This window comes from Faecalibacillus intestinalis (assembly GCF_003024685.1).
In the GTDB taxonomy this organism is placed as follows: domain Bacteria; phylum Bacillota_I; class Bacilli_A; order Erysipelotrichales; family Coprobacillaceae; genus Faecalibacillus; species Faecalibacillus intestinalis.
The window spans coordinates 1-57,671 of sequence record NZ_PYLQ01000002.1; the positions used below are offsets into that span (position 1 = coordinate 1).

The 57,671-nt window shown below is 28.6% G+C and carries 63 protein-coding genes (1 of these 63 running past the window's edge); 18 read left to right on the forward strand and 45 right to left on the reverse strand.

Annotated elements, in window-relative coordinates; translation table 11 throughout:
* The 4 genes from C7U54_RS01530 to C7U54_RS01545 form a co-directional block, all read right to left on the reverse strand.
* Positions 1-2,077 (reverse strand): Ig-like domain-containing protein (locus tag C7U54_RS01530; protein WP_193448598.1); only part of this gene is annotated, 2,077 nt, incomplete at its 3' end.
* A gap of 236 nt (positions 2,078-2,313) precedes the next feature.
* A complete protein-coding gene (locus C7U54_RS01535; RefSeq protein ID WP_107029067.1) occupies positions 2,314-3,108 on the reverse strand; it encodes a dCTP deaminase in 795 nt (264 codons plus the stop codon).
* 101 nt (positions 3,109-3,209) lie between these two features.
* Positions 3,210-3,977, reverse strand: a complete 768-nt coding sequence (locus C7U54_RS01540; RefSeq protein ID WP_107029068.1) for a DUF6904 family protein — start codon at positions 3,975-3,977, stop codon at positions 3,210-3,212.
* 189 nt (positions 3,978-4,166) lie between these two features.
* Entirely contained in the window at positions 4,167-5,531 is a 1,365-nt protein-coding gene (locus C7U54_RS01545) for an exopolysaccharide biosynthesis polyprenyl glycosylphosphotransferase (RefSeq protein ID WP_107029069.1), read from the reverse strand.
* Between the two features lie 103 nt (positions 5,532-5,634).
* Between C7U54_RS01545 and C7U54_RS01550 the strand changes: the two genes are divergently transcribed.
* Positions 5,635-6,111, forward strand: a complete 477-nt coding sequence (locus C7U54_RS01550; RefSeq protein ID WP_022001430.1) for a phosphatase PAP2 family protein — start codon at positions 5,635-5,637, stop codon at positions 6,109-6,111.
* A gap of 85 nt (positions 6,112-6,196) precedes the next feature.
* The gene (locus C7U54_RS01555) at positions 6,197-7,135 is read left to right on the forward strand and encodes a PD-(D/E)XK nuclease family transposase (protein ID WP_107029070.1); all 939 of its coding nucleotides are present in this window, start codon (positions 6,197-6,199) and stop codon (positions 7,133-7,135) included.
* On the opposite strand, the gene C7U54_RS01560 is transcribed toward C7U54_RS01555, so the two are convergent.
* Positions 7,132-8,064: a TRM11 family SAM-dependent methyltransferase gene (locus C7U54_RS01560; RefSeq protein WP_107029071.1), complete on the reverse strand. Its 933-nt coding sequence runs from the start codon at positions 8,062-8,064 to the stop codon at positions 7,132-7,134. The genes C7U54_RS01555 and C7U54_RS01560 overlap by 4 nt on opposite strands.
* Before the next feature lie 96 nt (positions 8,065-8,160).
* Here C7U54_RS01560 and C7U54_RS01565 point away from each other — a divergent pair, with 96 nt between their 5' ends.
* Positions 8,161-9,327 (forward strand): O-antigen ligase family protein, encoded by a 1,167-nt coding sequence (locus C7U54_RS01565; RefSeq protein ID WP_107029072.1) that lies wholly within the window; start codon positions 8,161-8,163, stop codon positions 9,325-9,327.
* Between the two features lie 10 nt (positions 9,328-9,337).
* On the opposite strand, the gene C7U54_RS14530 is transcribed toward C7U54_RS01565, so the two are convergent.
* The 16 genes from C7U54_RS14530 to C7U54_RS01635 form a co-directional block, all read right to left on the reverse strand.
* A complete protein-coding gene (locus C7U54_RS14530; RefSeq protein WP_155522441.1) occupies positions 9,338-9,505 on the reverse strand; it encodes a hypothetical protein in 168 nt (55 codons plus the stop codon).
* Positions 9,506-9,591: 86 nt separating this feature from the next.
* Positions 9,592-9,954, reverse strand: coding sequence for a hypothetical protein (locus C7U54_RS01570; RefSeq protein WP_107029073.1), 363 nt, complete (start codon positions 9,952-9,954; stop codon positions 9,592-9,594).
* 133 nt (positions 9,955-10,087) lie between these two features.
* Entirely contained in the window at positions 10,088-10,276 is a 189-nt protein-coding gene (locus C7U54_RS14810; protein ID WP_206603564.1) for a hypothetical protein, read from the reverse strand.
* A gap of 30 nt (positions 10,277-10,306) precedes the next feature.
* Positions 10,307-11,125 carry an MFS transporter gene (locus C7U54_RS01575; RefSeq protein WP_022001183.1) on the reverse strand — a complete coding sequence of 273 codons (819 nt, stop codon included), beginning with the start codon at positions 11,123-11,125 and terminating at the stop codon, positions 10,307-10,309.
* 106 nt (positions 11,126-11,231) lie between these two features.
* Positions 11,232-11,489, reverse strand: a complete 258-nt coding sequence (locus C7U54_RS15350) for an HAD family hydrolase (protein ID WP_107029074.1) — start codon at positions 11,487-11,489, stop codon at positions 11,232-11,234.
* Positions 11,468-11,962: an HAD hydrolase family protein gene (locus C7U54_RS01585; protein ID WP_107029075.1), complete on the reverse strand. Its 495-nt coding sequence runs from the start codon at positions 11,960-11,962 to the stop codon at positions 11,468-11,470. The genes C7U54_RS15350 and C7U54_RS01585 overlap by 22 nt, the downstream gene beginning before the upstream one ends.
* Positions 11,963-12,286: 324 nt before the next feature.
* Complete coding sequence (locus C7U54_RS01590) at positions 12,287-13,687, reverse strand: 6-phospho-beta-glucosidase (RefSeq protein ID WP_107029076.1); 1,401 nt, start codon at positions 13,685-13,687, stop codon at positions 12,287-12,289.
* Between the two features lie 132 nt (positions 13,688-13,819).
* Positions 13,820-14,710 carry a MurR/RpiR family transcriptional regulator gene (locus C7U54_RS01595; protein ID WP_158548315.1) on the reverse strand — a complete coding sequence of 297 codons (891 nt, stop codon included), beginning with the start codon at positions 14,708-14,710 and terminating at the stop codon, positions 13,820-13,822.
* Positions 14,711-14,859: 149 nt separating this feature from the next.
* On the reverse strand, positions 14,860-15,339 hold the full coding sequence (rlmH, locus tag C7U54_RS01600) for a 23S rRNA (pseudouridine(1915)-N(3))-methyltransferase RlmH (protein WP_032090927.1): 480 nt from the start codon (positions 15,337-15,339) through the stop codon (positions 14,860-14,862).
* Positions 15,329-16,078: an MBL fold metallo-hydrolase gene (locus C7U54_RS01605; RefSeq protein ID WP_107029078.1), complete on the reverse strand. Its 750-nt coding sequence runs from the start codon at positions 16,076-16,078 to the stop codon at positions 15,329-15,331. The genes rlmH and C7U54_RS01605 overlap by 11 nt, the downstream gene beginning before the upstream one ends.
* Positions 16,079-16,120: 42 nt before the next feature.
* Positions 16,121-16,324 carry a 50S ribosomal protein L31 gene (rpmE, locus tag C7U54_RS01610; RefSeq protein ID WP_022000826.1) on the reverse strand — a complete coding sequence of 68 codons (204 nt, stop codon included), beginning with the start codon at positions 16,322-16,324 and terminating at the stop codon, positions 16,121-16,123.
* 100 nt (positions 16,325-16,424) lie between these two features.
* Positions 16,425-17,690, reverse strand: a complete 1,266-nt coding sequence (locus C7U54_RS01615; protein ID WP_022000827.1) for a UDP-N-acetylglucosamine 1-carboxyvinyltransferase — start codon at positions 17,688-17,690, stop codon at positions 16,425-16,427.
* 120 nt (positions 17,691-17,810) lie between these two features.
* On the reverse strand, positions 17,811-18,677 hold the full coding sequence (gene fba / locus C7U54_RS01620) for a class II fructose-1,6-bisphosphate aldolase (protein WP_022000828.1): 867 nt from the start codon (positions 18,675-18,677) through the stop codon (positions 17,811-17,813).
* A 79-nt stretch (positions 18,678-18,756) separates the two neighbouring features.
* Positions 18,757-19,926: a MalY/PatB family protein gene (locus C7U54_RS01625; protein ID WP_107029079.1), complete on the reverse strand. Its 1,170-nt coding sequence runs from the start codon at positions 19,924-19,926 to the stop codon at positions 18,757-18,759.
* A gap of 11 nt (positions 19,927-19,937) precedes the next feature.
* Positions 19,938-20,675, reverse strand: a complete 738-nt coding sequence (locus tag C7U54_RS01630) for a TrmH family RNA methyltransferase (protein ID WP_107029080.1) — start codon at positions 20,673-20,675, stop codon at positions 19,938-19,940.
* Positions 20,665-20,931: a hypothetical protein gene (locus C7U54_RS01635; protein WP_022000831.1), complete on the reverse strand. Its 267-nt coding sequence runs from the start codon at positions 20,929-20,931 to the stop codon at positions 20,665-20,667. Before C7U54_RS01635 ends, C7U54_RS01630 begins: the two co-directional genes overlap by 11 nt.
* Positions 20,932-21,029: 98 nt before the next feature.
* Here C7U54_RS01635 and C7U54_RS01640 point away from each other — a divergent pair, with 98 nt between their 5' ends.
* Positions 21,030-21,839 carry a methyltransferase domain-containing protein gene (locus tag C7U54_RS01640; RefSeq protein WP_107029081.1) on the forward strand — a complete coding sequence of 270 codons (810 nt, stop codon included), beginning with the start codon at positions 21,030-21,032 and terminating at the stop codon, positions 21,837-21,839.
* On the forward strand, positions 21,826-22,716 hold the full coding sequence (locus tag C7U54_RS01645) for an RluA family pseudouridine synthase (protein WP_107029082.1): 891 nt from the start codon (positions 21,826-21,828) through the stop codon (positions 22,714-22,716). Before C7U54_RS01640 ends, C7U54_RS01645 begins: the two co-directional genes overlap by 14 nt.
* A gap of 57 nt (positions 22,717-22,773) precedes the next feature.
* On the opposite strand, the gene C7U54_RS01650 is transcribed toward C7U54_RS01645, so the two are convergent.
* The 9 genes from C7U54_RS01650 to C7U54_RS01690 all read right to left on the reverse strand — a co-directional run bounded on the left by C7U54_RS01650 (position 22,774) and on the right by C7U54_RS01690 (position 31,542).
* Entirely contained in the window at positions 22,774-23,454 is a 681-nt protein-coding gene (locus C7U54_RS01650; protein WP_241522553.1) for an RDD family protein, read from the reverse strand.
* Positions 23,455-23,465: 11 nt separating this feature from the next.
* Entirely contained in the window at positions 23,466-24,641 is a 1,176-nt protein-coding gene (locus C7U54_RS01655; protein WP_107029083.1) for a MalY/PatB family protein, read from the reverse strand.
* On the reverse strand, positions 24,642-25,730 hold the full coding sequence (locus C7U54_RS01660) for a M24 family metallopeptidase (RefSeq protein WP_022002602.1): 1,089 nt from the start codon (positions 25,728-25,730) through the stop codon (positions 24,642-24,644).
* Between the two features lie 46 nt (positions 25,731-25,776).
* Positions 25,777-27,066, reverse strand: a complete 1,290-nt coding sequence (locus C7U54_RS01665) for a PTS sugar transporter subunit IIC (protein WP_241522554.1) — start codon at positions 27,064-27,066, stop codon at positions 25,777-25,779.
* A 46-nt stretch (positions 27,067-27,112) separates the two neighbouring features.
* Positions 27,113-27,445: a PTS sugar transporter subunit IIB gene (locus tag C7U54_RS01670; RefSeq protein WP_022002600.1), complete on the reverse strand. Its 333-nt coding sequence runs from the start codon at positions 27,443-27,445 to the stop codon at positions 27,113-27,115.
* Entirely contained in the window at positions 27,445-27,765 is a 321-nt protein-coding gene (locus C7U54_RS01675; protein ID WP_022002599.1) for a PTS lactose/cellobiose transporter subunit IIA, read from the reverse strand. The genes C7U54_RS01670 and C7U54_RS01675 overlap by 1 nt, the downstream gene beginning before the upstream one ends.
* A gap of 4 nt (positions 27,766-27,769) precedes the next feature.
* Positions 27,770-28,816 (reverse strand): aminopeptidase, encoded by a 1,047-nt coding sequence (ypdE, locus tag C7U54_RS01680; protein WP_107029085.1) that lies wholly within the window; start codon positions 28,814-28,816, stop codon positions 27,770-27,772.
* Entirely contained in the window at positions 28,809-30,716 is a 1,908-nt protein-coding gene (locus C7U54_RS01685; protein ID WP_107029086.1) for a BglG family transcription antiterminator, read from the reverse strand. The genes ypdE and C7U54_RS01685 overlap by 8 nt, the downstream gene beginning before the upstream one ends.
* Before the next feature lie 217 nt (positions 30,717-30,933).
* Positions 30,934-31,542: a hypothetical protein gene (locus C7U54_RS01690; RefSeq protein ID WP_107029087.1), complete on the reverse strand. Its 609-nt coding sequence runs from the start codon at positions 31,540-31,542 to the stop codon at positions 30,934-30,936.
* Between the two features lie 184 nt (positions 31,543-31,726).
* Between C7U54_RS01690 and C7U54_RS01695 the strand changes: the two genes are divergently transcribed.
* Together C7U54_RS01695 and groL are read left to right on the forward strand one after the other, a co-directional pair.
* Positions 31,727-31,987, forward strand: coding sequence for a GroES family chaperonin (locus C7U54_RS01695; protein WP_022002595.1), 261 nt, complete (start codon positions 31,727-31,729; stop codon positions 31,985-31,987).
* Between the two features lie 14 nt (positions 31,988-32,001).
* Positions 32,002-33,615: a chaperonin GroEL gene (groL, locus tag C7U54_RS01700; RefSeq protein ID WP_107029088.1), complete on the forward strand. Its 1,614-nt coding sequence runs from the start codon at positions 32,002-32,004 to the stop codon at positions 33,613-33,615.
* A 74-nt stretch (positions 33,616-33,689) separates the two neighbouring features.
* Here the strand turns inward: groL and C7U54_RS01705 are convergent, their stop codons facing one another.
* Positions 33,690-34,421, reverse strand: coding sequence for an acyl-[acyl-carrier-protein] thioesterase (locus C7U54_RS01705; RefSeq protein ID WP_022002593.1), 732 nt, complete (start codon positions 34,419-34,421; stop codon positions 33,690-33,692).
* Between the two features lie 78 nt (positions 34,422-34,499).
* Here C7U54_RS01705 and C7U54_RS01710 point away from each other — a divergent pair, with 78 nt between their 5' ends.
* Positions 34,500-35,678, forward strand: a complete 1,179-nt coding sequence (locus C7U54_RS01710) for a CapA family protein (RefSeq protein WP_107029089.1) — start codon at positions 34,500-34,502, stop codon at positions 35,676-35,678.
* Positions 35,679-35,685: 7 nt separating this feature from the next.
* Positions 35,686-36,513 (forward strand): M15 family metallopeptidase, encoded by an 828-nt coding sequence (locus C7U54_RS01715; protein WP_107029090.1) that lies wholly within the window; start codon positions 35,686-35,688, stop codon positions 36,511-36,513.
* 18 nt (positions 36,514-36,531) lie between these two features.
* Here the strand turns inward: C7U54_RS01715 and C7U54_RS01720 are convergent, their stop codons facing one another.
* Entirely contained in the window at positions 36,532-36,915 is a 384-nt protein-coding gene (locus C7U54_RS01720) for a PAS domain-containing protein (RefSeq protein WP_107029091.1), read from the reverse strand.
* A gap of 125 nt (positions 36,916-37,040) precedes the next feature.
* Between C7U54_RS01720 and C7U54_RS01725 the strand changes: the two genes are divergently transcribed.
* A complete protein-coding gene (locus tag C7U54_RS01725) occupies positions 37,041-37,532 on the forward strand; it encodes a hypothetical protein (RefSeq protein ID WP_022002589.1) in 492 nt (163 codons plus the stop codon).
* 27 nt (positions 37,533-37,559) lie between these two features.
* Here the strand turns inward: C7U54_RS01725 and C7U54_RS01730 are convergent, their stop codons facing one another.
* Positions 37,560-38,363 carry a MerR family transcriptional regulator gene (locus C7U54_RS01730; RefSeq protein ID WP_146137611.1) on the reverse strand — a complete coding sequence of 268 codons (804 nt, stop codon included), beginning with the start codon at positions 38,361-38,363 and terminating at the stop codon, positions 37,560-37,562.
* A 180-nt stretch (positions 38,364-38,543) separates the two neighbouring features.
* On the opposite strand from C7U54_RS01730, the gene C7U54_RS01735 reads away from it, so the two are divergent.
* Entirely contained in the window at positions 38,544-39,320 is a 777-nt protein-coding gene (locus C7U54_RS01735; protein WP_107029093.1) for an SDR family NAD(P)-dependent oxidoreductase, read from the forward strand.
* A 19-nt stretch (positions 39,321-39,339) separates the two neighbouring features.
* Complete coding sequence (locus tag C7U54_RS01740; RefSeq protein WP_107029094.1) at positions 39,340-40,560, forward strand: L-lactate MFS transporter; 1,221 nt, start codon at positions 39,340-39,342, stop codon at positions 40,558-40,560.
* Positions 40,561-40,579: 19 nt separating this feature from the next.
* Here C7U54_RS01740 and C7U54_RS01745 read toward each other — a convergent pair whose 3' ends face one another.
* Together C7U54_RS01745 and C7U54_RS01750 are read right to left on the reverse strand one after the other, a co-directional pair.
* Positions 40,580-40,903 (reverse strand): hypothetical protein, encoded by a 324-nt coding sequence (locus C7U54_RS01745; protein WP_107029095.1) that lies wholly within the window; start codon positions 40,901-40,903, stop codon positions 40,580-40,582.
* Positions 40,904-40,966: 63 nt separating this feature from the next.
* Positions 40,967-43,459, reverse strand: a complete 2,493-nt coding sequence (locus C7U54_RS01750) for a VWA domain-containing protein (protein WP_162297479.1) — start codon at positions 43,457-43,459, stop codon at positions 40,967-40,969.
* A 163-nt stretch (positions 43,460-43,622) separates the two neighbouring features.
* On the opposite strand from C7U54_RS01750, the gene C7U54_RS01755 reads away from it, so the two are divergent.
* Positions 43,623-44,339 carry a LytR/AlgR family response regulator transcription factor gene (locus tag C7U54_RS01755; RefSeq protein WP_199596425.1) on the forward strand — a complete coding sequence of 239 codons (717 nt, stop codon included), beginning with the start codon at positions 43,623-43,625 and terminating at the stop codon, positions 44,337-44,339.
* 3 nt (positions 44,340-44,342) lie between these two features.
* Positions 44,343-45,602: a sensor histidine kinase gene (locus C7U54_RS01760; protein ID WP_107029098.1), complete on the forward strand. Its 1,260-nt coding sequence runs from the start codon at positions 44,343-44,345 to the stop codon at positions 45,600-45,602.
* Positions 45,603-45,615: 13 nt separating this feature from the next.
* Here C7U54_RS01760 and C7U54_RS01765 read toward each other — a convergent pair whose 3' ends face one another.
* The 3 genes from C7U54_RS01765 to ychF form a co-directional block, all read right to left on the reverse strand.
* Positions 45,616-47,130, reverse strand: coding sequence for an LCP family protein (locus C7U54_RS01765; RefSeq protein ID WP_107029099.1), 1,515 nt, complete (start codon positions 47,128-47,130; stop codon positions 45,616-45,618).
* Positions 47,131-47,226: 96 nt separating this feature from the next.
* Complete coding sequence (srtB, locus tag C7U54_RS01770) at positions 47,227-47,991, reverse strand: class B sortase (protein ID WP_022002579.1); 765 nt, start codon at positions 47,989-47,991, stop codon at positions 47,227-47,229.
* Positions 47,991-49,091, reverse strand: coding sequence for a redox-regulated ATPase YchF (ychF, locus tag C7U54_RS01775; RefSeq protein WP_022002578.1), 1,101 nt, complete (start codon positions 49,089-49,091; stop codon positions 47,991-47,993). The genes srtB and ychF overlap by 1 nt, the downstream gene beginning before the upstream one ends.
* A 120-nt stretch (positions 49,092-49,211) precedes the next feature.
* On the opposite strand from ychF, the gene C7U54_RS01780 reads away from it, so the two are divergent.
* From C7U54_RS01780 to C7U54_RS01790, 3 genes are all read left to right on the forward strand, one after another.
* The gene (locus C7U54_RS01780) at positions 49,212-49,436 is read left to right on the forward strand and encodes a Smr/MutS family protein (RefSeq protein ID WP_107029100.1); all 225 of its coding nucleotides are present in this window, start codon (positions 49,212-49,214) and stop codon (positions 49,434-49,436) included.
* A complete protein-coding gene (locus tag C7U54_RS01785; RefSeq protein WP_107029101.1) occupies positions 49,436-49,906 on the forward strand; it encodes a phosphatase PAP2 family protein in 471 nt (156 codons plus the stop codon). Before C7U54_RS01780 ends, C7U54_RS01785 begins: the two co-directional genes overlap by 1 nt.
* Before the next feature lie 94 nt (positions 49,907-50,000).
* Positions 50,001-50,954: a hypothetical protein gene (locus tag C7U54_RS01790; protein WP_107029102.1), complete on the forward strand. Its 954-nt coding sequence runs from the start codon at positions 50,001-50,003 to the stop codon at positions 50,952-50,954.
* Positions 50,955-50,966: 12 nt separating this feature from the next.
* Here C7U54_RS01790 and C7U54_RS01795 read toward each other — a convergent pair whose 3' ends face one another.
* Positions 50,967-52,400, reverse strand: coding sequence for an LTA synthase family protein (locus tag C7U54_RS01795; RefSeq protein WP_022002574.1), 1,434 nt, complete (start codon positions 52,398-52,400; stop codon positions 50,967-50,969).
* Positions 52,401-52,511: 111 nt separating this feature from the next.
* Between C7U54_RS01795 and C7U54_RS01800 the strand changes: the two genes are divergently transcribed.
* The gene (locus tag C7U54_RS01800; protein WP_107029103.1) at positions 52,512-53,294 is read left to right on the forward strand and encodes an HAD family hydrolase; all 783 of its coding nucleotides are present in this window, start codon (positions 52,512-52,514) and stop codon (positions 53,292-53,294) included.
* 41 nt (positions 53,295-53,335) lie between these two features.
* Here the strand turns inward: C7U54_RS01800 and C7U54_RS01805 are convergent, their stop codons facing one another.
* The 6 genes from C7U54_RS01805 to C7U54_RS01830 all read right to left on the reverse strand — a co-directional run.
* A complete protein-coding gene (locus tag C7U54_RS01805; RefSeq protein ID WP_107029104.1) occupies positions 53,336-53,929 on the reverse strand; it encodes a GNAT family N-acetyltransferase in 594 nt (197 codons plus the stop codon).
* Between the two features lie 81 nt (positions 53,930-54,010).
* Complete coding sequence (locus C7U54_RS01810) at positions 54,011-54,199, reverse strand: DUF951 domain-containing protein (RefSeq protein WP_022002571.1); 189 nt, start codon at positions 54,197-54,199, stop codon at positions 54,011-54,013.
* Between the two features lie 2 nt (positions 54,200-54,201).
* A complete protein-coding gene (gene folD, locus C7U54_RS01815; protein WP_107029105.1) occupies positions 54,202-55,050 on the reverse strand; it encodes a bifunctional methylenetetrahydrofolate dehydrogenase/methenyltetrahydrofolate cyclohydrolase FolD in 849 nt (282 codons plus the stop codon).
* Between the two features lie 109 nt (positions 55,051-55,159).
* The gene (locus tag C7U54_RS01820; protein ID WP_107029106.1) at positions 55,160-56,179 is read right to left on the reverse strand and encodes a GGDEF domain-containing protein; all 1,020 of its coding nucleotides are present in this window, start codon (positions 56,177-56,179) and stop codon (positions 55,160-55,162) included.
* Positions 56,180-56,282: 103 nt separating this feature from the next.
* Positions 56,283-57,560 (reverse strand): PTS sugar transporter subunit IIC, encoded by a 1,278-nt coding sequence (locus tag C7U54_RS01825; RefSeq protein ID WP_107029107.1) that lies wholly within the window; start codon positions 57,558-57,560, stop codon positions 56,283-56,285.
* Positions 57,561-57,587: 27 nt separating this feature from the next.
* Positions 57,588-57,671: the final stretch of an AAA family ATPase gene (locus C7U54_RS01830; protein ID WP_107029108.1), read on the reverse strand. The gene runs 528 nt beyond the window's last position; 84 of the gene's 612 nt are visible here — the last part of the coding sequence; its start codon lies off the right edge, out of view; it ends in the stop codon at positions 57,588-57,590.

A 57,671-nucleotide genomic window follows, 5' to 3' on the forward strand; every position in this document is an offset into this window, starting at 1 on the left:
TTCCATTATAGGATGTATTATTGGAAAGTTTGATTCTTATTGCTTCTAATCTCTTTGACTGTCCTGTCGTTCCTGCAGTACTTCCATCTTTGACATATCCTTGCCATCCAATATCTTGGACATGTGTACTGTAGTTTACACTTGGTGTTTGTCTGACTACTGTCACCTTACATGCTGCACTCTTTCTATTGCTTGTTATTACTGTAATATTTGTAGTTCCTGTTCCTACTCCTGTTACTTTTCCATTTCCATCTACTTTTGCAACGTTTTCATCTTCACTTTTCCATGTTAGTGTCTTAKCATCTGTTGYATCGCTTGGATTGATTGTTGCCTTTAAGGTTTCACTTGTCCCTTTTGATAAAGTAATATTTGATTTATTTAATGAAATAGATTCAATTTTACTAGTTACTTTTACTTCACAACTTGCTTCTTTTCCATTTTGTGATTTAACAGTTATTGTTGCTGTTCCTCCACCTACCGCTGTTACTTTACCTGTGTTATCTACTGTTGCTATATTTGGATTACTGCTTGTCCACTTTAATGTCTTATCATCTGTTGTATCACTTGGGTTGATTGTTGCCTTTAAGGTTTCACTTGTCCCTTTTGATAAAGTAATATTTGATTTATTTAATGTTATTGATGTAATAGGGTTTAACTTTTCTTTATTAGTAATTCCCTTTATACGAAATGTATTGTCTGATAGTTTTCCCCATGTATTATAACTTTTTATAAAACAATATTCATTAGATGTATCAGCTATAAATTCAATATCTGTACCTGTTAATGTTGCATCCAACATAATAGATGCATTATTTTCATTTGTTCCAAACAAAGTAAAAACAATAGAATAATATGTATTATCTTTAAGAGAAATACCTTTACTTAACTTAATGTAATTAATACCATCATTTTCGATTATTCCATTTTGATTTACTTCACAATTTCCTGATGTTGGATTATTTATATCTGTTAAATTTGTATAAATTTCTAATTTATAAGGAATATTACTTGTTGCAGAACCAACTGATACTGCATTTAATTCTTCATTTGTTCTTTTAACTAAAAATTCATTAGCGTATGTACTAGTATTACTAGATAAAGTATACCTTAATGCATTATTAGTTCCATCATACTGATAAATATTTTCTTCATCTTTATTTTTAAATTCATAGCTATAAACTGAACCTAATGAATACTCATCATATGACATCCAAAAGTATCCTTGATTCCCAAAACCTGTACCCCAGCTGTTCTTTATTAACCAAGCACCATTTCTAGTTGGTTTATTATCAAAATTATTTGCGGCATAACTATCATCCCAACCTACAATACTAATTGCATGGTTAAAACTATTTACTTCATTTGAATTATAATAATTACTATTTTTATATGCAGTAGATGTATCGTAATAACATGCTAAAACACTCCCATTATCTAATATTGCTTGTTTAATTATTGATTCATTTCCTTTTGCTTGTTGACAAAGAAGATTACTGTTAGTCATAACATATTGTGTATTATTTTGATCTTCTTTTGACCCTTGCATTGTTGTTATTTTAGAAATTGGATAACTTGTTTCACTTGCAAGTCCAAAATTACTCATTGCTAATTGCAACATTCTTGGATCTGCACCCACATCAGTAAATGAATATTTTCCTATTACGTTGGTTTGATCATTATCTGTATTTTCATATTTATCGCCTTTATTATGATACATATAATAATTTAAATGTGCTTCAGATAAATCAATATCACTACTTGCCATTCCCTTTTTTATTAAATATGATTCTGCTACGCTACATGCAGCATATGCCCAACAGTTTCCATAAGGATTTTGATTTTTTATACTTGTTACAAAACCCTCATCTACTGAACTATATGTTGACGGTATTTGACTTGATCTTACTAATGAATTACTTTGATTCACATTAAAATTATCATCAAATTTGTCATAATCTCTTGCCGGCATGACATTTCTTTCATAATTTTCCTCATATGCCTTTACATTTGCTATTGGCATTGTCATTGAAATTGTCAATAGCATAACTATTAATGTTTTTATAGTTCTTTTAAACACAATATCCCTCCTCGTACTTAATTTATTTATATAAATATTGTACTAAAAGTTATAATTTTCGTCCATTATTTTTTCATACAATAAAAATGATCTACTTACTTTTTATAGAATATAGCAGATATTCATAAATTAAAATTCTATAAATAACATACAATATAAAAACATGAGGTTTTTACCACAGAACAACCTCATGTTATTTAATTAGTTCTATATCACAAAATTATTTTTTATAACGTTTAGAGTATAAAAAATAAAACAATGATCATCACAACCATTAACCCAATAAAAATCTTTAAAATATTTTTATCTTCCCTATTTCTTAAAAAAACCATTATTAAACCAATAAATAATGCAATAATAGTTCCAAGAGACAAATTCATCTTTAGAATAAAATCAGCAGTTAAATTTTTAGAATTCAATTGATTAAAATTAATACTAACCAAAGAAAATATAGAGACAAAAATTCCCATCATTGTAAGAATATTTGTATATATTGAAGATTCTTTATCGTCCAACTCTTTTTTTGCTTTTTCAACTTTGCGTGTTCTTTCTTCATAGTAGTCTTTATACTTAGATAATCCCTTATACTTCCATTCTTCATTAAACGATGCATTACCTTGTTGATCATAGGTAATGTCTGGTTTTGAAGATAATTTTATAAAAATTAGTTGAGCAATAGGCATATCTTTTGTAATTTTAAAAATATTTGATGAAATATTTTCTACTCTTATATAAATCGGTGTTCTATGCCCTGGATTATAAACCGGTGCAACAATTGAAATACCATTTCTAATTAATGAATTCTTATTTTCAATCTTAATCATTAAATCCATTGGAACAGAAATTTCTTCGATACATCTAACCATAATTGCTTGTCGTGGGTTTAAATCATATTCCTCAACATTAGTGTCATCTGTAATAATTTCTTTTACATGAATATCGTAAGAAATAGATTGAACATTTTTTTGATTATAACCATTAATAAAAATTTCTTGATTTCTTTGAATTATATCCTTATCTACTAATACCATAATTTCATCCCCTATTTATATGATTATATTACCACTTTGAACATATGAAAACAAATAATTTATAAGCTATTATTTTCACCTATATTTTAAAAATTTAATTTCTACCATTCAATAACTTCTGGATATTCTATATTCACATCTTCTATTTGATCAATAGATATTTGATGTTTATGTGCATAAGCTTTTATTCTTTTTTCTATATTCTTATACTCTTTATTATTCTTAATAAAATTTCTTGTTATATCTATTAATTTATCTTTTCTTTGAACTATTTGAGTCTTTATTAAATCTAAGTTACATTGATCAATATATAGTGTTACATAATCTACATAATCAGGATTTTCCTTATTAATAAGACTATATAATTTATTAAACTCATCACTACCAATCACTTCCTCGAGTGATTGGTAAATACTTGAGGATAAAAGAGATAATAATGCTTTATCTTTAAAGTAATTAGAATATGAATTTATCATTTTATATTCTTGATTATATTGATCCCTTTTACCATAATAACCTTTTGAATAAACAAACATATCAGGTACTGCCAATGCTAAAAATATTGCTTCTGGATAAAGAATATTCACACTATAATATATATTTTGATTACATTCATGAATACCAAACTCTTCCTTTATATTTGAACCTAAGACATTATCTTTTAAAACAATATCCCTATCTCCCATATAAGCATGTCGTATATCATAACATAGTCCTAATAATCTGTTCTTTACACCCTCATATAAATCACCGACTTCTTCACTCGTCCCTGTCATTCTATAAATTGCGCTCACTAAATCATTAAAATCATCAAGGTCTCCTTGAATTGTAACACCTGTTAAATGCTTTGTTGCTTTTACATATATCATATTTATCACCTACTTCACTTTATAAATTTCTACTTACCTAAACCTTTTACTTTTTCTACTATTTCTACCTTATTTAACAAAGGTATATATCTTTCAAAAGCATTGACCACTTTTAAATAACCCCTTATACAATTTTATTGCGTTTTATAATAAATAAATGTGTATTTAAAAAATACACATTCACTACTTCTATAACGATCCTTTACCATAAACAACGCCTTTAATCGTTTTATAAATAATCGTAAAATCTAACCAAATAGACCAATTATGATAATAATAATCATCTAATTTACAACGATAATTAAATTCAACATCACTTCTACCATTTGCTTGCCACATTCCTGTAACTCCTGGTTTACATTTAATAATAGAATTGTAATACTGACCCATATCTTCTTTTTCTCTAGGTAAATAAGGTCTTGGACCTATAAGTGACATTTCTCCTAAAAGAACATTGACAAATTGAGGCCATTCATCTAAAGATGTTTTTCTTAAAAACTTACCTACTGGTGTAATTCTTGGATCATTGACTAGTTTTTTATTTGTCAGATATTCTTCTTTGATTTTTGGATCTTTTTCCATCAATTCATCCAAAATTCTTTCAGCATTTGGTACCATTGATCTAAATTTATAGATTTTAATCATTTTCCCATTTTTACCAATTCTATCTTGACTAAAAATAATACTATCATGATCTCCGCTTTTGACATATTTATATTTTACAAAAGCAATCAAAGGAATTAACGTTAAACATCCAGCAATTCCTGCACAAATATCAATAAATCTTTTCATAGTATTAGCAAGAGACGACATTTCATTATTTGCTGTTGCAATCAGTAATTGTCCATCAAAATCCTGAACTTCAGAAGAAAAAGTCATTGTTCCATTAACATCTGGTAAATACTTAACACTTTCAACTTTTCCATAAATATCTGACATCACCTTATCAATTACTTCTTCACTTGCTTCTGGTAAAGCCACAATAATTTGTTCAATTTTTAAAGTTTTAATAGCCTCATCCAATTCTTCATAACTATAAATAAAACTATTTTTAATCACATTTTCCTGTTTAAAATCAAATAACTGATCTGTCCAATTCGCATCCACATAACCTTCTACTTGTGTTAAAGCAAAACGATTGTTATTTGATATTTTACCAAGTCTTGCTGCTTCATATCCTGTTCCAATAACTAATGTTTTTCTAGCAAATTGATCTCTAAAAGCAATTCGAATATAACGATCTGCCAGTAAACAAATAATAAACATTGAAGCTACCATGATTGTTAAATGCATTCTTCTTTCATAACCTGTTGATTTTGGTACCAACACAAGTAATGCGATATAAAAACAAAAACTTGATTTAACTAACGCTTTAATTTCATCCCATATTAAGCATGTATTTAATGAATAATGTCCATATATAAATAAGAATAGGAAATAAAGTATTCCTGATCCAATGATTAAATCTAAATCCATATGGAAGTATAAACATATAAAATAATACATGACAACTTCGATAAGAAGTAACATAAAGGGCATTAATTTTCTATTCATCTTTTACACCTCTTATTATGTCCATTATATCGTAATTCGATTATTAATGCTATCTTTTCTCTTTTATAGTATAATAGATATATCAAAACTTTGGAGGGTCAATATGAAGTTTTTTTATGAAGGTATCAATAAATTTATGTATAAACATCCTTTTATAAAATCTTGTGTCTATTTTGCATCAAAATTTTGTCCTTGGATGGTCGCTATATTTTATTCACTCTTTTTATTAAAAATAGTGATAGAATCACAAACTGGTTTTTATCTTTTATTTATTAAACCATTTGTCGTTTTATTAATTACTGTTCTACTTAGAATATTAATTGATAGACCTCGTCCTATTCAAAAGTATGACCTTAAACCTATTGATGATAAAAAAAGAATAGGTCATTCTTTCCCAAGTATTCATACGAGTTTAGCTATTTCTATAGCTTTGACCGTTATTGCTCGAGGACCAAATATGGGATTATTACTCTCAGCACTTGCTATTACAATTACTTGTACAAGACTACTTACAGGTGTTCACTATTTAACAGATATTCTTGCAAGTATTTTAATTGCCCTTGCTATTTATATGATTTAACGAAATAAGAAAATTATTTCGTTTTTTTATTTTTTAAAAGAAAAAATGATTTTTGTTGTCTATATAAATAATGAAGGGAGAAACTATGGAAACAAAAATCAAACCTAAAAGAATTACTGATTTTAAAAATGATCTTGTATTTAAGTATTTATTATCAAATATGAAAGATGAACAATGTAGGCGTTTATTAAAACTTATCATCGAAGATGTTATGGATATTAAATGTAAGAAAATTAATGTCTTAAATTCAGAGCTTAATCCTCATCATATAAGTGATAAAGATATGATCTTAGATATTCAGGTAATAACAGAAGATGGTGAACTGGTCGATATTGAAATGCAAAACAGTATATTCTCTAAAGAACTCTATCATCGTCTTCAAGCTTATGAAGCTAGAATGATCGATCATCAAGTCAATCGTGGAGATGAAAGATACAGTGACCATCTTCATAAAGTGAATTTGATTACTTTTATTAACGATATTGATAAAGGTAATCTTGTATTGATTGACAGTTATGTGCCTAGAAATGAATATGGAAATGTGAGAAAGTTTAACTTAGCAACAAGCTACTTTGTCCAACTTCCATTTATTAAAGTTATTGAAAAAGAAAAAAGACTAGAAAACTTTTCAAGATTAGAAATCTTAATCTACATCTTATATCATGGACTTACCCATGATATAATATCTTTAGATAATGAGGTGGTAACAATCATGAAAGATAAGATGGAACAATTCAATGAAGATGAAGAGCTTGTTTTAGCGGCAGAAAAAAGACAACTTGTTAAAATTCAACATTATCATGAAGGACAAAGAATGCATGAAGAAGGAAAAGCTGAAGGAAAACTAGCAAGTAAAAAAGAAGATACATTAATGCTTTTTAAAAGTAAATTTCCTCAAGAAGATAACGAATTATTAGAAAATCTTACTTTACAACAATATGATCATATATTTAAAGCACTTATTGAAAATAAAGATTTAAAGACGATCAAAAAATCATTGGAAAATAATCCAATGATTTTTTAATAACACACATAAATATAACGTCCAAATTTAACAAATTCTGTTTTCTTCCTTAAGATACGATTTCTTATTTCAAAACCTGCTTGTTTGATTTCTTGATCCATTTGTTCATAACTTACTAAAACAAGTTTATTACATAATTTTCTAGCACTATTAATAATATCACACTGTTCTTTATAAGTAATCGGTGTATAAAGATTATAAGGAATATCAATAATAGCAATATCATAATGTCCTTGATGCTTATTAATATCATCTTTTGTAATCAGCATACCATCAAAACCAAAATGATTAAGATTACATCTTGCTTTCCATGAAATATCCCTTGAAATATCAAATCCTTTGATAGAATACCCTAAAGCTAGTCCTTCTAAAACAACTGTACCCATTCCACAACATGGATCTATCATTGTTTTTGTTTGATCATTTTCTCCAGCAATATTAATCAATGTTCTTGCAAGTCTAATATCTAAAGAATTTGAAAAAGTATTTGGTTTATCATCATATTTTTTCCATGATGGAACACCATGGTGATAATACCCAATAATCCATAAGTCATTCACTTTTGTAAGAGCAATTGTATGCTTTGGTTTGGACATATTCACACTGCCCGCTATAAACCATGAAATATCTTTACATTTATCAAGTGTTTCTTGATAATCTGGATGGCTAATAGGATTTTTTAAATAAATGACTTTAAAATCTTGATGATTATGATTTTGGCGTTTAACTTCCTCTTTTAAGTCATCAAAATTGGAACTTATCGCCCAAATATCTATTTTTCCTTTCATAAAAACACTTATATTGACATCAATATCTTTATTTGTAATAAAACATTGTTGATATTCTTCATGAAAAAGATATTTAAATTCTAATGCACATAAATCATATTCTTCTGGTGGATAATTAAATAAATAAAAGTATTGTTTCATATTTTTCTTACCTCTAGTGCCCTATTTTAACAACACATCTTCATTTTGGCTACTTAAATAATCATAAATATGATATATTATCTCCAGGAGGCGACTATGAACTATTTAAAAAACTTAAAAGAACAGTTTACTTTTGATCAACTGTTACTTATATTTACATGTTTTTGTTTTACTTTTCCTTTTTATATATTAGGACCTATTTTATTGATTGAATTTATTTATTTGTTAGTATCAAAAAAAGCAATCATTGCCTTAAAACAAACACCACAAATTAAATTTCTCTATTTGTTTGTTTTAATCTCTTTAAGCATCTCCATTATTCATAAAAATATTTTAGGAGCACTTGCAACACTAGGAATATTTATTGCTATTATTTTAATGGTTTATTATCGAAAACATATTAATCAATCGACCTTTGAATTTATTATTGATATGTTGATTGTGTTATCTATTCTTTGGGCAATATATGGAATTTATGAACAATTTCAAATTTATCATCGTTTAGGTGTTGATCATTTCACCTTTAAAGTTTATGCAAGACGTGAAAATCGTTTAAATAGTGTTTTCTACAATGCCAACTATTATGCGATGATGATTGAATTTATTGCTGTATGTACTGTATATAAATTCTTTACTGTTAAAAACAATCTAAAAAGAAGTACTTTTTATGTTATTGTTGGTTTTTTAAACTTATTTATGCTTTATATGACAGGATGCCGTGCTGGTTATGTAGCAATTGCCGGAGCTATTTGTTTATTTCTTATTTTTAATAAGAACTATAAATTATGTGTTTTGATAGCTCTTGGATGTTTAGGAATTGCAGGTTTCTTTGTTTTAAATCCTGATAAATTCCCTAGAATAGAATATTTGATTTCAAATTTAGATGTTAGAATTCAAATTTGGAGTTGTGCTATTCAAGGTATCAAAGCTTCTCCACTACTAGGACAAGGACCATTTACTTATATGATGATTTTAGATAAATATAATGGACATTTAACACAACATGCTCATAGTGTTTATCTAGATCCTTTATTATCATTTGGAATCATTGGTTTAGCTTGTCTTGTACCTTATGTTTATGACAATTGTAAACGTCTTTATCAAGTGAAAAAACATTATTCTTATGTTGCTCTTGTTATGGGATTTATAGGTGTATTATTAATTCATGGTATTTTAGATTATACGATTTTTTGGATACACACTGGTTTATTCTTCTTATTTGTATTATCTAGTTTTGAAATGTTTGAAACAAATCGTAATTAGCGATTTGTTTTTATTTTTGATATGTTTTATAGATTGTTGCTACTACAAATAAAAGAATAGATAACTCTAAATATTCTATATTAAATACATGTTTATAGACCCAATCAACAATCATAAAAAGCATTGGTATTCCTAACCAAACAATTGTTTCAATTAATTGATTTCTTTTAACATCCATCTTGATCACCTCTTAACAAAATACTACTCCTTTTTATGTTAAGAAAATATCTAGCAAGTGTAAAAAAAAGAACTTCTTTCGAAGTTCTATGCTCTTGCATTCATTGTATTTTGTTTTAATGAATTGCCATATTCCATTTGATGTTTTGTATTTTCTTTTAATTCTTTTTGCATTCCTTCTAATGTCATATGTTCTACTTCTTTTGCTTCAGATTTCTTTCCACATACTTTTTCAAATGCTTCTTTTGCATCTTGTTGTAATGTGTTTCTCATTTGATTTCTTTGTTCTAATTTCATTTCTGATTCTTTGATTTCTCCTGCAACGGATTCAAAGATTTCTTCTTTTGTTAATTCTTTTCTTGCTTCATTTTCATGTTTTACATCTTGACTATTTTTAAAATACTTTCTTAAAGATTCTTTTGCTTCTGCATTGATTTCATTGATACTCATAATATTTATTCCTCTCTTTCCTAAGACACCTGTAGCTTATACTTTTTTAGATTCTTCGAAAAGAGTATTGTATACATTTTTAATTTCATTAACAAATTATTAATTTTGTAAGAGCTTTATTTGTTAATGAGATTTACAATATATAAAAGAAATACTTGATGCAATTAAACAAATCACTGCTAAAAAACAAATAAGCATATAGCATTGAAAAATGACTTACAATATTTCCACAAATCATAGGAAATAAAGTCATTCCTAAAGCATACACCGCTTGGAAGAAGCCCATAGCTGTTGACTTTGATTCTTGTGGTACATATTTCATAGCTTCACTTGTTAGATATGAAAATAAGATTCATGTTGCCATACCTGGTAAAATTTGTAAAACAAAGATCATATAGACTGATGAACATTGTGGTACTAAAACACAATAAAGTGCAGTTGTTAAAAATGTAACAGTAATACATGTTCTAACGCCTAATTTCATATATACATCACTTGATGCCATTTTAGCAAAACAAACTGCTGATAACATATAAATAATAGAAGATAATCCTATAGACATAGAATTTGTTCCTAAATTTTTTATAATTCGTGTTGTAAAAGACATAGTTGTTGTCATTTGTACCCCTTGTTGAACAAGTGCAAGAAGCGAAAAGACAATTAAATTCTTTTGTGTACATACTTTTAATAAACTTGAAATTTTTTTCTTTATTGGTTGTGTTTTTTCTTTAGGAAGTAATGAAATAAATAAAGCAGAAATGATTTCTGAAATCACACTTAATAAACAAATCATTTGCATTCCTATTTTTTCATAAAGAAGTGTACTTGTAATAAATTCTAATAACATTCCTAAATTGTTAGCGACAATAATTGAACTGATGGCTTTTGTTTGTTGGTCTTTTGGATAAAAACTCATATATAAAACCATAAAAGAAATCCACATTGCACTGGCAAATACTGAAAAAAGATTTCCAATTAAAAAACCAATTCCATTATTAAAAATAATTCTAAACAAAGAAGCACATCCTGATGATAAAGATCCTATTAACATAATCATTTTATGCTTATTTCTATAATTTGCTAATAATCCTACCGGTAAACGTAAGACCATTTGTGAAATACCATAGCTTCCTATAATAATTCCAATAAATGACGTACTTGTTTGAATCATCGTAAGATAAGGTGTTTAATAAGGAATATAGACATATTGCGCAAATCAGAAAAAGATAACAGCAATAAATAAGATTTTTTGTTTATTTAACTTCATTTTTAGTTCCTTAAATAATTTCAAAATGTTTTAAAGCATATTTTATGCCATCTTCACTTACTGGTTTTGTAACATAGGTTGCATGTTTTTTAGCTTCTTCTCTCCCATTTCCCACACATACAGAAATTCCTGCAAAATCAAACATAGGAATATCTACTTCAGCATCACCAAAAGCAATGATATCTTCTTGATCTATTTTTAAATAATCAATAAGTTCTTTAATTGCCTCTTGTTTATCAATATGTTTTAATGCACAATCTCCAAAGATTGCTTTTTCTCCTTTTCACCCCACGTTAAATCTTTAAATTCAGGAAAAGCTTCTTTAAAATCTAAGTAATCTTGATAACTTTCTAAAATATAATTGATTTTTGTTACATTTTCTATATAGAGACACTTTGGAAAAGTCATTGCTGGATAAATCTCCATCACATCAGGATCTTTCATCCCATATTGTCTTAAAGCCTCTACACCACGTACTTTAAAATTTAAAGAACCATATAACCCATCATTTGCTTCAATATAGTATTCTAAATGATGTTGATTTAAATAATCGACAATTCTTTTAACATCTTCTACTTGAATTGTCTCATCTTTAATCACTTTATTATCTAATTCAATATAAGCACCATTACCACCAATCATTCCATCAAAACCAATATCTAAAATGGGCTCTTCTATATGGCTTCTACTTCTCCCAGTAACAATAACTGCAAGATGTCCATTTTCTCTCGCCTTCCACATCAAATAGTAATAATTTTTTCATAAATTCACCCCAAACTATTATGACATCATTTTCATTTTCTTCTATAATCCTTCATTAAAGACGGTAGCGCTTTGATCGAAGGACGTATTCTTCGTTTACATAGATATCCCTAGGAAAATATGAAAACGGAGGTGATGGAAATGACAGCTTATGAAGCTATATGTTAACTACACTTACATTAATCATGTCAATAATAAATATCGTTATTAAATTACTTCTATATATTATAGAAAATAATGCAAAAAATAACTACCTCATGTCTCTGGCAAAGTGTGAGGTAGTTATTTTATTCACATAAAATCCTATAAACCTTTTTCAGTTAATTCACGTGCAACATCATCTTTGATGGTAACACCTGATGCTTTTAACTCGGCAATCTTATCTGCAAATTGTGGTAAATATTTTTCATGAGCAATTAATAATTCATTTAAAACATTAACCATTTTTTGTCCTGCTACTGTTTGTGGATTTAAAATGAATGCTTGCATTAATAATCCATAATCACCAGTTACAGCTGCTTCTTCAACACATAATTCCATGTTTTTCATGCATTGTAACCATCCTCTTTGAGCTGGTTGTAATGACCCAAAGGCAATTGCTCTTGCTCCTGTTGAACCAATATAAGATGAAACTTCTACTGCACAGTCAGCTGGTAAGTCTGGGACAGATCCATTATTTTTAGTTGTTACTACGATATGTGATAATTTATTTCCATAGATTGAAGCAATTGTTTCACAAGCCGCATCTGAATAATGTGCTCCTCCACGTTTTGCTAATTGTTCTGGTTTATGATCTAAATCTGGATTTTTATATAATTCAAATAACTCATGTTCTGTTTGTTGTACTTGTTGTCCACGAGTTCCTACCTTAGGATCATTATATTCTTCTAAACCATGAGCCAACATTTCTTCTTCACGATAATAATATCTATGATATCCGCATGGRATCATATTCATTTGAAGTAATTGTTCTTTAAAGAATGGAATATCATGAATGTTTGCAGGAATTCCCATATCTTTTCCTTCATACATTGCTTCAATGATATCTTTAGTCACTTCTTTACCATTTTCATCATAWACTTTATGCCAATGGAAATGGTTTAATCCAGCAAACTTATAAGTTAATTGATCTAATGTTTTACCAATTGTTTTTGGTTCATCTAACATTGCTCCAACAGGAACATTACATAAACCAATGACTTTATCCCATTTACCAAATCTCATGACAGCTTCAGTTACCATTCCTGATGGATTTGTAAAGTTAACAAGCCAAGCATCTGGGCATAATTCTTTCATATCTTCAACGATTGATAAAATAACTGGAATTGTTCTTAAAGCTTTAAACATACCTCCAGCACCATTTGTTTCTTGACCTAACATACCATAGCTAAATGGAATTCTTTCGTCTTTAATACGAGCATTTAATAAACCAACTCTAAATTGAGTTGTAACGAAATCTGCATCTTTTAACGCTTCTCGACGATCTAATGTTAGATGAACTTTAACATCATAAGGAGAAGCATCCCACATACGTTGTGCCATTTTACCAACGATTTCTAATTTTTCTTTCCCATCTTCAATATCGACAAGCCAAATTTCCTTGATTGGAAGTTCATCATATCTTTTAATAAATCCTTCCATTAACTCTGGTGTATAACTACTTCCTCCACCAATTGTTACAATTTTTACAGGTTTTTTACTCATTTTTATATCCTCCTTATTTTTACAAAACTATTCTAGTTTTATACTTTTCTTAAATCAATAAAGAGGAATTTTATAGTTACACTGTTCCAACAAAACAAACATAATTCAAACAAAAATAGAGAACACTGTTCCCTATTTGATTAAATCATTGCTTGTATCTCTTATAAGTGACGATGTAAAATTTTCATATTCATCAGCAATCTTAATTTTTTTCTTTTTATTTTCTTTATAATTTAAGCTAAAATACATACTATACAATAAATCTAACAAATAAAGTGTTGATAAATTCATAGAAAAAGTTCCCAAATTGTTTCTAATTTTTTCTCTTGTAGAAACATGTAGAACACAACGTGATAAAGAAGATAAAGTATTCGTTCCAAATGATGTAATAGTAATAAAATCGATATTTCTTTCATTTAATTTATTCGCCATTCTTATACAATTTTGTGTTTCACCTGTATAGCTAATTAAAAGAAAACAGGCATCTCCTTTATTTAAATAACAAGCCTCATAATATGGTTCATCGATACTTTGATATACATTTACATGTTTTCCTATTCTAGCCATTTTATCTCTAAAAGTTAAAGCAAGATCATTTTGCGATCCAGAAGAAATAATATAAATATTTTTATTGTTTTTTAATAAATTCAATGATTTTCTTAACATATCGTGATCCAATAGTGAATGTGTGTCATCAATTATTTCATGATACAATGAACACATTTTATTTGATATTGTTTGTATGTTATCTTCTGTCATAAAAGGTATACTGGGGTTTATATCTGAAAAATTCGAATTTAAATAGTGAAGTTCTTCGACATACATTTCTTTAAATTCTTCAAATCCAGTAAATCCTAATTTTTGACAAAGTCGTATTATTGATGATGGCGAACAATACAATCTCTTTGATATTTCACGTGTTGATTGTCTTGCAATTTCTTCCTTTTGATTCAAAAAATACTTTACTATTTCTTTTTCTGCATACGTAAAATCAAAAGACTTTAATTTATCACTTATTAACATTTTTAACCTCATCCCTTTTCAATTCTATAAAGATTATACCTACAACATAAATTATTTTTAACCATAAAAGCCCATCTAATTCACTATGAATCCACTGAGCTTTATTCATTATATTCTTATCTTCAATAAGTATTTGTAAAAAACCTAGGCTACTTATGGTACGTTTGATTGTTCATAATTTTGAATGCTCGATAGACTTGTTCAACTAAGATAAGCTTCATTAATTGATGTGGAAAAGTCATTTTAGAGAAACATAAACGATAATTTGCTCTTTGTAATAAAGATTTTCCTAAACCTAAAGAACCCCCAATCACAAAAGTAATCGTACTCTTTCCTCTAATCATACATTCTTCAATATGTTTTGAAAAAGCCACACTATCTATTTCTTTTCCATGTAGATCTAAAACGATAACATATTCATCATCTTTAATTTTAGCAACAATTTTATCTGCTTCTTTATCTTTGATGATATTTTCTACATTTTCACTTGCATTGTCAGGAATTGGTTCATCTGGTACTTCAACCATTTCTACTTTACAGTAAGCATTCAATCTTTTGACATATTCATTGATTCCATTAACAAGATATTTTTCTTTAAGCTTACCAATTGTTAAGATTCTAATTTTCATAATGTCCTCCAGAAACAATTTCTTTTTGATCTGCGATCTTTATATTATCAAAATATATATGTTCTTCGTCAAAAACTCTTTGATATGTATCCAATGCCATTTCTTTTGTATTAGCTTCTTGTGATAAATGGGCCAAACAAATTTCTTTTGTATTTTCACCAATCACCTGCGCCATAACATGTGCACTATATTCATTATTAAGATGGCCCTTATCTCCAAAAATACGATTTTTTAAAAATAAAGGTCTTCTTGTATTCATTAACATCTCAATATCATGATTACTTTCAAAAATATAGTAATCTAAATTTTTTATATATTCCATATTCTTTTGTGAAACATAACCTGTATCTGTCATATAGAGAATTGTTTCATCTTTTCCTTTGATTACAAACCCTAAAGGGGATGTTGCATCATGTGATAAAGGTAATGGTGTAATTATATAATGATCTAATTGTATATTTTGATAATTTTCTAATTCATGACTTTCATCTATACCAGGGATGCATCCTTTTCCACAATAAACAATACTTTGATCAAAGATACCAATATTTTTATTATGGTCAATATGATCATGTGTTAATAAAACATGATGAATATCACTTTCACGAAATCCTAATTGATTAAGTTTTGTATAAAGTTGTCTTTTACTAATTCCACAATCAATTAAAAGTCCGTTTCCTTGATCATAAATGAAAATACTGTTTCCTTTAGAACCACTTGCTAAGACATGATATTTCATTTTTTCCTCCAAAACAAAAATGAGTACCAAGTACTCATTTTCTTATTTAAGTCCGTATTTTTTGTTGAATTTTTCAACACGTCCATCAGCACTAGCAAATCTTTGTTTTCCAGTATAGAATGGATGACAGTTAGAACAAGTATCAACACGTACTTCATCTAATACTGAACCACTTTCAAATTCTGCTCCACATGATGTACAAACTACTTTTACTTTTTTGTAATTTGGATGAATTCCTTTTTTCATTGTTATTTCTCCTTCCGCCTTGTAGATTTCTCACTACAAAGTAAGTTGCTATGATATATTAACATTAAATTATGTTGTTTTCAAGCCCTTTTTTATAATTTTAATCATCAACTTTGATTCTTCTAATAACAGCACCTAAAGTAATTAATTTTTGATCGATATTCGCATATCCTCTATCTATATGATATACATTGCTAATTTCTGTAATTCCATCAGCGATTAACCCTGCTATTAACAATGCTGCTCCGCATCTTAAATCTGTTGCTTCTACTTTTGCTCCTTTTAATGGTGTTTTTCCATTTATATAACACATTGATTCATCTAATTCTATATTTGCACCCATCTTATTAAGTTGTTCACAATGTCTAAATCTCTCTGGATAAATTGTTTCTATTACTTGTGATTGTCCGTTTGCTTGTGTAAGCAGTGCTGTTAATGGCTGTTGTAGATCTGTTGCAAAACCTGGATATACCTGTGTTCTGACATCGACTGCATTAAAGTTCTTGTTATCACCATAAACAATAATACTATCACCAACATTTTCCATTTTAACACCCATTTCTTTCAATTTTGAAATAAGTGATTCCAAATGTTGTGGAATGATATTTTGAATAATAACTCTTTCTCCTGCAGCTGCTGCCATAATTAAGAATGTCCCTGCTTCAATACGATCTGGAATGATTTCATGAGTACATCCTTTTAGATGTTCTACTCCTTCAATCGTAATCGTATCAGTACCAGCACCTCTAATTTTAGCTCCCATTTTTGTAAGCAAGTTTACTACATCAATGATTTCTGGTTCTTTTGCTGCATTTTCAATAACTGTTTTTCCTTCAGCTTTTACTGCTGCTAACAAGATATTGATTGTTGCTCCTACTGAAGCAAAATCTAAATATATTTTTGCACCTACTAAACGATCTGCTGTAATTACATGCGCACCATCAACAAATTCTACTTTGGCACCCAATGCTTCAAATCCTTTAATATGTAAATCTATCGGACGAGGTCCTAAAAAGCAACCACCTGGTGCTTTCATCACAACTTTTTTACATTTTCCAAGTAATGCTCCCATTAAATAATATGATGCTCTTAACTTATCAACGGCATCTGACACTAATGGAACATTTTCCATACGAGAGGGATCAACAATTAAACTATCATGACTTCTTAATACTGTACAATTAAGTTCTTCTAATAAAACTGCTAAAGCGTCCACATCGCTGATTTCTGGTACACCATAAATCGTTACAGGACTATCTGCTAAAATAATAGCTGGAATAAGTGCTACAGTGGCATTTTTTGCACCCGAGATTTCTACTGTACCATTTAATTTATGTCCGCCTTCAATCGCAATAATTTCACTCATGACTTTACCCCTTTTCTTCTATCTATATTCCCTAATACTATATTATAAATTCATTAAAAAAACAACTTAATAAAGAGATTTCACATAAACAAAAAAAGCCCGAAGGCTTTTTTTATTTGATTAAGCTTTACCGATACAACCAAATACTTCCATTCTATCTTTAACACATTGTTTGATAGCTTCTGCACCTGGTGCTAATAATTTACGAGGATCATATCCTTTTCCTTCTAAATCTTTTCCAGCTTCAATGTATTTACGTGTAGCTTCTTGGAAATATAATTGACATTCAGTGTTTACGTTTACTTTAGATACTCCTAAAGTGATTGCTTTTTTGATCATTTCATCAGGAATTCCTGAACCACCATGTAATACTAATGGTAATTTCCCAGTTTCAGCTTGGATTGCATCTAATGCATCAAAGTCTAATCCTTCCCAGTTTGCTGGGTATTTACCATGAATATTTCCGATACCTGCAGCTAAGAAATCTACTCCTAAATCTGCGATTGATCTACATTCTTTTGGATCAGCTACTTCACCTTTACCGATGACACCATCTTCTTCTCCACCGATTGATCCAACTTCTGCTTCTACTGAAACACCTTTTGAATGACATAATTCAACGATTTCTTTTGTTTTTTCGATGTTTTCTTCGATTCCATAATGAGAACCATCAAACATGATTGAAGAGAAACCTGCATCTAAAGCAGCTTTAGCTCCTTCGTATGAACCATGATCTAAGTGTAAAGCTACTGGTACAGTGATATTTAATGCTTCTACCATTGCTTTAACCATTGCTGCAACTGTTGTATACCCAGTCATATATTTAGCAGCACCTTCTGAAACACCTAAGATTACTGGCGCTTTTAATTCTTCTGCAGTTAATAATACTGATTTAGTCCATTCTAAGTTGTTGATATTGAATTGACCTACTGCATAATGTCCTTCTTTAGCTTTCTTTAACATTTCTGTTGCTGATACTAATCCCATAACAAATCTCCTTTTCTTTTTTTCGGTTATATAATACTATCTTTTATTTAGAATTTCCATAGTTTTTATCATAAAAACCTTATTTTCCAAAAGCTTTTAATAATCTTTGACAAGCATCTTCTAAAACACTTCTTGGAATTGCAAAATTAAATCTTTCAAAACCTTCTCCACCTGTTCCAAAGATATATCCTTCATCTAACCATAAACCGGCTTTTTCTAACATTGTTTTTTCTAATTCATCTTTATTTAAACCACATTTTCTAAAATCAACCCATCCTAAATATAAACCTTCTGGTTTAACTAAATGAATATGAGGTAAATTTTCTTTTAAGAATTCATCGAAATAAGTAAAGTTATCATAAACATATTCCAACATTTCATCTACCCATAATTCACATTCATTATAGGCTGTCATACAAGCAATAATACCTAAGAAGTTTGGTTCATTAACCCCATAACGATTCATTGTTTCTTGATAAACTTTTCTTAATTTTTCATTCGCAATAATAATATTAGATGTTTGTAGTCCTGCTAAGTTAAATGTTTTTGATGGAGCAGTTAAAACAACAGAGAATTCTTTATAACTTTCATCTACATTATAGAAAGGAATATGTACATGATCTCCATAAACAAAATCTTCATGAATTTCATCAACAATGACTAAAACATCATGTTTTTTACAAATTTCCCCAATTTGTTTTAATTCATCTTCTTTCCATACTTTTCCAATTGGGTTATACGGATTACATAAAATAAACATTTTAACATCATTTTCTACAATCGCTTTTTCAAAAGCATCATAATCCATTTCATAAAAACCATCTTTATAAACCATTTGATTTTCAATAATTCTACGATGATTTAATTCAATTGAAAAATCAAATGGATAATATACAGGCTTATTAATAATAATGGCATCATTTTCCTTTGTATAAGCATTTACACATAATTTAATAGCTGTTACCACACCTGGTGTTGGGATGATCCATTCTTTATCGACATGAAAATCATGTCTTCTTTTCATCCAAGAAATAACCGCATCAAAATACTCATCTGGCGCAAATGAATACCCATAAACGCCTTGTTTAATTCTTTTAACTAAAGCATTTTCAATTTCCTTTGGTGATTTAAAATCCATATCTGCAACCCACATAGGTAACACATCTTTAGGTTTATTCTTTGCTTCAATCGTATCCCATTTAGCACAATTTGTTCCTTTTCTATCTACAACTTCATCAAAATCAAACATACTTTTCTCTCCTATAACACTTCTTTATCTTTAAATTCATCTTTTGAAAAATGCATTAAAGTCATTCCTAAAGCCATGGAAAGATTCAATGAATCTATATAATGACTATGAGGAATAAAAATAGATTTTCCATAATCTAGATATTCATCAGGTAAACCACTACTTTCATTACCAAAAACAAGTGAATGATAGCCTTTTTTTGATTCAACCTTATGAATATTCGTTGCTCCTTTCAACATCAATGTATAAATATCATGACTTGGAAATCTTTTTAAATAATCTTCAAAACTATCAAAATACTCAATATTCAAATGAAACATCGCTCCCATCGAAGCTCTTAAAACACGAGGATCAAAAACATCGACACCTGGTCTAATAATCGCTAAATTATAATAATTGAATCCTAACATCGTTCTCATAATTGTCCCCATATTTCCCATATCTCCAGGATTTACTAAAACAACATGATTTCCTTCTTGTAAAGTCATTTCATATTTTTTAATGATTGCTATCGCAAAACAATTATCTTTTTTTGATAATTTTTGAATTGTATTATCACTTTCAATCAATTCAATATGTTTTTCTCTACAAATTTCATCAATAATAGGAATACCTTTATTCTTATAAGAATTACTTTTTATATATACTCTTAAAACAAGATCAGGTCGATTTTTTAATAACTCAATCGTTTCAAAAACTCCTAAAGTATAGGTATAATCAAAATCCTTCTTATATGCTTTAATCTTCATCTAATAAACCTTCTACTCTCTTTGTTTCTTCTTCTACACTTTCTTTTAAAGAAAGAAAATGTTTTTCTTCAAAATTAGCTCCTTGATGAATTAAATCAATCAATTCATCATACTTACGACAAGCCAATTTCAATTGTGAATATTTGATGGTCACATCTAATTCATTTCCGGCATCAGCTGTAATTTTATTTACTTCATGATATACTTCTTTAAATTTAGCATCTAAGTCTACTTTTTGTTTCTTTCTAAAAAACATCAAGCATTCCTCCCTTGCCCTTAATAGTATCACAAATTCATCATAAATTCAGTTAATTTTTAGATTGTCTTTTGTTATAATACATTCGAGGTGATACTATGAAATTATTAGCTTGTCCCAAATGTCATCAACAACTTCATTTAGAAAACAAAACACTTAAATGTGAAAACAATCATTGTTATGACATTTCTAAAAGAGGATATATCAATTTGTTATTAAACCCTGATAAAGCTACCAATAATCCAGGAGATAGTAAAGAATCTCTTGTCGCAAGAAAAGCATACTTAAATAAAGGCTATTATGATCCTATCTTAAATCAAGTGATTACGTGTATTGATGAATTCAAACATCAAGATGATTTAAGTATTTTAGATTTAGGATGTGGAGAAGGATATTATACTCAAGGTTTAAAAAAACATTTTGAAAACAGTGATATCTATGGTTTAGATATTTCCAAGATTGCTATTGATATGGCAACACGTTATCGTAAAGATGTTACTTGGCTTGTAGGAAATTCTAAAAATATTCCTATTCTAGATCATAGTTTAGATTTTATCTGTGCTTTATTTACAGTAGTAAATCAAGATGAATTAAAAAGAGCACTTAAAGAAGATGGTTATATTATTCATGTTACTGCTAATAATCAACATTTAATTGAAATTAAAGAATTGATTTATGATGAAATTAAAGTAAAAAGTGATAAGTATATTCGTTTAGACTTTAATCAAGTGAAAAGTTATGACTTTAAAGAAAAAGTTCATATTTCTAATCGTGAAGATGCTTTAAATCTTTTAATGATGACACCACACTATTATCATATTAAAAAAGAAAAACGTGGCGTTTTAGATACTTTACAAGGTTTAGATATCACAATTGATATCAAAGTAACAGTTTATGCACTATCATAAAGAAAAGAATCATTTAGTAATAGAAATTGATGAAAGAATTCAAGGAATGACACTTCTTGAATTCTTTCATTATCTGCATCTTTCTAAAAAAACAATTCACTTACTTCGTCAAAATAAAGACTATACTTTAAATAATACTTATGTTGATTATCAAATCATTTTAAAAGATAAAGATATTCTTTCAATTAAAGCCTACGAACAAGGAAGAGACTTTGTTGAACAAGAAAGTTCCTTAGATATCATCTATGAAGATGACTTGCTTTGTATTGTTAATAAACCAAGCAACCTCATTATTCATCCTGATGATAAAAGTAAAAAAGATACTCTTTGTAATTATGTCAGTTATTACTACCAACAAACTCATCAAGATTTACCAATTCGTTATCTCCATCGTTTAGATAGAGATACGACCGGTTTGGTGATGTTTTGTAAATGTGCTTTATTACAACCTTACTTTGATGCCTTGATTGCATCCAAAGAAATCAAGAAAACCTATCTTGCCATCATTCAAGGACATTTACCTAAAAGAGAAATGACTATTGATTTACCTATTGGTCAAGATCGTCATAGTAAAAATAAAATGTGTATTTCTAAAACAGGTAAAGATGCTTTAACACATTTTAAAGAAATTAAAACAAAAGGAAATTACACGCTTATCGAATGTCAAATTGAAACTGGTAGAAAACATCAAATAAGGGTTCACTTAAATTCTTTACACCATCCTTTAATTGGTGATCAGCTTTATGGTAAGTCTTCTCCTTTTATTAATAGAATGGCTTTACATGCCTATCGTTTAGAATTTGTTCATCCTTTAAGTAATCAACCAATGATGATTGAATGCCCTCTTCCATTCGATATGGAAAAGATATTAAAATAAGTAAAAAGAACAATGTAACGTTGATAAACATTGTTCTTTTTTCATAGAAAATAATTATTATGCATTATTTTTCTTTTTATTTTTTTTGTTCTTTTTTTCTTTTCTTTTTACTGGCTTTTCATCTTCTCCAACAACTCTTGTCTTCGCAAGATAATCATGAATACTTCTTTGAGAAGCAGTGCTTAAAACAAAAACTCCTGAAATCATCGTAATAACCATTCCAATTAATTTTAAGTAATAATCAAAATAAAAACCAGTTGCAAGTGTAAGCATTTGTCTTAAATAATTAGTTACAACAATTGCTGAACCTTCTAATAAAAACAAACCAATACCTTGTCTAATAATTAACGTTTTTAAACTCACATCACTGTAATCATCATTATTTACAATTTTTATTTTTAACCAACGTTTTCCAAGTGTTTGCCCTGGATATTTCTTATAAGGAATATAAATATAGTAAATAAAGGCTACAACAATACATAATATGCCTGCAAGATAAGACCAATATGTTGGAAAACCTAAGCTAGGAAAAACATAAAGATCACTAAACATATCTGATCTACCAGTAATTCCACCATAAAATAAGACAGCAGGAAAACCACTAATAATACCGCCAACTGCCCAATCAATAGCATAAGCTATCAAACGTTTACTCACTGGAACTTTTACTGGATTTCTATCTAACCATTTTGTATGTTTAGTCCACAGTAATTGTATTTTAATTAGTAAATAATGCATAATATGTCCTCCTATTTTGAATATAAAGCGTCCATTGCTATTTTGAATCGACGTAATCCTTCTTTTAATTTAGATTGTGGGCATCCTATATTCATTCTTAAATATTTAGGACCACCATAAATTTCACCTTTCATAATACCAATTCCACCAACATTGACTAAAGCATCTTGAATTTCTTCGGTAGTATAAGATACATCCCTTGCATCAATCCAAGCTAAATAAGTACCATCAGGTATTTTAAATTTAAAATCAGGTAATTCTTTCTTTATAAATTCCTCTACAATTTTCATATTTTCTTTAATATAATCATTAAGTTGATCAATATAATCATCGCATTGTGTATAACCTATCATTGTAGCATACATTCCAAAAATACTTACAGAATTTAAAAAATCTTTTCTTCTAGTATGCATTAAGAATTTTTCTCTTATTTTTTCATTAGGTACCATCAAATATGATCCAATTAATCCAGGTGTATTAAAGGTTTTACTAGATGAAGCTGCTGTATAAAGTTCATCATATTCATGAATATATGATAATAAAGGAATATGTTTTCTATCCCTTAATTGAATATCCATATGAATTTCATCAGAAATTATTTTTACTTGATATTTTTTGCATATTTTTATAATTTGATCCATTTCTTCTTTTGTCCAAATTCTTCCTGTTGGATTATGTGGTGAACAAAGTAATAATAATTGACATTCTTGTGCTTGTTTTTCAAAAAGATCAAAATCTATTTCAAAGGATCCATCTTTTGATATTAAACGATGAGCAACTAATTGTCTATCATTATCTTGAATAACTGTATAAAATGAATCATACATTGGTTCAAATGTTAGAACTTTATCATGAGGTTGACTTAATAAACGAATCAATAAAGAAACTGAATACATGACTGTTGGACTATATAAAATCCAATCTTCTTCAATATGTGTATGATGTCTTCTTTCAAAATATCCTGTAATAGAAGATTTAAAATCATGATGATTCCATCTTGTATATCCATAAATTTGATGATGTGCCACCTCAAATATTTTTTCAGTAATAGGTTTAGGAATAATAAAATCTGTATCAGATATTGAAAATGGTATTAAATCCTTTTTATTAAAACGATCTTGTATATAATCCCATTGTGTACAATAAGTACCTAAACGATTATGAACCTCATTAAAATCATACTTCATTTATTTTTCCTCCAAAATAATATAATCCTTTGTTGTTTTATTTAATGGTACACCTACACCATCAATAATAACAACATCATCTTCAATACGAACACCACCAACACCAGGAACATAAACACCTGGTTCACAAGACATCATCATATGTTCTTGTAAAACTGTTTCACTCTTTGAATTTAAAGTTGGTCCTTCACCATCTTCACCAATTCCTAATCCATGTCCTAAACCATGATTAAAATATTCACCATAACCTGCAGCCTCAATCACATCTCTAGCTGCTTTATCAACATCTTTTCCCTTAGCTCCTGCTTTAATAGCACCAAGACCAGCGAGCTGTGCTTTTAAAACAACATCATAGATTTCTTTAATTTTTGGATCAGGTTCACCAATAAAACACATACGTGTCATATCTGATTGATAATTTTGATATTGAATACCAAAATCAATCATAATAGGTTCATGTGCTTTTACTTTTCTTGAAGTTGGACGCCCATGTGGTAAAGCTGTTCTTTCACCTGTTGCTACTATTGTATCAAAAGACATTTGTTGTGCACCAGATGCAATTGAATAATATTGTACTAAAGCGCTAATTTCATATTCACTCATCCCTACATGAATGTGCTCAATTACTTTTTGATAGATTTCATCAGTAATTGCAATTGATTTTTTCATAGCTTCAATTTCTTCATCTTCTTTAACAATACGAAGATGAGCAATTTCTTGATCCAATAAAAGAACTTCTATCCCTAATTTTTCTATTTCTTGATATTCCTTAACTAATACTTGATACGCTTCTACCCCTAGCGTTTTACAATTTTCTTTTTTTAATATTTCTTCTACTGTCCCTAAATAATTACGTCCCGTTAAATGTGGATTATGTAATATAATTTCTAAATCATGTTCTTTTTCTTTGGCTTCTGTAATATAACGCCCATCTACAATTAAATAGCCATGTTCTTTTGTAATCAATACTTGACAACCACTACCAGTCATAGTATTCATCCATTTTTTTACTGTTTTACTTTTAATTAATAAAGCATCTATATCTTTTTCATCTAAAAATTCTTGTATTTTATTTATTCTTTTTGCCATTTTTAATCCTCCTACAAATAAAGGCAAGTCGAAACTTGCCTATTAATTAGAAGTCTAAGTCTAAATCATCTAAGATAGCTGCATCTTCTGCACTGATAGCATTAGTTTCTTCTTCTTTATTACCATAAGTCCTTTCATATGATTTAACAAATGGATACCATATTAAAATAGATAGTATTAATTGTACTGCATTAACAACTATAGACATAGGATCCATATTCGTTAAGAATCCTTCTAGGAATACTCCTACATATGGTGGTGTAAAGGTTGAACATTTCATAATACCTAAATACATCGCCCATCCACCTAATGAACCAATAATACCACCACAAATAACAAATGGAATAAAGAACATTGGATTTAATACGATTGGCGCACCAAATAGAATTGGTTCATTAATACCAAATAATGCTGGAATAAATGATAATCTACCAACTTGTTTTAAAGCTTTATTCTTACTCATTAAGCACCAGAATACACAACCAATAGTAACACCACTACCTGTAAAGTTACCAAATGCTGATTCAGGTCCAGGAGCATAGAAGTGAGTTGCTACATGACCAGCTTGAACAGCAGCAATATTTTCTGCTAAGAATTGAGTCGAAATTGGGCTTGTAATTGGGCTTAATACTGATGGATGAATACCAAAGAAGAATATTAGAGCTTGTAACATTTTTAAGAAAGTATAAGCAATTGGATTATCCATAGATCCTACTAATGGTGCAAAGATTGCTGTAAAGATTAATGGTGGCATTGTATTTAATACATTGACACAAACAATACGTACAATTAAGAAGAACCCAATAATGATTACTGAAATAGGAATCATTTCAAAAGAACGAGATACGAAATCAGGTACTGTATCTGGCATCTTGATTGTAAAGTTTTTCTTTTTACACCAACGGAATAATTCAACAGCGATAAATCCTGCAAACATTGCACAGAATAAACCTTTAGGTCCTAAATAAGTTTTAGAAATTCCACCATCTTCTGTGAATTCTACAACTAACATTAAGAATGATACTAATCCCATTGTTACACATCCTGGAATATCTAACTTATAAGAGTTAGCTAATTGATATGCAATAATTACAGTAACATAAACTGACATTAAAGCCATACCTACATTATAAGGAATATAGATAATATCCAAATTTGTTAAGATCCATTGAGAAATTACATGTTTTTCTCCAATCATATTTGGAATTGCTTCTGGAATCAAACAAAAACTACCGATAATTAACAATGGTGTCATTGCAACCATTGCTTTTTTAACAGCGCTCAAATGAACTTCTTTATCCATTTTATCAGCAAGCGGTGCTAAATACTTTTTCATAAAGTTCTCAAATTTTGAGTACATCGTTTTTTTCCTCCCCATAAAATTATTTTTTTAAATCTGCTTTTCTACGCGCAATTAACGCTTGTTTCATGACAGTTGCCCCATCCATTTTTCCATATGTTTCTTGATCAACAATAACATAAGGAATCTTACGAGGTTCGATGATAGGTTTTACTGCATCTAATTTATGTGCAACTTGTGGTCCTAAAACTAAAACATCACAATTGTCTGCTTCAGATTGTAGAATATCAATTGGAATAGCGATAAAATCAAAATCAGCATCATTTAATTTTGCACTGTTATGTACTGTATCTTTCATACTATTCATAAGCATTGTTGTAGAAAGTCCACCTGCACAGCATAATACAATTCTCATTATTTACCCTCCTTTGCTTCAAATACATTTATTAGTTCTTCAATTAGATCTCTTGCTAATTGAGAAGTCATATAATGGTCTTGTGCATGAACCATTAATAACCCAACTTCTGGCTTATTTCCAGAGCCTGACATTTCGGCTTGAATAAGCTTTGTTTGAACAGTGTGAGCTTGTAAATCAGCTTCTTTAGCTTGTTCTAATATCTTTCTTGCTTCATCATATTCACCTGTTTTTACTTTCTTCAATGCTTCAAAAGCTAAAGATTTGCTTTGTCCAGCTGAAGAAATTAATCCTACAATAATTTGTTCCGTTTCTGTCATTTGTTTATCCTCCAATAAAATTAATAAAATTTTGATAATCTTGATATGTCAAATGATCTATTAAGCAGTTAACTAACTGTGTCAAACTTTCTAAATCATCACTATGAACAAATGAATAAGATCCATGACAATATCTAAGTGGTATTCCTAAAACAAGTGCCAAACGTCCACCTTTTTCTAAGTGTGCATTTCCAGCATCTGTTCCTCCTCCACCGAACATATCGCTTTGATAAGGTATTCCATGTTTACTGGCTAATTCTTTAACATATTTAATCAATTTTTTATTTGGTGAAAGAGTTTTGTCATAATGAACAATCATTGGTCCTTTACCAATTAAACGATGATTCGTATAGTTTTTAACAAGTTCTGGATTATTTGCAACATCAAGTGCAAAAACAATATCAGGATCAATAAGATGAGTCGCTGTTTTACCACCTCTTACACCAACTTCTTCACTACTTGTTCCTACAAAATAAATATCATTTTCAACATCTCCATAAATTCTTTTCATCGCTTCTATCATGACATAGCATCCTGTTCGATCGTCCATTGCCTTGCCAGCAATCACTTTATCTTGAATCTGTCTTGCTTCACTAGCAAAACAAACCATGTCACCAACATCAATTCCTAAAGCTTTTACTTCATCTGCACTATCAACTCCAATATCAACGTACATTTCTTTAACGTTACCGTTGCTATCTTTAGTCACATTTAATAAGCCTTCCACTTTTTTACCATCTTGCGTCGTAATTCTAACCATTTGCATTTCTTTGCTTTTATTTAAAACTGAACCTAAAGCCACTAAATATACAAAACCAATATCAGAAATATGTCTTACCATAAAACCTACTTCATCTATATGAGCACAAAACATAATTTTTAAAGGATTGGGTGAAGTTCCTTTCTTATGAAAGATAATACTTCCTAAACAATCACTAAAAACTTCATCACTATGTTTTGCTAATTCTCGATAGAGAATCGATCTTACTTCATCTTCCACTGATGCTACACTATCAGCATTACTCAATTCTTTTAACAATTCACTATTCATTATTTCCACCTCCTATTTCTTTCATTAAACTCATCATTTCTTCAAAAGAATCAACCTTCGTTAACATTTCAACATAATTACTCTTTTGCATTAAACGATATAACTTTTTAGTTATTACTTTATATATTTCAACTTGATCTTTCTTTAAACAAATCATAAAAACTATTTTTATTTCTTTGCCATTTTGTACAAATGGTTTCTTTAAAATAGCTACAGAAATCATATTTTTAAGTGCGTCTGTTTCAAGTGGATGGGGTATACAAACTCCATTTGTATAAATAGTACTTACATACGATTCACGTTCAAAAATCAAATCAGTATAGCCTTTTTTACCATAACCTTTTTCCTCTAATTCTTGTCCCATCATCCGAATAATATTTTCATAACTATCTGCTTCTATAAATTTAAAAAAATCTTTAGAAAAAAATGAATAATACATAGGATTATCTTGAATCAAAGTATAAGGATCATATTCTTCACATTGTAAAATTTGTTTAATCTTAACTAAATCTCTATCATCAAGTAGTTCTTTAATATAAATAATTGGTGTCTTGATTTCTTGAGATAAAGGCATGATTGTAAAAATTAAATCAGGTTGAAATGTTTTCAATTCATCTTGTTGTAAAAATGAAAATGTTTGTACCTCTGCTTGAGGAAATAATGATTCAATTTGTATCTTGATCATATAAGCACTTCCACCACCTGATGAACAAACAATTCCAATATGATTATAAGATAACAATTTACCTTGTTTTTCCTTTTCCATATGCGATGCAAAATGCATCGCTACAAAACCAATTTCATCAAATGTCACTTCAACGTTGTATTTTTCATGTAACATGCTACAAAATTGAAGAGCGATATTAAACATCATTGGGTATGTAATATTTAGCTCATTGGCTAATGGATTTTGATATGAAATTTTATTATGTAATCTATCTATTAATAATGAAACATGTGTTAACAACATTTTCTTAAAGTCTTCATCTTCAAGAAATTTCGTATCATATTTTTCATCTATTTGTTTTATAAATTCTTCAATGTCTTCTTTTAAATAATTTGTAAAAGAAGATATTGAACCTATTTCTCTTTTTATATTTTTTTGTAAAACTTTTAAAATCTCTTCTATGCTTTTTTTACTTAATCCTATAGCATATTTCTTTTCTAATATTCCAACTAAGAATTCAACAATTCGATGAATTTCATTATTTTTATCAAAAATAAATTCCTCTTTTTGTTCATCTTGTCTATGTGCAATATAAATAACAATTTTTAAATACTCAATCACATTTAAAAGTTCATTATAGTTGATTTTCAATCCTTCTTTATTCAACTGTCTAATTAACTTTTGTTCAATGTCATTAAATTCTTCAATAACATCATTTACTGCCGTTTGAATAAAAACATTTTGATTTAAATATTCTTCAACTAAGTACTTTTTAAAAGATGTCAATTCATAACGTAACAAAATACCATAATGTGTTTTTCTTTCTAATTCAAAATGATAACTCTTTGCTAGATTTTCAACATCATTCATATCATGCTTTATAACAGTCTTAGATACTTGAAAAGTATCTGCAATGTTATCCATTGAAATATATCCAGTTTGAATAGCAAGATAAGCTAAAATTTGTGCTGGTCTTTCTTTAACCTGAAAATAAATACCTTCATTTAAGCTTTCCATAAAATCTTTAAACAATTCTTCATTTGTTATTTCTAAGAGATATCCAGAACCTCTTTTGTTATGAAATGTAAAACCTTTTCGAGGAGAAATACGCATTAAGTATGATAAGTCATTTTGAATCGTTCTTTTTGAAACATCATACTTTTGAACAAAGTAATCTAGTGAGAGATATATATTTGAATTTATAAAATCTTTCATAATTAGATACATTCTCATTGGTATTTCCACCTTCCTCTATCTTTATTATATCAAATTAAAATTTTGTCAAAAGGAAACCTTCTACATTTAAAAATGCAATAATTTTCCTAATCTCATCAAAAAAAGATATTGAATATAATTTTAACATCTCTACCATTTAAAAGGTTAAATATTACAAAATATAAAAGCCATAAAAAAAGAAGTCTAACAGCGTTAGACTTCTAGAAATTATCTTTTAATCAAAATAAGTAATTTTTAAATCTTTAAAAAAAGCTTCTGTTCCAATATCTACAAAGAAACCAATATTTCCTCTCATAGATTTACCATGAATCATTTGATCCACTACCAATAATGGTTGAGGATCATCATTTAAATAAAATGTAGCTTTTTCATCTTCAATCACAGCTTTTAAACTGATCCATTCATTTAAATCAATATCTACTTGATTTTCATATTTTGTAATACCATGTTCTCTAAAATAAGCAAATGTATAGGTTGGATAAGAAAAATATTGACAACCATGCTGCTTTCTTACTGAATCATCACATTGTCTACCATTTGTTGGTCTTACATAAAATGATTCAAACTTTGTATCATCTTCATTAATACGATAAGCAATACCAATAAACCCTCTGGCAAAATCAGGAGCATCTTTTAATAAACGACTTAACATCTTTACTTCAATAATTCCATTATGAAATGATGAATCAACTAATTTAGCGTATGTATTTTCATCATATTCATTAATTTTTCCACTTTTAACAACTCTTAAAACCTTTTCATTATCAATCACTTCATTTGAAATATGTGTATAATTTTCTTTCCAATTTTCTTTATTAATCATTTCTTATCCTTCCTTTCACTAACATCATAAAGTAGCTTTTTTATTTGGTAAAGTAGGCACTTTTTTGTAACCTCGATTTAGCACTTAATTGATTTAAGTGCTAAAAAGTTCACATTAAGTTAACATATAAGACTATAATACAAACTAGCACAAGGATATGGTGAGTGCTAAAGGAGTGAATAGTATGATTAAACCATTGCATAAATTTGTATTAATAAAAAAAGAAGAAAAAGAAAATAAGACAGCAAGTGGAATTGTTTTATCAACAGAAAAAAAAGAAGTTCCTTCGATTGCAAATGTCATTGCCGTTGGTGATGAATGTACTTCATCATTAAAAGAAAATGATCGTGTAATTTATAAAGAATATTCAGGAACTAAGGTAACTGTAGACGATCAAGATTATATTGTTATTGATGAAAAAGATATTATTGCAAAATTTGAATAAGGGGGCAGATATTTATGAGTAAAGAAGTAAGATTTTCAAATGATGCACGTCAATCAATGTTAAAAGGTGTGAATGTTTTAGCGGATGCAGTTAGTGTAACATTAGGTCCTAAAGGACGTAATGTGGTCTTAGATAAAGGTTATGGTTCTCCATTAATTACAAATGATGGTGTAAGTATCGCTAAGGAAATAGAACTTGAAGATAAATTTGAAAATATGGGAGCTAAGCTTGTATATGAAGTAGCCAATAAAACCAATGATGTAGCTGGTGATGGGACAACCACAGCAACTATTCTTGCTCGAAATATGATCGTGAATGGATTGAAAGCTGTAGATAAAGGAGCTAATCCTGTTTTAATGCGTGAAGGTATTGAAAAAGCAGGTAAAGAAGTTGCTGATGTTGTTTTGAAAAATTCACATAAAGTAGAAACAAGTCAAGATATTGCTTCAGTAGCGACTATTTCAGCTGGTAATGAAGAAATTGGTCAATTGATTGCTTCAGCAATGGATAAAGTTGGTAAAAATGGAATTATCAATGTTGATGAATCTAATAGTTTTGACAACGTCTTAGAAATCAATGAAGGTATGCAATATGATAAAGGATATGTTTCTCCTTATATGGTCACAGATCATGATAAAATGACTGTTGAAATAGAAAATCCTTATATCTTTATTACAAATCATAAAATCAATAATTTACAAGAAATTCTTCCAATTCTTGAACAAATCGTTCAAAGTAATAAACCATTATTATTAATTGCTGATGACTTTGAAAACGAAGTTATTTCAACACTTGTTTTAAATAAACTAAGAGGAACATTCAATGTTGTCGCAACAAAAGCTCCTGGATTTGGAGATAACCAAAAAGAATTATTACAAGATATTGCTGCTTTAACTGGGAGTACCTTTATTAATAAAGATATTTCTATGGAATTAAAAGATGTTACTCTTGATCAATTAGGAACAATTAAAAAAGTAATCGTTACAAAAGATCATACAACAATGATTGCTGGTAATAATCCATCAGATAGTTTAAAACAACGCATTGAAAGTATTGAAAATCAATTAGCGAAAACAACTTCTTCTTATGATCAAAAACAATTAAAAGAACGTTTGGGTAAATTATCAAATGGCGTAGCAACAATTAAAGTTGGCGCAACAACTGAAAGTGAATTAAAAGAAAAGAAATTACGTATTGAAGATGCTTTAAATGCCACTAAAGCCGCTGTTGAAGAAGGTATTGTTATTGGTGGTGGTGCTGCTTTAGTAGAAGCATATAAAGAAGTTAAACCTCAATTAAAATCTGATAATGTAGATATTCAAAAAGGTATTCATATTGTCATGGAAGCCTTATTTGCTCCAATTCAACAAATTGCTGAAAATGCTGGATATAATGCAGAAGATATTGTTGAAAATCAAAAAACTGTAAAAAAGAATTATGGTTTTGATGCTAAAAATGGACAATGGGTCGATATGTTTGAAAAAGGAATCATTGATCCAACTAAAGTCACTCGTAGCGCATTATTAAATGCTTGCAGTATTGCTTCATTATTCATTACAACCGAAGCAGGTATTGCCGATGCAAAAGATACTTCTAAAAACGAAGTTCCAACTCCTGCAATGTATTAATAGATAAGAAAAGTGATTCTTGTTTTAAATGAGAATCACTTTTTTCTTAGTATATTATGATATAACTTTATCCATTACTCTTTCTTTTCTTTAAATCTTCCTGATATGACAAAATGTATTTGTTCTGCAATCTTAAATTCTATTTTAAAATGATCATCTTCTTGCCCATAATATAAATCCACAATACTCTCTGGAGCAATTTCTTTTTGATAGTGCATTGTCATTTCTCCAATAAAATATTTTTCTAATACGTTTTGAGGAAGAAGATCCATGACCCATTCAAGATATCTTGCATTATTCATATGCTTATTTAAATCAATATCACTATACATGACTTCTCTTGTTTGAACTTTTTGAGTCTCTATATCTAAAAGCGGCTCGTATTTTTCTACAAAACTCGAATATTCTTCACATTCAGGAATTGTAATTCCTACTTTTTGTGGTCTGACAATTCTTCTTTTTTCAATATCTATTAATGTCCAAATAGAATAAATGCCTCCTACAACTTCATCATTAATTTTTAAATCATAGGTTCTAAAATATTGAATTTTTCTTTCCCCTTTAGCACGTGTAGAAACTATCAGTTCCTCTCCTACTAATAGTGGTCTTTTTAATTTAACTGTTTGTTTAACTAATACCCAACCATATTTTCCATTAAAACTTTCCTTCCACAAACCTATTTCCATCGCATTTTTAGTTGCAAGATTAGAAAGCTTTGATAATAAATCCGCATATTTATATTCACCATAATAATCGGCGTTTTGGTATTCTATTTCATATCGTTCAAATGTTTCACTGTTTTTCATTTTTTTTCTCCAAAATGTTTATTTTTTATTAAATTAATAATAATATATTTATAATCAAAAGGAAAGGCTGGAAAATATATGAAAAAAATAAATAAGAAAAAAATATTCTTTGTTTCAATCACTTTCTTAATAACACTATGTTTACTTTTTTATTTTATATTTTCTTATTATTCTACTCTTATCCAACCTAGAACAATACATAAAAAAAATAAAAAAAACACATCCTATCCTACTGTTTCCTTTGTTGCAGTAGGAGACAATATTATCCATGAAAATGTTTATCAATATGCCTTAAAACAAGGAAATAATACAACCTATAATTTTAAACCTTGTTATCAAAATATAAAAAAATATATTTCTGATCATGATTTAGCTTATATTAATCAAGAAACTTTGATTGCTGGTGATTCTTATGGAATTAAAGGTTATCCTAATTTTAATTCTCCTGAATCTTTAATTGATGATCTACAAGATACAGGATTTAATATGGCTTCTAGTGCTACAAATCATTCCATGGATCTAGGAAAAAATGCTTTGATATCATCTGCACATATTTGGAAACAACATTCCGATATTCTCTTTTCTGGACTATATGAAAATCAAGAAGACCGGCAAACAATAAGAGTCATTGAAAAAAACGGAATTCGTTTTAGTCTTTTAGCTTATACTTTTGGTGTTAATGAAACAACCAACTATAAATCTATTCAAAAACAATTAAAAACGTATCCTTATATATTAGGACAATTAGATAAGGAACAAATTAAAGAAGATGTAAACAACGCTAAAGCTCAAAGTGATGTAGTTATTGTAGCTGTTCATTGGGGTAAAGAAGGACATAGTGAATTATCTGATTTACAACAAGAATATGCTCATTATTTTGCTGATTTAGGTGTTGATGTTGTAATTGGAAATCATCCTCATTTAATTCAACCTATTGAAAAAATCAATCATACACTTGTTATTTATTCTTTAGGTAATTTTTTAAGTACGATGAAAGATGTTTATAATCAGTTAGAAGGAATGGTATGTTTTGATTTTGTTAAAAAAGAAGATGAAATCAGTATTGAAAATATTCAATATGTTCCTCTTGTCAATCATTATAATGATAATGTTGTAACTATTTATTCACTTAAAGAATATACTTCTACTCTTGCTAGTCAACATAGTATTTTAAAAGATCAAGCTAATATCATTAAAGAATTCAAAAATTATGTTAAACAAATGATTAGTAATGATGATATTGATATAGAAATGTGAGGTTTATATGAAGAAAAGAATAAGTCTATTAATATTAATAATCTGTATGGTTGGTAGTATCGTTTTTTTCTTTCCTAAAAAGAATACTCAGGAAGTAAAAACGGTAAAAAAGAAACAAACACCTGAAATAAGTTTTTATCATCAAGAATATAAAGAAAGATATGATACCTACCAAAAAGCACACCAAGATTTAAGTAAAAAAGAAGTTATTACACTTGTAAATATGAATCGTGATTTTGATTTTTATGGAAAAATCATCAAACAAGAACATCCTAATGATTTAAATACAATTGTTAATAAATATTATCAATTAGATGAAACCTATGAACCGAGTGATCTTGTTGAAATAAATACAAACGCAGGTACTTATGGAAGTTCTTATAGTAAACATACTGCTAGAAAAGTGATTTATGATGATTTTCAAGCTTTAAAACAAGCTTGTATAAATAAAGGTTTTGAACTGTATGTGACTTCAGGCTATCGTTCAACAGCCTGGCAAAAAGAAATTTATAATCATATGGTAGAAACTTATAGTGTAGAAAGAGCAGATGAAACTTGTTCACGTCCTGGTCATAGTGAACATACAACGGGGTTAGGCTTAGATATTGCTTTAGATCAATATAAATATGAAGAAGTTGAAAATCACCCTCAATATTCTTGGTTTTTAAGTCAGTTAAGCAACTATGGTTTTATTTTACGTTATCCTAAAGATAAAGAAAATTTAACAGGATACAGTTATGAAGCTTGGCACATCCGTTACGTTGGTAAAGAACTTGCTCAAAAGATTGAAAAAAGCGGATTAACCTTTGATGAATATTATGCAAGACATTTTTAAAAGAAGATAGCTTTCATACTATCTTCTATGTTTCCAATATTCAAAAACAGGTATTTCTGGATGTTCATCATCCCAAGGCATTTCATGTCTTTCAAAATAACCAATGACGTGTTTATTAGAATCTCTAACAGGTACAAAGAATTCTCTTTCACCTGTTTTCATATTATACGTTTCAAACATTTCATCTTCACCATTATCTGCTCTTTTTAAAAATTCTTCGATTTTCTTTTTAGAATTTTCATTATGACAATTAAATAAGCTTTGGTTAATTTGTACACGATCACCATAGCGTTTCTTTGCAGTTTTATTCATATAACGTACAATATGTTGACGATCAACAAAAACAATTTCATAACTATAAGCATCTAAAATGCTTTCTAATATTTCTTTTGTTATTTCCATGGTATTTCCTCTTTCTTAATTTACCCACATTATAACATAAAGTCTGATTGTCTTTATTTTTTAACTATACTATTTTTGTTTTTTCTTGTATAATAATAAGGTAATTATTTAAAGGAGCGTCTTTTATGGGAGATTTAAAATATTTATTACCTATTTTAGTAGCTGTTATTTTAGTGTGGATTACTTATCTTGTCATTAATTTCGTAGCTACAATTATTAAAACAAAGAAGAAAGATGATACCATGGTTTGTGGTTTAAACATGCAAGGAAAAATATTCTATGCAATCATTATTGTTATTTATTTAGTAATGCTTGTTTATTGTATCTATTACATGATTACGCATTTATTAAGTGGAGATGTTGATAGTGTTTATTTACCATTAAATGCTTTAACAATTTATTCTTTTGTTTTCTATTTAATGATTCAATGGATTATTTTCTTTGGACAAAAACAAGTTTTAATTGGTCGTGTTTTATTTGATTATAGAAAAATTAAAAGAGTGACTTATCCAAAGAAAACAAAATTACGTTTTACTTATGGACAAAAGACATTAGAAACATATATTCGCTTCATCGATGATTCTATTCTTAAAAAATCATTACAAAGATCAAGATAAAAAGCAATTTCGGTTGAAATTGCTTTTTTATTGGACTGGAATCCAAATTGTATGATAATTAAAATATTCGTCTTCAGGTTTCCACATTGAAACCACTTGAGAAATCACATCTCCTGCAAGTTGGAGATTATTTTTTTCCATATAATCAAAGGCGGGCTGTAAAACCTCATATGTCAGTATTTGACTCGAACGAGAAGGAACGCACATATAAAGACATAACTGTTCAGGATAGTAATGAACATATTCACTTTCCTTAATATCAAGTACTCCCGCAAATTCTTCCTCTACCCCTATTCCATAGTAGAATTCCTTATTTTCATTTTCAATATGTTCTTTAGGAAAAAGCGCCGTAGAAAAAACAAATGGTATTTTTTGACAAAATTCTTTAAGTTCTTCACGTTCTTCTTTCTTTAAATCTATCGTATAACATTTTTGTGTATCAATACGATAGATTCCTGGTCTTTTTTGTAAAGTAAAGTTTAAGTTTTCACTTCGACTAATCAACTTTCTATTCGTACGCAATCTTTTCAATAAATTCATTTGATAAATAATATTCTTTTGAATGATTTGTTCTTGTTCTTCTAATAAATCATCAATTTCTTCTAAAGACTTACTTTGGAGTATTCCCGCTGTTTCTTCAATAGATAAACCAAAGCCAAGATAACAACGTGCACGAATCAGCATATGAAGATCCCAAGTTGTATAATAGCGATATCCTGTTTCTTGATCATGGATGGGCGCAATGATTCCTTTTCTTTCATAATAACGAATTGTTTCAGCTGTAATTCCTAGTATTTTAGCAAGTTCTCCTATTGTATAAGTATTGTACATAATCCCCCAACCTTCAAATTGTTTTAAAGTTTTCACCAAATTATAACATATTTTCCTCTTTTTTGACCTTATTTGACACTTTTTTACCCCCTTGACTCTCAAATCGTTTGAGAGTTTAAAATGACTTTGTTAAAAAAATAACATGTGATGTTAAATAAATAACAAAGGGAGAGAAAAATTATGGAAGAAAAAAAAGTTGTTCTTATTACAGGTGGAGCAATGGGACAAGGTCATGCTCATGCCTACAAATATGCTGAAAACGGATTTAATGTTGTTTTAGCCGATATGTTAGATCCATCTCACGAAGCATTTAAAGAAACAATTGCTAGTTGTGAAGCTAAAGGAGCAAAAGTTTTAGCTAAAAAAGCAAACATTACTTCTACTGAAGATATGGAAGCATTATTTGCTTCAGCATGGGAAACATTTGGTCGTTTAGATGTTGTGATTGCTAATGCTGGTGTTATTAACTTCGGTTATACTTGGGAATTAACTGATGAACAAGTTGAAAAAGTAATGGATATTAACTTAATTGGTACTTGGCGTACTGATAAATATGCTGCTCAATATATGTTAAAACAAGGATTTGGTCGTATTATTAATATTTCATCAACTTCTGGTTTATATGGTACTCCTCAATTAGCTACTTATTGTATGAGTAAATGGGGTATTTTAGGATTAACTAAAACTCTTGCTAAAGAAGTGGGTTCTAAAGGAATTATTGTTAATGCTTTATGTCCTACTAAAGTTAAAACTCCAATGTGTGAAACAATGGATTATGTTAAATTCATTAATGATTTAACTGGTAAAGATTTCAAATCTGTTGAAGAAATGTATGCAGGAGTTCCATTCCTTGAAGTAGAAGATATCGCTAGTATGGTTTACTGGTTAGGAACTAGTAGAGAAGCTGGTAAATTTAATGGACAAGGTGTACCACTTGATTTAGGTACTTTACAATAATAAAGGGAGAAAAGAGAATATGAAAATTACAAAAGCAACACGTTGGCGTGTTTTTGCAGGAGTTTGGATTCAAAGTTTATTCACTTCTGCCACTGCCTTCTTTAGTTTATTCTGTTTGCCATTTTGTAATCAATTTGGATGGAGTAATTCAGATTTTTCAATGGCATACACAATTTATATGTTTATCTACTGTGCAGTAGGTTTCCTTGGTGGTATTTTAGCTGAAAAATTACAACCAAGAGTCGCAATTTATATTGGTTTAGTTTTATTTGCTGGAGGATGGATCTTAACTGGTTTTGCTTCATCTATTCCATTCTTATATATTGCTTATGGTGTCATTGCTGGTGCTGGTGCTGGAACAATTTATCCTGCATGTTTACCAACAGCATTAAAATGGTTCCCAGATAAAAGTGGTTCTATCTCTGGTTTAGTTCAAGCTGGAGCTGCTTGTGGGCCTTTCATTATGTCACCTATCGCTCAAATGTTAATTGATAACTTTGGAGCACCAATGGCTTGTAAAATTTTAGGTGTTGTATTCTTAATCGGTGTTGGAGCTGTTGCTTGGATGATTGTTCCTTGTCCTGATGGATGGACTCCTGAAGGTTGGGTACCAAATGCACAACAAAGCAAAGAATTACATACAAAAGATTATAATATTCCTCAAATGGTTAAAACTCCAATCTTCTGGGTATTATTAGTAATGTTTATTTTCGCTAATGCCGCTGGAACAATGATGGTTTCTGCAACATCACCAATTGCTCAAACTCAAATTGGTTTATCAGCGATGGATGCAGCTTTATGTGTAAGTTTAATGACTTTATTTAATATGTTTGGTCGTTTATCATTTGGTGTTATTTATGATAAGTTAAAAGGATGGAATTCTTTAATTCTTGTCTTGATTTTAAATGGTATTTCAATGCTTATGTTAACAGTAGCTCATTCATTTGCATACTTTGTCGCTTGTATTGCTTTAGTTGGTTTCTCATTTGGTGGATTACTTGTTGTTTTCGCACCAATGGTTAAAACAATCTTTGGTTCTAAATATTATAATAGAAACTATGGTTTGATCTTTATTGGTTATGGTATTGGGGCTTTCGTTGGTCCTAAGATTTCCGCAAGTTTCTTTGATGCTACAGGATCTTATGTGATGGGATTCATTGGTTCAGCTATTCTTGCTGCAGTTGCTGTTTTATTAGTCGTTGTGGCTAAAAAACTTGCTAACAAAATGTTAAATGCTTAATTTTAAGGGGTGAAAAATTTCACCCCTTTATTTTATACTTTCCTTTACCTTCTTTAATCATTTTTCCTTCATCACAAAGTTTCTTTAAGATTCTTTGTAATTGTCTTCGACTACAATGAAGATAATTTGTGGCTTCTTCAATGCTTTTTAATGAACCATAACAATAATATTTCAATAACAAACCATTTTCATTTAAATAATGATCTAATATCTTCTTTGCTTGTAATTCTCCTTCTTTCCCTGCAATTCTTTTTTGATCTTCATCATCTTCATCACTTGATAAACTTAAAAGTAAAAATATGAATAATATAATTACAAAAAAGATAATCACTATTATCTGCATTATGTATCACCTCTTATCCATTATAACAAAAAGAGAAGAACCAAATCTTCTCTCTTTTACTTTCTAACGAACATATTTTTTCATTACAATCATATAAATTCCTAATAAGCTTATACCTAGTAAAACTATTGGCACAATACTATTTGTATTATCTCCTGTTGTTACAGCTTTTTTACTTTCTACTTTTATTTCTTTTTTAGAAGCTGTTTCTTCTTTCTTTGTTTCAGTTTTCACATTTTCTAACTTAGCAATCTTTTCTGTTTCTAACACTTCTTTACATACTGTACATTCTTTATGTTTTGATCCTTCTTTAGCTACTGTTGGTTGTTGATCAATGATCCAATCACTTGATATATGTTCTCCTTTAGAATCCTTATCTTCATAATATTTATTGATTGTTTTTGATGTTTTTCCACATCTTGAACATACATACCAATATGTATCGTGTTCCTTACAATTAGTTGCTTTTTCTCTTAAAAATTGTGGATTCTTAACTTCTATATAAGCATGTCCTAAATGAGTACCTGTTGCTGCAAATGCTTCTGTACCTTTTGCTCCACAAATACAACTCTTATAATATCTAGCAGGTGTCATACAAGTAGCTGGAGTCGCTAAATATTCACTACTTTCAACTTCTTGATTATACACATGATTTCCTTTATCTGAAACTTCATTACATCCTGGAACTGTGCATGAATGCCAATGATTATTAGAATCTTTATGCCAATCTTTAGAGAATACATGATTTCCTACTTCTGCAGATTCATAATACTTATCTTGTGCATTTTCATCATCTTTAGCACTTACATCACATCTTGAACATGCATACCAATATACATCATGTTCTTGACAGTTACTTCCTTGAGATTTTAAGTATTTTGAATCTTTTATTTGTTTTGTATATTCATGTCCTAATTTTGTATCTTTATCTTCAAATGTTTCTGTAGTACTTACTTGACCACAAGCACAGCTTTTATAATAGATAGCATTTGTTGTACATGTTGCTTTGTCTTTTAAAGTACTTACTCCATTGACTTCTTTTAATTTTTGATCAAAAGTATGTTCTTCCCAAACTGCTTTAATTTCCTTATTTTGATCATCTTTAGTAAATACTCTTTCATCTCCTACTTTATAAACAGTATTGTCTACTTGCCAACCTTTAAAATGTTTTCCATTTGGAGCAACATATTCGCATTTTTGGAAAATAAATTCTTTATCTAATTCAACAGTTGGATTAGCCATTGTTCCTGTTCCACCATTGGAACCATATTTGATTTTTAATTGGAATACTAATGCATCAATTGCATCATTGATGGCTTTTGCCATAGCATCTACTTCATCTTGTTCTGTTATATTTTTACTACGTACAACTGTTTTAATAGCATCTTCTACCTTTGAAAAATCTTTATAGTTATCTTTATTAAGTTTATTTGCTTTTTCAATAGCTTTATCTACTTCTGTATAATCTGCAGCTTTATATTCTAATTGATCAATCGCTTCATTAATAGCCTTAGCATAACCATTAACAACCTCTTGTTCAGTAATATCTTTATCACGATTGACTGCGTTAATAGCATCCTCTACCTTTGAAAAATCTTTATAATTATCTTTATTAAGTGAATTTGCTCTTTTAATAGCTGCATCTACATCTGTATAATCTGCACCAGCATATGTCATACTTAATAATTTAGCTATAACACTATCAAATATTGCTGTAGCCTCTTTTGAGCTTTTAGCTCCCATATAATAAGCACTATTTTCTGCTCTAGTTCCTAAGTTTTTATAACTTTGGGCATCTGAGTAATTACTAGAAACTCCATGCATATAAGCATTAAACTTTTCCGCATCTGACCAACTACCACTTCCTACATGTCCAGTAATAGATGGATCAGTTAAAGAAAACATTCCAAATGTATAAACTTCTGCATCTTTTTTTATTTCTTTTGATGTATTAATTGCTCCATTTGCGACATCATCATCAAAATTATTCAAAGTCGTTGGCTGACCATCCGTTACAAAAAAAACAATTCTTTTGGCATCTTTTCTACTTTCATCATTTTTACTTTGATTAATTTGTTTTAATGCTAATTCCATTGCAAAATCTGAACGTGTTGCCCCTGCAGGACTAATGCTATTTACAACATCTTCTAACTTTGCTTTATTGTCATTTGTGGCAGTAAAGAAATCATTCATAATTTGCGTATAATTATATCTATATCTATTTTCAGTATAGGTATCATTCCCTACTTTATCTGATTTATCTCCAGCAAATTTAATAATAGAAATTCTACTTTGATATTTTTCATCACTCTGTTTTGAATTATTTTCAGCAAAGCCCTCAATAAATTGATTAATTGAATCTTTTAAAATTGTAATCCTTTTAGTACTATCAGTTAAAGTTATAGGATCTACCATACTCCCTGAAACATCTAAAACCAAGACAATATCAAGTGGTATATTATTCTTTTGATTAGCCGCAAATACGTTGACTGGCATTTGTGCAAAGAACATCATTAATGTCAGTATACATGCCATCACTTTCTTATATATTTTCATTTTCCCTATCCCCTTTCTTTGAATATTATTCATTTCCTTCTATGCTTTTATTTTACTTTTTTTAATTGTTATTTTTTATAATTGGCGCGAAATGTCGTTTTTAGGGTGTGAAATGTATATAAGAAGTGTTTTTATTTTGATAAAATAGTATTAGGTGATGTATATGAATATAGCAATATGTGATGATGATCTTTTATATATGAATCAAGTTAAAGAAATGATAGAAAAATGGGGAAGGGAACATCATGAAGATGTTTCTATTTATCTTTTTAATCATGGGGATGCTTTAATTAATAGTTATCAAAAAAGTCATATCGAAGTTATTTTATTAGATATTATGATGCCTTTATTAAATGGTATGGAAACAGCTCATGAAATTAGAAAAAATGATTCTGTCGTTAAAATTATTTTTTTAACCTCTTCTCCTGAATTTGCCTTAGAATCTTATGATGTTAAAGCAAGTGGATATCTTTTAAAACCTACAACTTATGAAAAACTATGCTCTCTTTTAAATGATTGTAAACAAGCATTTCATTATGAACCTGAATCTATTATTGTTAAAACAGATAAAGGATATCGTAAAATTTATTATCATTTGATTGAATGTGTTGAAGCACAAAATAAAAAAGTTTTATTTTGTTTAAATGATGGTGAATGTCTAGAAGTTTTAGATACTTTTGTTCATTGTAGTAATGAATTAACTACAAATGATGCATTTTATAAATGTCATCGAAGTTACTTAGTTCATATGCCTGCTATTGATCATTTTAATTCTATAGAAATTGAAACAAAAACACACAAGAAAGTTCCCATCGCAAGAAGTTATGCTAAATCTTTTAAAGAAGCTTATTTTGAATATATGTTTAAAGAAGGTGATTAACATATGATTTATACTATTTTAGAATCTATTCGTTATACTTTAACTTTATTATTCGGTATCTTTGTTTCTGCACTGTTTCTAGATATTAGAATCAATAAAAAGAATGTCATTTGTCTTTTTCTATTCTTTTATATTGATTTAGTACTTCAGGGAATTTTCTATTTTACTAAAGATTTATCGGCTGTTATTTCTTTATATCCTTTTATTACCCATTTACCACTTTTATTATTTTTTGTTTTAATTTTCAAAAAACGATTATTTCCAAGTTTAATTGCTATAACAAGTGCTTATTTATGTTGTCAAATAAGTAACTGGACAACAATCTTTGTTTCCTCTTTTATTAAGAATATAGATAATATAACCTATTCTTTAACACTCATTATTTCTTTTGTTTTCATTATTAAATTTGTTTATTTACCTATTTCTCAATTATTAAAAAAACAATCACATGAACTTATTTCTTTTGGTATCATTCCAATGTTCTATTATATATTTGATTATCTTTCTACCGTTTATACAAAGCTTCTTTATATTGGAAATAAAACAACTGTAGAATTTACACCATTTCTTTTATGTATCTGTTATTTTGTATTCTGTACCGTTTATTTTAAACAATATGAAGAAAAGCAAAAAATAGAAACGACCAATAAGGTTATTTATATGAAACAAGCACAATCAAAAAAAGAAATGAAGCTGATGGAAGAAAATGAAAAAAAGATTATTTTAATGAGACATGATATGCGTCATTTTTTAAACAATATACTAAACGATCTTAAAAATAATCAAAATGAACATGCTATCGAATATATTCATACTTTATTTGATGTCATCGATCAAACTGTAAGAAAGAAATATTGTTTAAATGATACTGTTAATATGATTATGACATCTTATGAAAATAGAATGAAAGATGAAAATATTGATTTTCATTATCATTTAGATGTTCCTCAACAATTGTCTATTAGTGATATCGATTTAACTTCTATTCTATCTAATGGTTTAGAAAATGCTTTTAAAGCTGTTATGTTATTAGAAAATGAACGTTTTATAGAATTAAATATGCAAGAAAAATGTGGTAAGTTACTTATATCTATTGAAAATAATTACTTAAATGAACCTATTTTTGTAGATGGTATTCCTATATCTAAAGAAAAAGATCATGGCTTTGGAACTCAAAGTATTGCTTATACAGTTGAAAAGCTCCATGGAAATTGTCAATTTTCTACTCATCAACACCATTTTAAATTAAGAGTTGTCATTTAAAAAGGATTACAGGTTAAGCACCTTGTAATCCTTTTACATCTTGATCAGTAATTCTTTTACCATCTTCAATTTTATTAATAACATTAATAATACCATTCAAAGATTTTTTATTAGGTTTCATTGTATAACATTTCTTACCTTTCATAGAATATGTTTTATATGAAATTTCTGGATCTCCCGTAAGTTGAACATTGTACATTTTCCATTTAGACATATCATCTAATTGCATTTGAACAAGTGATTTTATATCTTCAGATGACATATTAGTTTCAAAACATCCTTCTACTGCTTGTAAAATATTTGAATAGTTTGTAATGATTTTAGGAGAAACAGCTTTATTGATCATGGCTTTAAGTAATCTTTGTTGGTTTCTTCCTCGATCAAAATCACCACTTGGCAAAGCATATCTTTCTCTTACAAAACATAAAGCTTTATCTCCATCCATTTCATTAATTCCTTTATTAATATGATAATGCCCATGTAATGTTGTAAATTCATAAGGTGAATCAATTGTTACTCCACCCAAGGCATCAATGATATTAGTAATTCCACTAAAGTTTGTCTTAGCATAATAATTCACTTTTAAATCCAAGAAATCTTCTATAGAAGAAATTGTCTCGTTAATACCATACATAGCTGAATGCGTTAATTTATCCATTTTTCCATTTTTATGCAAGGTAATTTGTGTATCTCTAGGAATAGATACAATTAATATTTGTTTTTGAATTGGGGAAACACAGACAGCAAGATTAACATCAGCTCTTGAAATTGCTGAAACTGTCCCATAAGTATCTATTCCTGTCATATAAACAATAAATGGATTTTTAGTCACATTTGTTTCTTGTGTCACAGAATTTAATTTTTCTTGAATTTCTACTTTATATAAACTCTTTAGATTTTCATCAATGCCTTCATGATTTGCTTCTAATAAAGCCATATAAGCATTATCAGCAACAATAACATCAATGTCTCCATCCATGATAGCATCTCCTAATAAAGAATAATCTTTATAATCTTTTGTCTGAAAATCTTTATTTGCTTTATTTTCTATTTTAGCAATTGCTGATGTAATATTCTTTGAGCCTTTTTCACTAGCAATTCCAATTTCTGTATTATCTTTTACATCTCTTAAACTTTTAATAGCACTCTCTTTTTTCACATACATACAAATAACTCTTGTTTGTGTAAAAGAACCTGTAATATTAGATAAAAAATTATTTCCTTTAAAAGCCATTACCGAAACAAATCCTAAAGCAATGCTAAGTATTAAAGATAATAGCTTTCCAAAAATCAATCTAGCATATTTATTTTCTCGCTTTTTCTTTTTAATCCCTGATTTAATAAGCAATGAACTTAACATCCATAACAAAAAAATAATACCACATAAAATCAAATAATATTTCATTGGTAACATCTTTAATATGTAAATACATCCTAAAAAAATGATAGAAACGATAAATTGTATTAATAATAAAATACGTCTAGAAAACAACTTAGACATAAAACTTCTTTTCTTTTTTTTAACCATTAAAACACCCTCTTAACATGCAAATATTTTAGCACATCGGACATACTTATTCAATTCAAGCTCATTTACAATTAACAACAAAAAAACTAGATTTCTCTAGTTTTCCATTTTTTCTTTTACAGGATCAATCCCTTTTCTTTGTAAAATCGCATGTACTACATTTCTTTTACCACTTTCACTTCCTGCAGAAGTACAAGTAGATAAAGTAATTACCGATTGTACTTGAGATTGATCAAAATCTACTTTAATAGAAGATGTCTTTACCATTTCTTGTACAAATGAAGCTGTATCTACAATATGTGTATTATATAAAACACTTGTTTCTGAAATAATATGACCAACAACAACCTTATATTGACTTACTGTACCATCAGGTAAATAAATATAAACATAAGGATGTTCATCCGCAAAGCTTTGATCCGTATAGGATTTAATATTATTAAACATTGAACCATTTTTCATATTATGACCATAAATAACCGTATTAAAATCATTAAATGGATCTTCATTTTCACTTGCGATAAAAATACTACCTGCACTTAATTCATTATGATCTATATCACTATGAATATAAGTGTCATTCGTTTCGCCTTGTAAAACAGGATAATTCACATTTGTATTTGGAATTTGAATCCACGCTTTCACATCTTTATTTCTTTGTAAAAGCTCATCCCAATTAATTTGTAAATAGCTTTCCTTTTCTTCTTTTTCTTCTTTTTCTTTCGTATAAGTTTTAGCTAATTCTCCATAATCATCATCTATTTTTTTATAATTCAAATAAATATTAATTAAATTATATGCTGAATAACAAAATACACAAACACAGACAGTTAATAAGATATATCTAATTGCTTTTTTCATTATACATTAAATTTAAACAACATGATGTCTCCGTCTTGACCTACATATTGTTTACCTTCTTGTCTAATTTTTCCAGCTTCTTTTAAAGCATGTTCACTACCATATTTCACTAAATCATCAAAACTATATGTTTCTGCTTTAATAAAACCTCTTTGGAAATCACTATGAATGATACCCGCCATTTCTGGAGCTGTCATTCCTTCTTTAAATGTCCATGCTCTTACTTCTTGTACTCCAGCTGTAAAATATGTTCTAAGACCTAATAAGCTATAAGCTTCTTTAATTAATTTATCAAGACCACTTTCTTCAATACCTAAATCTTGCATAAACATAGCTTTTTCTTCTTTATCCATTCCTACTAATTCAGCTTCAATTTTTGCACAAATAGGAACAACGTCGCTACCTTCTTCTTTCGCAAATTCTAAAACTTGAACATAATATGGATTTTGCATTGGATCTTCTAAATCTTCTTCACCTAAGTTAGCTACATAGATTAATGGTTTCATTGTAAGTAAAGTATATTGTTTGACAATTAACATTTCTTCTTTATCAAATTCAATACTTCTTGCTGGTTTATTTGCTTCTAATGTTGGTTTTAGTTTTTCTAAAACACTCATTTCAGCTTTAGCTTCTTTATCACCTGATTTAGCTTTCTTTTCTAAACGTCCAATACGTTTTTCAACTGTTTCTAAATCAGCCATGATCAATTCTAAATTAATTGTTTCAATATCTCTAATAGGATCTACATCACCATCAACATGTGTTACATCCTTATCTCTAAAACATCTTACAACCTCACAAATTGCATCCGTTTCTCTAATATTTCCTAAGAATTTATTTCCTAAACCTTCACCTCTACTTGCACCTCTTACAAGTCCTGCAATATCCGTAAATTCAAAAGTTGTTGGAACTGTCTTTTTAGGTTCAATCATTTCTGTTAATTTATCTAAACGATAGTCTGGTACTTCTACGACACCTACATTTGGATCAATTGTCGCAAACGGATAGTTTGCTGCTTCTACTTGTGCATTTGTAATTGCGTTAAATAATGTTGATTTACCAACATTTGGTAATCCTACAATACCTGCTGTTAATGCCATCTTTTTCACTCCTCTTTTTTTACCTCTTTATTGTAATGAAAAATACCCATAAAAGCAATATTTTCGTTTTGTCATTTTTTTTCATTTAAATTTATTTTATAATATCAAAGAGGTGATTGGATGTTATCAACAATAGATTTACACGGATGTAGTCAAAGTGAAGCTAAAGTAAAACTAGATCATTTTTTAAAAGGAACTTCAATTCTTGTAAAAGAGGTCACTGTGATCCATGGATATTCTTCTTCTATTCTTTTAAATTACGTTAGAAAAAAATATTCTCATCCAAGAATTGAAAGAAAAATACTGACACTTAATAAAGGAGAAACAGTCTTTATCTTAAAATAATGGAAAAATTTTATCAAAACAATCTCAATTACATCCGTCAACATCATTTAGACAAAATATGCGTTGTAATAGCTAAAATAACCCCTTATCTTACAGCCGCACCTTATGCTTTAACACTTCTCATATTATTTATTAATCATTCATCAAAGCTATTATTGACAATCATTAAACCATTAAGTTCTTTTTTGATTGTAACACTTATTAGAAAACTCTATAATCGTCCACGTCCTTGTATGACATTTAATATTGAACCACTTGTAGGTCATAAAACAGGAGAATCTTTTCCTAGTCGTCATACAGTAAGTGCTTTTGCGATTGCATTTGCCTTATTGAATATTAATATTCATTTAGGAATCATTGCTTTATTTATTGCATGTATTGTAGGGCTATCAAGAATCATTTGTGCTGTTCATTTTATAAGTGATGTTCTTTGTGGTTTTTTAATTGCATTGATCATTTATTTGATATAACGAAATTTTTATTTCGTTATTTTTTTACTTTTTTTAAAAAATAAAAAGAAAAACATCAAAAAATTGTCTATATAATAATAGGAGGAAAAACTAAATGGAAAAAGTATTAGATATCACATCAAATGATCATATTATCATGATTGATAAACTCTGTAAAAGAATATTAGGACATCCTGAAATCTTAGGAAGAATCATTAAAGGATTTATTAAAGAAGCTGAGGATGTATCTTTAGAAGAAATCATTGAACTTATTAAAGGAAAGAAGGATCAGGAAGGGAATTCTTATTTCCAACAGCTAAATAATGTCATCGATATTGCTCATCATGGAAGAGTGGAATTCGATTATTTCTGCTGTATCAATCTGCCACAAGCTGATGGAACAATGAAAAGAATTTATCTAGATGTAGAGATACAAAATGTAGAGAATCCCGGATATGCCCCACTAACAAGAGGAAATGATTATCTTTCAAGAATGATTACCAGTCAAAATGGAAAGGAATATGATTATAGAAACTATGATGGAATGAAAAAGACCTATGTCATATGGATACTTCCACAGGCAGCAAAAAAACGAGATGGACATGTCAATCGCATAAACTCTAAATTAGAAAATGTCAGTGGAAGTACTATTGAAAGGTTAGAAAGTTATGATAAAAGCGAACAGATTATGATATACTTAAATAAAGATCATGATATCAAAAATAAGTATGAAGATAGTGATTGGATAAAGACACCATTAGTCATATTTTTAAATAATACATACGATCTTTTGATAAAGAAAGAAGTTATGAAAGAATATGGATTTGAAGAAATAGAGAAGGAGGTTAAAAAGATGTGTAATTTAGGAGAAATGATAGCCAGAGAAAATATAGAAAAAGGACATTCTATGGGGCTTGAACAAGGACTAGTACAAGGACAAAAATTGGAAAGAATTGCATCGATTAAAAATTTAATGAAAAAAATGGCAATACCATTAGATAAAGCAATGGACCTATTAGATTTATCTAGTATAGAAAAAGAAGAAATGAAAAAACATTTTCAATCTTAAAAGAACGTGCACCTACACGTTCTTTTGTTTATTAATCAATATTTTACGGTAAAATTGAGAATATTTAGTGACTTCACTATTAATTTTCTTTACCCCATATTTTTCTAAAAGTGTTTTTTCATCACTAAATAAGTTTGTTCCTAATCCTAGATGTTCACCTTTGATCTTGACTCCTAGACTCGCAAGAATTGTTGGATAAAAATCAAAGATAGCAAATTTTCTGTTTTTAGGTTGAAGAGGTTCAATTGCACTATTAATAAAACAATTATAAGGAGTACGTAAATAGGTTTTATCTAAGTGCTTAAAGAATTTTTCAGACATACTTTTATGATCACCCGTAATAACAATTGTTGTATTTTCATACCATTCTTGTTTTTGACACCATCTTACAAAAGCTTCCACTTGTCTTGATTGACAACTAATAACATTAGCGTATTGACTATCATATTCATGTTTACACTCGTCACAAATATATCCATCTGGTGTATGAGTATCAATTGTCACCAGTTCCATACAAAATGGTTGATTACTTTTAGCCATTTCTGTTAAATCTTCTTTCGCAAATTCAAAGACTTTTTTATCTTCAAATCCCCAAAAAACATGATAATCTTGAGGAAGTCTTCCTTCTTTCTTTAAAGAAGTTGTATCTTCTATTTTAAAATTTCCATGTTGTTTATAAAAATTAGAGGTACAACCAAAGTTAGCATCTGATCCCATTAAAATTCGATTTTGATAACCTTGTTTTTCTAATATTTCACCCAATGTATAACATCCTGATAAAAATGAAGAATTTTCATCATATTTATTTTTTGACATCGGTAATAAAAGCGGAATTCCCGCTTCTTGTGCAACCATTGAAGCAATAGTCCATTGTGTTCCTTCAATAGTATAAGAACCCCCTATTTTATTCGAATGTGAAAAATTAATATTTTCTTTTGCTAGCTTACCTAATTCTTTAATATAATTATTTTTTTCTTGTCCGCCATCTTCTTTAGAAAGATACGTATTTTCTACAGATTCTAAATAAATATGAATTAAATTTCTTTTTTCTTTAAATTCTAATTCAACATTTTGAGGATCCACATAATGTTCTTCATAAAGTTTAGATGTTCTAACCATATCAAAAACATACGTAATAATTTGATAATTAATTAATGCGTAAAGCAATGTTCCAAGAATTAAAATAGTAATACAAATACCTTGGTAATCAAATAAAAAAACAAGTGGTGTTTTATATAATAAAAATACTCCTATTAAAGTTGTTAAAAAGGTTGGTGGTGCACAATTTAAAAACCAATCTTTAAAAATACCTTCATCTGTTCCATCACAAGGAACAATCATGTGATAAATCATTTGATTTAAGGTTTTTACTGAAAAAGTACGATTTCCCCATAAAATACTAAAGATTACTAACATTACAATAAATAAAATTATTATTAAACTCATATCATCATTCCTTTTTATTGGTTCATTCTATCATAATTTTTTATAAAGAGCGAGAAACAAAATACCCTTTTTTTCGATTATTCGTTATAATACTTACGAAGGAGTAAAAAAATGAAAGATAGAAAATTATTATTTTTTGATATTGATGGTACATTATTGAGTGAAAAGACTCATACTGTTCCTCAAAGTGCTAAAGAAGCTTTAAAAAAAGCTAAAGAAAATGGACATCTCATTTTTATTAATACAGGTCGACCTATTTCTACAATAGATCAAGAGATTCATGATTTAAACCCTGATGGTTATATTTGTGGATGTGGAACATACATCACTTATCATGACCAAGTAATCTATCATCATCAATTATCTAAAGAAAGATGTAAAGAAATTGCATCTCTTATTAAAAAATATGAAATTGATGCTGTTTTAGAATCAAAAGATCATGTTTATTTTAATACTCATATTAAAAATTCTTTTGTTCAAGGAATTCAAGAAAGATATACAAATAATGGTTTCAATGTTTCAACAAGTGAAGATTCAAATCTTTCCTTTGATAAATTTACTATTTGGTTTGATCATGATATCCAAGCCTTTAGAGATAATATTTCTCAAGATTTTGATATTATTGAACGTAGTGAAGAAATGTGGGAAATCGTACCAAAGAATCACTCAAAAGCTACAGGTATTCAAACTGTTGCGGATGATTTTAAAAGCGATTTAGATCATTGTTATGTCTTTGGAGATTCTTTCAATGATGAAAGTATGTTACGTTATGTTAAACATTCTATTGTTATGGCTAATGGTGTACAAGCTATGAAAGATATTGCTTATTTTGTGACAAAAGATATTGAAGATGATGGTATTGCATATGCTTTAGAAAAACTTGATCTTATCTAAGATTAAAAAAGCCTGCTTGGCAGGTTTTTTCATTTATTATATTAATCTAACTTACATAACATAATGCCTGGATTTTCTTCAAATGCCTTAAATCCCATTTTTTCATAAAATCTAACCGCACGTTTATTATTTGTATCAACTAAAACACATATACCAGGTACTTTTTCTTCTTTTAAAACTTCAAATAAAGCTTGCATTAACTTTGAACCCACACCATTACCTGTATATTCTTCTAATATATCAATATGAATATGTGCTGGATATTCAGGATAAAAACGTTCTAGTTCACGATTAGCATTAGAAAATCTTTTTGCTTTTACTTCATCTAATTCTTTTAAAGTCAAATAATAAGGATATGCATTTTTTTCATAAGCCTTTAAATCCTTGGCACATAAAATATAACCACACACCTCATCTAAATCATTTTTAAGTATTAAACAGATTTCTTTATCAATATAAGGATCACAATATAAAGCTAATGTTGCCTTTTTAGCATTATCATCTTTATATCTAGATGTTGATTGAGAAATACATACATTTTGTACTTGTTGTTTATATTTTAGTTCATATTTAATTATTTCCATTTTTTCTTTCAAAAGAACCATTGCAAGTTCTTTCCCTTTCCCTTTTATCATTCAAATTATTACATAAAAATGACTATACCATCAAGCTCTTAATATTCCTAAAAAAAGAGTATTTATGAAATTTCATAAATACTACTCTACATGTTCTACAACTTTTTTTAAACGTTTTTCAAAATCACGTCTAGAAAACATAACAATTGCATTACATCCTAAACATTTAATTTTAATATCAGCACCCATTCTTACAATCTTCCATTGATTTGATTTTTTACATGGATGTTGTTTCTTCATTTCTACTATATCATTTAATTGATAATCCATATTTACTCTCCTTGATGATGATAAAATGCTTCTAAAGTGTTTTGTAATAACATTGTAATCGTCATTGGTCCAATTCCTCCTGGAACAGGAGTGATTGCATAAACTTTATCTTTCACATCTTCAAAGTCGACATCTCCACAAAGTTTATTATTTTCATCACGATTAATACCAACATCTAAAACAACAGCGCCTTCTTTAACATAGTCACTATTGATCATTTTAGCACGACCAACAGCTGCAATTAAAACATCTGCTCTTTGACAAACTTCTTTTAAATTTTTTGTTTTACTATGAGCGATTGTTACAGTGGCATTTTTTTGTAAACATAAAAGCGCTACTGGTTTTCCTACAATGTTACTTCTTCCCACAACAACAACTTCTTTTCCTGTTAAATCATAGTTGATTTCATCTAATAAAACCATCATTCCTTTAGGTGTACATGGTACTAAACTTCTTTGTCCTAAAAATAACTTAGCCACATTTTCTGGATGAAAACCATCTACATCTTTTGATGGATCAATGGCTTCTAAAACTTTATCTTCATTAATATGTTTAGGTAAAGGTAATTGTACTAAAATTCCATCAACTGTTTCATCTTCATTTAATTGTTTGATTTCGTTTAAAAGTTCTTCTTCACTAAAAGTTGCATCATGTGTAATTTTTAAAGAATCCATTCCTACATAAGAACATCCTCTTTCTTTATTTCTAACGTATACTTGACTTGCTTGATTTTCCCCTACTAAAATAACCGCAAGTTTTGGTAATCTATTGTATTTATTTTTTATTTCTTCAACTTCAACTTTTAACTGTTCTTTTATCTTTTTTGATATCTCTTTTCCACTAATAATCATGATATGTCCCCCTCATATTATTTATGATTATATAGGAATGACCTTGTAAATTCAATATAAAGAAACACATGTATTTATATTAAACATCGATATCAAAAACAATCTTTTTCTATCCTGTATGTTTCGCATAATAAAGTTTGTGATCCGCTCGATTAAACAATTTAACAATTTCATCTTCTTGATAAAAAACTTCTACACCACCACTAAAAGATAATTCAATTCCTTTTGATTGTTTTCCATAAAGTGCAAATTCTTCAGCAACTTTATTCAAGGTATCCTCTATAACTTCATGATTTATATCATCAAATACAAGCATAAATTCTTCACCACAAAAACGTGTAACAATTCCTTTATTATCCATATTTTTCTTCATAGAATCTGAAAAAGCTTGCAATGTTTGGTCACCATAAATATGTCCATATTGATCATTAATACTTTTAAAATCATCTATATCTAATAAAGCGACTGCAAATTCTTGATTTTCAATCTTCTTTTTTTTATTTAAATATTCAACTAAATATCTTCTATTATAAATATGTGTTAAAGGATCTAAGTGTGCCATCTCTTGAAGTTGGTTTGCTAGTTCTGAAAGTTTATCTTGTTGTAAACGATAATGTTTCATTAAAATAATCGACATCATAACAATACTGATCATTGCTATAAAATAAGTCACTAAAATAGCAATAAGATTAGGATTAATCTCTATTCCTGCAAAAAGATGCGAATACATCACTTTAATATAAATAACAATTCCATCGTAAAAAAAAATAAATAAAGAACCTATTATTTGCCACTTTTCTTCTAAAAATAATACTGTACTTACAATACCTAAAATCATATACAAAATATAATAAGCACCATAAACCAAATATAAAACAGGAAACTCTATAATATTTCCTAATACTAAAATAATTACTGACGGCAACTTGCTATTTTTAGTATACATTCCCATAATTCCCGCAATATACATAATAATTGCACAAACTAAAGTAAATATTGTTATAGACGTAAAACCATAAATAATAGCATTAGATATAAATCCTATCGTATTAGCAACAATAGCTGTAATTGATAGTACATAAAATAAACGTATTTTTAATTCCTCATTCATCTTTACAATAGATTGCATTTATCAAACTCCTTAAAATACTTTTTGTGGATTTCATAATAATATATGTGTAAATAAAAAGCAAACAAAAAAGCTACTTTTTATCGTAGCTTTTCAATATATTTTATTCACCTTCATGATCCAAAGTATTTTTTTCATATACTTTAAAGAATGGATAGTATACTGCCACAGAAATAGCAATAAGTACAAACATAAAGATAACATTTCTGATATCTAATGCTGATAAGAATCCTTGTGCAAAGAATGGTGTAAATGAAGGATCAACAATATATCCTAATGATACAATTCCCATTTTTTGAACAAGATATCCAAGTCCTGATGAAATACATGGCATAATTAAAAATGGAATAGATAAAATAGGATTTAATACAATTGGTGTTCCAAAGATAATTGGTTCATTAATACCACAAATACCAGGTAAAACACTTAAACGACCAATTGATCTAATGTGTTTAGATTTAGATTTACACATTAGTAAAACAAGACCTAATGTATTACCAGCTCCACCAATTAATACATATCTAAACATTTGTAGGTTAATTAAAGCTGTTGGTTCTTTTCCAGCATTCACTAATTCAGCATTGATTCCAGTATTTGAAATACATAATGCGAATACAATTGGGAATACAATAGAAGAACCATTAATTCCAAATAACCATAAAATATTAGAGAATAAATAAATTCCCATAAACATCCAAATATTATCAACACCTGAAATAGCTGGTGTTAAAATAGACATAATGAAATCTGGTAAATTTTTACCTGAAGCTGCTACTAAAGCAATATTTAAACCATAAATAATAATAATATTAGCTGCAAGTGGTAATAAACTATTTACAAAATCAGTAACTGCACTTGGTACACTTGCTGGAAATGAAATAACTAATTTCTTGCTTACAAATCGTGAAATTTCTACTGAAATCAAAGCAATAATAATTGCAACAAATAATCCATCAGCTCCTAAATAGCTTGTTTGGATACCACCATCTTTTAATGGTGCTGACACCATTAAGAAAGTACACATTGCAATAATACCATAGACTGCTGATTTCATTTGATAGCTTTCTGCTAAACAATAAGCAATACCAAATGCTGAAATAAGACCAACAAGTCCCATTGTATAATTATATGGTAAAGTTAATACATCATAATTTGCGACAGCAAATTGTTTCCAACTAATTAATGCTTTTAAAAAGATATTTCCTGTATGTAAATCAACTAAATCTAGATTAATTGGTGGATTTGCAACAATTAAAAATAAAGATCCAATAACAATTAATCCAAGTGGCATCATCATTCCTGATGAAATAGCTTGTAAATGTCTTTGTTGTGCTAACTTATTAGCGAAAGGCTCTAATAGCTTTTCTAATTTTTCTATCATTTTTTCCTATTCCCCTTAAATATTTAATTAAAATTGCCAACCATTAAATGTAAATGCTGTATCTACTACATTTTCTGGATCATATTCTTCTAAGATTTTAGCATAACGTTC

Bases quoted from the DNA above. Each gene is read 5' to 3' on its own strand.
- C7U54_RS01640 (WP_107029081.1), top strand. From the start codon at position 21,030: ATGAAATTATTAGCTTGTCCCAAATGTCATCAACAACTTCATTTAGAA.
- C7U54_RS01740 (WP_107029094.1), top strand. From the start codon at position 39,340: ATGAAAATTACAAAAGCAACACGTTGGCGTGTTTTTGCAGGAGTTTGG.
- C7U54_RS01675 (WP_022002599.1), bottom strand. From the start codon at position 27,765: ATGACAGAAACGGAACAAATTATTGTAGGATTAATTTCTTCAGCTGGA.
- C7U54_RS14810 (WP_206603564.1), bottom strand. From the start codon at position 10,276: ATGAAATATGTACCACAAGAATCAAAGTCAACAGCTATGGGCTTCTTC.
- C7U54_RS01760 (WP_107029098.1), top strand. From the start codon at position 44,343: ATGATTTATACTATTTTAGAATCTATTCGTTATACTTTAACTTTATTA.
- C7U54_RS01565 (WP_107029072.1), top strand. From the start codon at position 8,161: ATGAACTATTTAAAAAACTTAAAAGAACAGTTTACTTTTGATCAACTG.
- C7U54_RS01585 (WP_107029075.1), bottom strand. From the start codon at position 11,962: ATGTGGAAGGCGAGAGAAAATGGACATCTTGCAGTTATTGTTACTGGG.
- C7U54_RS01785 (WP_107029101.1), top strand. From the start codon at position 49,436: ATGGAAAAATTTTATCAAAACAATCTCAATTACATCCGTCAACATCAT.
- C7U54_RS01555 (WP_107029070.1), top strand. From the start codon at position 6,197: ATGGAAACAAAAATCAAACCTAAAAGAATTACTGATTTTAAAAATGAT.
- C7U54_RS01670 (WP_022002600.1), bottom strand. From the start codon at position 27,445: ATGAGAATTGTATTATGCTGTGCAGGTGGACTTTCTACAACAATGCTT.
- C7U54_RS01625 (WP_107029079.1), bottom strand. From the start codon at position 19,926: ATGTTTGATTTTGATGAAGTTGTAGATAGAAAAGGAACAAATTGTGCT.
- C7U54_RS01725 (WP_022002589.1), top strand. From the start codon at position 37,041: ATGGGAGATTTAAAATATTTATTACCTATTTTAGTAGCTGTTATTTTA.
- groL (WP_107029088.1), top strand. From the start codon at position 32,002: ATGAGTAAAGAAGTAAGATTTTCAAATGATGCACGTCAATCAATGTTA.
- C7U54_RS01535 (WP_107029067.1), bottom strand. From the start codon at position 3,108: ATGGTATTAGTAGATAAGGATATAATTCAAAGAAATCAAGAAATTTTT.
- C7U54_RS01800 (WP_107029103.1), top strand. From the start codon at position 52,512: ATGAAAGATAGAAAATTATTATTTTTTGATATTGATGGTACATTATTG.
- C7U54_RS01575 (WP_022001183.1), bottom strand. From the start codon at position 11,125: ATGATTCAAACAAGTACGTCATTTATTGGAATTATTATAGGAAGCTAT.
- C7U54_RS01710 (WP_107029089.1), top strand. From the start codon at position 34,500: ATGAAAAAAATAAATAAGAAAAAAATATTCTTTGTTTCAATCACTTTC.
- ychF (WP_022002578.1), bottom strand. From the start codon at position 49,091: ATGGCATTAACAGCAGGTATTGTAGGATTACCAAATGTTGGTAAATCA.
- C7U54_RS01805 (WP_107029104.1), bottom strand. From the start codon at position 53,929: ATGATAAAAGGGAAAGGGAAAGAACTTGCAATGGTTCTTTTGAAAGAA.
- C7U54_RS01715 (WP_107029090.1), top strand. From the start codon at position 35,686: ATGAAGAAAAGAATAAGTCTATTAATATTAATAATCTGTATGGTTGGT.
- rpmE (WP_022000826.1), bottom strand. From the start codon at position 16,324: ATGAAAAAAGGAATTCATCCAAATTACAAAAAAGTAAAAGTAGTTTGT.
- C7U54_RS01755 (WP_199596425.1), top strand. From the start codon at position 43,623: ATGAATATAGCAATATGTGATGATGATCTTTTATATATGAATCAAGTT.
- C7U54_RS01570 (WP_107029073.1), bottom strand. From the start codon at position 9,954: ATGAGTATCAATGAAATCAATGCAGAAGCAAAAGAATCTTTAAGAAAG.
- C7U54_RS01630 (WP_107029080.1), bottom strand. From the start codon at position 20,675: ATGAAGATTAAAGCATATAAGAAGGATTTTGATTATACCTATACTTTA.
- C7U54_RS01720 (WP_107029091.1), bottom strand. From the start codon at position 36,915: ATGGAAATAACAAAAGAAATATTAGAAAGCATTTTAGATGCTTATAGT.
- fba (WP_022000828.1), bottom strand. From the start codon at position 18,677: ATGGGATTAGTATCAGCAACAGAAATGTTAAAGAAAGCTAAAGAAGGA.
- C7U54_RS01655 (WP_107029083.1), bottom strand. From the start codon at position 24,641: ATGAAGTATGATTTTAATGAGGTTCATAATCGTTTAGGTACTTATTGT.
- C7U54_RS01560 (WP_107029071.1), bottom strand. From the start codon at position 8,064: ATGAAACAATACTTTTATTTATTTAATTATCCACCAGAAGAATATGAT.
- ypdE (WP_107029085.1), bottom strand. From the start codon at position 28,816: ATGAATAGTGAATTGTTAAAAGAATTGAGTAATGCTGATAGTGTAGCA.
- C7U54_RS01810 (WP_022002571.1), bottom strand. From the start codon at position 54,199: ATGGATTATCAATTAAATGATATAGTAGAAATGAAGAAACAACATCCA.
- C7U54_RS01540 (WP_107029068.1), bottom strand. From the start codon at position 3,977: ATGATATATGTAAAAGCAACAAAGCATTTAACAGGTGTTACAATTCAA.
- C7U54_RS01745 (WP_107029095.1), bottom strand. From the start codon at position 40,903: ATGCAGATAATAGTGATTATCTTTTTTGTAATTATATTATTCATATTT.
- folD (WP_107029105.1), bottom strand. From the start codon at position 55,050: ATGATTATTAGTGGAAAAGAGATATCAAAAAAGATAAAAGAACAGTTA.
- C7U54_RS01820 (WP_107029106.1), bottom strand. From the start codon at position 56,179: ATGCAATCTATTGTAAAGATGAATGAGGAATTAAAAATACGTTTATTT.
- C7U54_RS01635 (WP_022000831.1), bottom strand. From the start codon at position 20,931: ATGTTTTTTAGAAAGAAACAAAAAGTAGACTTAGATGCTAAATTTAAA.
- C7U54_RS01790 (WP_107029102.1), top strand. From the start codon at position 50,001: ATGGAAAAAGTATTAGATATCACATCAAATGATCATATTATCATGATT.
- C7U54_RS01765 (WP_107029099.1), bottom strand. From the start codon at position 47,130: ATGGTTAAAAAAAAGAAAAGAAGTTTTATGTCTAAGTTGTTTTCTAGA.
- C7U54_RS01605 (WP_107029078.1), bottom strand. From the start codon at position 16,078: ATGAAATATCATGTCTTAGCAAGTGGTTCTAAAGGAAACAGTATTTTC.
- C7U54_RS01750 (WP_162297479.1), bottom strand. From the start codon at position 43,459: ATGAAAATATATAAGAAAGTGATGGCATGTATACTGACATTAATGATG.
- C7U54_RS01690 (WP_107029087.1), bottom strand. From the start codon at position 31,542: ATGATTAATAAAGAAAATTGGAAAGAAAATTATACACATATTTCAAAT.
- C7U54_RS01545 (WP_107029069.1), bottom strand. From the start codon at position 5,531: ATGAATAGAAAATTAATGCCCTTTATGTTACTTCTTATCGAAGTTGTC.
- C7U54_RS01695 (WP_022002595.1), top strand. From the start codon at position 31,727: ATGATTAAACCATTGCATAAATTTGTATTAATAAAAAAAGAAGAAAAA.
- C7U54_RS01730 (WP_146137611.1), bottom strand. From the start codon at position 38,363: ATGTACAATACTTATACAATAGGAGAACTTGCTAAAATACTAGGAATT.
- rlmH (WP_032090927.1), bottom strand. From the start codon at position 15,339: ATGAAAATTAGAATCTTAACAATTGGTAAGCTTAAAGAAAAATATCTT.
- C7U54_RS14530 (WP_155522441.1), bottom strand. From the start codon at position 9,505: ATGGATGTTAAAAGAAATCAATTAATTGAAACAATTGTTTGGTTAGGA.
- C7U54_RS01825 (WP_107029107.1), bottom strand. From the start codon at position 57,560: ATGATAGAAAAATTAGAAAAGCTATTAGAGCCTTTCGCTAATAAGTTA.
- C7U54_RS01795 (WP_022002574.1), bottom strand. From the start codon at position 52,400: ATGAGTTTAATAATAATTTTATTTATTGTAATGTTAGTAATCTTTAGT.
- C7U54_RS01595 (WP_158548315.1), bottom strand. From the start codon at position 14,710: ATGTTAATAAGTGATAAATTAAAGTCTTTTGATTTTACGTATGCAGAA.
- srtB (WP_022002579.1), bottom strand. From the start codon at position 47,991: ATGAAAAAAGCAATTAGATATATCTTATTAACTGTCTGTGTTTGTGTA.
- C7U54_RS01705 (WP_022002593.1), bottom strand. From the start codon at position 34,421: ATGAAAAACAGTGAAACATTTGAACGATATGAAATAGAATACCAAAAC.
- C7U54_RS01550 (WP_022001430.1), top strand. From the start codon at position 5,635: ATGAAGTTTTTTTATGAAGGTATCAATAAATTTATGTATAAACATCCT.
- C7U54_RS01645 (WP_107029082.1), top strand. From the start codon at position 21,826: ATGCACTATCATAAAGAAAAGAATCATTTAGTAATAGAAATTGATGAA.
- C7U54_RS01615 (WP_022000827.1), bottom strand. From the start codon at position 17,690: ATGAGTGAAATTATTGCGATTGAAGGCGGACATAAATTAAATGGTACA.
- C7U54_RS01685 (WP_107029086.1), bottom strand. From the start codon at position 30,716: ATGAGAATGTATCTAATTATGAAAGATTTTATAAATTCAAATATATAT.
- C7U54_RS01650 (WP_241522553.1), bottom strand. From the start codon at position 23,454: ATGCATTATTTACTAATTAAAATACAATTACTGTGGACTAAACATACA.
- C7U54_RS01660 (WP_022002602.1), bottom strand. From the start codon at position 25,730: ATGGCAAAAAGAATAAATAAAATACAAGAATTTTTAGATGAAAAAGAT.
- C7U54_RS01735 (WP_107029093.1), top strand. From the start codon at position 38,544: ATGGAAGAAAAAAAAGTTGTTCTTATTACAGGTGGAGCAATGGGACAA.
- C7U54_RS01665 (WP_241522554.1), bottom strand. From the start codon at position 27,066: ATGAAAAAGTATTTAGCACCGCTTGCTGATAAAATGGATAAAGAAGTT.
- C7U54_RS01780 (WP_107029100.1), top strand. From the start codon at position 49,212: ATGTTATCAACAATAGATTTACACGGATGTAGTCAAAGTGAAGCTAAA.